This is a genomic window from Nitrosomonas ureae, from assembly GCF_900108305.1.
GTDB lineage: Bacteria > Pseudomonadota > Gammaproteobacteria > Burkholderiales > Nitrosomonadaceae > Nitrosomonas > Nitrosomonas ureae_B.
Window position 1 is genome coordinate 1 of record NZ_FNUX01000014.1, and the last position, 57,671, is coordinate 57,671.

The 57,671-nt window shown below is 46.3% G+C and carries 55 protein-coding genes and 1 pseudogene (1 of these 56 running past the window's edge); 29 read left to right on the forward strand and 27 right to left on the reverse strand.

Annotated features, from left to right (window positions below):
• The 4 genes and pseudogenes from C4S39_RS08885 to C4S39_RS08900 form a co-directional block, all read right to left on the reverse strand.
• A partial coding sequence (locus C4S39_RS08885; protein ID WP_258039367.1) for a transposase occupies positions 1-277 on the reverse strand: 277 nt, incomplete at its 3' end.
• 87 nt (positions 278-364) lie between these two features.
• A pseudogene (locus tag C4S39_RS08890) lies at positions 365-523 on the reverse strand (IS5/IS1182 family transposase); the annotation flags it as partial.
• Between the two features lie 128 nt (positions 524-651).
• Positions 652-2,259 carry a multicopper oxidase family protein gene (locus C4S39_RS08895; RefSeq protein WP_103966671.1) on the reverse strand — a complete coding sequence of 536 codons (1,608 nt, stop codon included), beginning with the start codon at positions 2,257-2,259 and terminating at the stop codon, positions 652-654.
• Positions 2,260-2,551: 292 nt separating this feature from the next.
• Positions 2,552-3,475 (reverse strand): LysR family transcriptional regulator, encoded by a 924-nt coding sequence (locus C4S39_RS08900; protein WP_103966672.1) that lies wholly within the window; start codon positions 3,473-3,475, stop codon positions 2,552-2,554.
• A 125-nt stretch (positions 3,476-3,600) separates the two neighbouring features.
• Between C4S39_RS08900 and C4S39_RS08905 the strand changes: the two genes are divergently transcribed.
• Positions 3,601-4,455: a pirin family protein gene (locus C4S39_RS08905; protein ID WP_103966673.1), complete on the forward strand. Its 855-nt coding sequence runs from the start codon at positions 3,601-3,603 to the stop codon at positions 4,453-4,455.
• 30 nt (positions 4,456-4,485) lie between these two features.
• Positions 4,486-4,866, forward strand: a complete 381-nt coding sequence (locus C4S39_RS08910) for a DoxX family protein (protein WP_103966674.1) — start codon at positions 4,486-4,488, stop codon at positions 4,864-4,866.
• Between the two features lie 75 nt (positions 4,867-4,941).
• Here the strand turns inward: C4S39_RS08910 and C4S39_RS08915 are convergent, their stop codons facing one another.
• The gene (locus tag C4S39_RS08915) at positions 4,942-5,253 is read right to left on the reverse strand and encodes a BON domain-containing protein (protein WP_103966675.1); all 312 of its coding nucleotides are present in this window, start codon (positions 5,251-5,253) and stop codon (positions 4,942-4,944) included.
• A 390-nt stretch (positions 5,254-5,643) separates the two neighbouring features.
• Here C4S39_RS08915 and C4S39_RS08920 point away from each other — a divergent pair, with 390 nt between their 5' ends.
• From C4S39_RS08920 to egtD, 3 genes are all read left to right on the forward strand, one after another.
• Positions 5,644-5,979 (forward strand): hypothetical protein, encoded by a 336-nt coding sequence (locus tag C4S39_RS08920; protein WP_103966676.1) that lies wholly within the window; start codon positions 5,644-5,646, stop codon positions 5,977-5,979.
• Positions 5,980-6,261: 282 nt separating this feature from the next.
• On the forward strand, positions 6,262-7,557 hold the full coding sequence (egtB, locus tag C4S39_RS08925) for an ergothioneine biosynthesis protein EgtB (protein WP_258039368.1): 1,296 nt from the start codon (positions 6,262-6,264) through the stop codon (positions 7,555-7,557).
• Positions 7,541-8,515 carry an L-histidine N(alpha)-methyltransferase gene (gene egtD / locus C4S39_RS08930; protein WP_103966678.1) on the forward strand — a complete coding sequence of 325 codons (975 nt, stop codon included), beginning with the start codon at positions 7,541-7,543 and terminating at the stop codon, positions 8,513-8,515. Before egtB (C4S39_RS08925) ends, egtD begins: the two co-directional genes overlap by 17 nt.
• Before the next feature lie 37 nt (positions 8,516-8,552).
• Here the strand turns inward: egtD and egtB (C4S39_RS08935) are convergent, their stop codons facing one another.
• The 8 genes from egtB (C4S39_RS08935) to C4S39_RS08970 all read right to left on the reverse strand — a co-directional run bounded on the left by egtB (C4S39_RS08935) (position 8,553) and on the right by C4S39_RS08970 (position 19,114).
• Entirely contained in the window at positions 8,553-9,845 is a 1,293-nt protein-coding gene (egtB, locus tag C4S39_RS08935) for an ergothioneine biosynthesis protein EgtB (protein WP_103966679.1), read from the reverse strand.
• A gap of 120 nt (positions 9,846-9,965) precedes the next feature.
• Positions 9,966-10,331, reverse strand: a complete 366-nt coding sequence (locus C4S39_RS08940; protein ID WP_103966680.1) for a BON domain-containing protein — start codon at positions 10,329-10,331, stop codon at positions 9,966-9,968.
• Positions 10,306-12,267: an AsmA family protein gene (locus tag C4S39_RS08945; RefSeq protein ID WP_103966681.1), complete on the reverse strand. Its 1,962-nt coding sequence runs from the start codon at positions 12,265-12,267 to the stop codon at positions 10,306-10,308. The genes C4S39_RS08940 and C4S39_RS08945 overlap by 26 nt, the downstream gene beginning before the upstream one ends.
• Before the next feature lie 164 nt (positions 12,268-12,431).
• Positions 12,432-13,958: a cytochrome B6 gene (locus tag C4S39_RS08950; protein WP_103966682.1), complete on the reverse strand. Its 1,527-nt coding sequence runs from the start codon at positions 13,956-13,958 to the stop codon at positions 12,432-12,434.
• A 651-nt stretch (positions 13,959-14,609) separates the two neighbouring features.
• The gene (locus tag C4S39_RS08955) at positions 14,610-15,110 is read right to left on the reverse strand and encodes a TPM domain-containing protein (RefSeq protein WP_103966683.1); all 501 of its coding nucleotides are present in this window, start codon (positions 15,108-15,110) and stop codon (positions 14,610-14,612) included.
• Positions 15,111-15,971, reverse strand: a complete 861-nt coding sequence (locus tag C4S39_RS08960; protein ID WP_103966684.1) for a TPM domain-containing protein — start codon at positions 15,969-15,971, stop codon at positions 15,111-15,113. It abuts the gene before it with no gap.
• A gap of 42 nt (positions 15,972-16,013) precedes the next feature.
• Positions 16,014-16,622, reverse strand: a complete 609-nt coding sequence (locus tag C4S39_RS08965; RefSeq protein WP_103966685.1) for a LemA family protein — start codon at positions 16,620-16,622, stop codon at positions 16,014-16,016.
• A 317-nt stretch (positions 16,623-16,939) separates the two neighbouring features.
• Positions 16,940-19,114 carry a WD40/YVTN/BNR-like repeat-containing protein gene (locus C4S39_RS08970; protein ID WP_258039369.1) on the reverse strand — a complete coding sequence of 725 codons (2,175 nt, stop codon included), beginning with the start codon at positions 19,112-19,114 and terminating at the stop codon, positions 16,940-16,942.
• Between the two features lie 541 nt (positions 19,115-19,655).
• Here C4S39_RS08970 and C4S39_RS08980 point away from each other — a divergent pair.
• A complete protein-coding gene (locus tag C4S39_RS08980; RefSeq protein WP_258039370.1) occupies positions 19,656-20,225 on the forward strand; it encodes a class I SAM-dependent methyltransferase in 570 nt (189 codons plus the stop codon).
• A 38-nt stretch (positions 20,226-20,263) separates the two neighbouring features.
• On the opposite strand, the gene C4S39_RS08985 is transcribed toward C4S39_RS08980, so the two are convergent.
• Positions 20,264-21,475 carry a BaiN/RdsA family NAD(P)/FAD-dependent oxidoreductase gene (locus C4S39_RS08985; protein ID WP_103966729.1) on the reverse strand — a complete coding sequence of 404 codons (1,212 nt, stop codon included), beginning with the start codon at positions 21,473-21,475 and terminating at the stop codon, positions 20,264-20,266.
• A 52-nt stretch (positions 21,476-21,527) separates the two neighbouring features.
• The gene (locus tag C4S39_RS08990) at positions 21,528-21,746 is read right to left on the reverse strand and encodes a twin transmembrane helix small protein (RefSeq protein WP_374953023.1); all 219 of its coding nucleotides are present in this window, start codon (positions 21,744-21,746) and stop codon (positions 21,528-21,530) included.
• A gap of 133 nt (positions 21,747-21,879) precedes the next feature.
• Between C4S39_RS08990 and miaA the strand changes: the two genes are divergently transcribed.
• Together miaA and C4S39_RS09000 are read left to right on the forward strand one after the other, a co-directional pair.
• Complete coding sequence (miaA, locus tag C4S39_RS08995) at positions 21,880-22,848, forward strand: tRNA (adenosine(37)-N6)-dimethylallyltransferase MiaA (RefSeq protein ID WP_103966690.1); 969 nt, start codon at positions 21,880-21,882, stop codon at positions 22,846-22,848.
• A gap of 164 nt (positions 22,849-23,012) precedes the next feature.
• The gene (locus tag C4S39_RS09000; RefSeq protein ID WP_103966691.1) at positions 23,013-23,348 is read left to right on the forward strand and encodes a BON domain-containing protein; all 336 of its coding nucleotides are present in this window, start codon (positions 23,013-23,015) and stop codon (positions 23,346-23,348) included.
• 79 nt (positions 23,349-23,427) lie between these two features.
• On the opposite strand, the gene dapD is transcribed toward C4S39_RS09000, so the two are convergent.
• From dapD to C4S39_RS09025, 6 genes are all read right to left on the reverse strand, one after another.
• Entirely contained in the window at positions 23,428-24,249 is an 822-nt protein-coding gene (gene dapD, locus C4S39_RS09005) for a 2,3,4,5-tetrahydropyridine-2,6-dicarboxylate N-succinyltransferase (protein ID WP_103966692.1), read from the reverse strand.
• A 32-nt stretch (positions 24,250-24,281) separates the two neighbouring features.
• On the reverse strand, positions 24,282-25,478 hold the full coding sequence (gene dapC / locus C4S39_RS09010) for a succinyldiaminopimelate transaminase (protein WP_103966693.1): 1,197 nt from the start codon (positions 25,476-25,478) through the stop codon (positions 24,282-24,284).
• 59 nt (positions 25,479-25,537) lie between these two features.
• Positions 25,538-25,726: a hypothetical protein gene (locus C4S39_RS09015; protein WP_103966694.1), complete on the reverse strand. Its 189-nt coding sequence runs from the start codon at positions 25,724-25,726 to the stop codon at positions 25,538-25,540.
• Entirely contained in the window at positions 25,723-25,845 is a 123-nt protein-coding gene (locus C4S39_RS15805; protein WP_258039371.1) for a hypothetical protein, read from the reverse strand. The genes C4S39_RS09015 and C4S39_RS15805 overlap by 4 nt, the downstream gene beginning before the upstream one ends.
• Positions 25,846-25,998: 153 nt before the next feature.
• The gene (locus C4S39_RS09020; RefSeq protein WP_103966695.1) at positions 25,999-27,999 is read right to left on the reverse strand and encodes an integrin alpha; all 2,001 of its coding nucleotides are present in this window, start codon (positions 27,997-27,999) and stop codon (positions 25,999-26,001) included.
• 214 nt (positions 28,000-28,213) lie between these two features.
• A complete protein-coding gene (locus C4S39_RS09025) occupies positions 28,214-29,077 on the reverse strand; it encodes a DUF6279 family lipoprotein (RefSeq protein ID WP_103966696.1) in 864 nt (287 codons plus the stop codon).
• A 303-nt stretch (positions 29,078-29,380) separates the two neighbouring features.
• Here C4S39_RS09025 and sdhC point away from each other — a divergent pair, with 303 nt between their 5' ends.
• From sdhC to C4S39_RS09085, 11 genes are all read left to right on the forward strand, one after another.
• On the forward strand, positions 29,381-29,770 hold the full coding sequence (sdhC, locus tag C4S39_RS09035) for a succinate dehydrogenase, cytochrome b556 subunit (RefSeq protein WP_103966698.1): 390 nt from the start codon (positions 29,381-29,383) through the stop codon (positions 29,768-29,770).
• Positions 29,764-30,117: a succinate dehydrogenase, hydrophobic membrane anchor protein gene (sdhD, locus tag C4S39_RS09040; RefSeq protein WP_103966699.1), complete on the forward strand. Its 354-nt coding sequence runs from the start codon at positions 29,764-29,766 to the stop codon at positions 30,115-30,117. The genes sdhC and sdhD overlap by 7 nt, the downstream gene beginning before the upstream one ends.
• 1 nt (position 30,118) lies before the next feature.
• Positions 30,119-31,882, forward strand: a complete 1,764-nt coding sequence (gene sdhA, locus C4S39_RS09045) for a succinate dehydrogenase flavoprotein subunit (RefSeq protein ID WP_103966700.1) — start codon at positions 30,119-30,121, stop codon at positions 31,880-31,882.
• A gap of 69 nt (positions 31,883-31,951) precedes the next feature.
• Entirely contained in the window at positions 31,952-32,638 is a 687-nt protein-coding gene (locus tag C4S39_RS09050; RefSeq protein ID WP_103966701.1) for a TIGR04211 family SH3 domain-containing protein, read from the forward strand.
• A gap of 56 nt (positions 32,639-32,694) precedes the next feature.
• The gene (locus tag C4S39_RS09055; protein WP_103966702.1) at positions 32,695-34,158 is read left to right on the forward strand and encodes a TIGR03032 family protein; all 1,464 of its coding nucleotides are present in this window, start codon (positions 32,695-32,697) and stop codon (positions 34,156-34,158) included.
• Between the two features lie 15 nt (positions 34,159-34,173).
• Positions 34,174-37,302, forward strand: coding sequence for an FG-GAP-like repeat-containing protein (locus C4S39_RS09060; RefSeq protein ID WP_103966703.1), 3,129 nt, complete (start codon positions 34,174-34,176; stop codon positions 37,300-37,302).
• A 55-nt stretch (positions 37,303-37,357) separates the two neighbouring features.
• Positions 37,358-38,572, forward strand: a complete 1,215-nt coding sequence (locus C4S39_RS09065; RefSeq protein WP_103966704.1) for an alpha/beta fold hydrolase — start codon at positions 37,358-37,360, stop codon at positions 38,570-38,572.
• A gap of 104 nt (positions 38,573-38,676) precedes the next feature.
• Positions 38,677-39,015, forward strand: coding sequence for a cupin domain-containing protein (locus C4S39_RS09070; protein ID WP_103966705.1), 339 nt, complete (start codon positions 38,677-38,679; stop codon positions 39,013-39,015).
• 3 nt (positions 39,016-39,018) lie between these two features.
• Entirely contained in the window at positions 39,019-39,372 is a 354-nt protein-coding gene (locus tag C4S39_RS09075) for a Spx/MgsR family RNA polymerase-binding regulatory protein (protein ID WP_103966706.1), read from the forward strand.
• Positions 39,373-39,551: 179 nt separating this feature from the next.
• Entirely contained in the window at positions 39,552-42,080 is a 2,529-nt protein-coding gene (locus tag C4S39_RS09080; protein ID WP_103966707.1) for a 3-hydroxyacyl-CoA dehydrogenase/enoyl-CoA hydratase family protein, read from the forward strand.
• 23 nt (positions 42,081-42,103) lie between these two features.
• Positions 42,104-43,303: an acetyl-CoA C-acyltransferase gene (locus tag C4S39_RS09085; protein ID WP_103966708.1), complete on the forward strand. Its 1,200-nt coding sequence runs from the start codon at positions 42,104-42,106 to the stop codon at positions 43,301-43,303.
• 62 nt (positions 43,304-43,365) lie between these two features.
• Here C4S39_RS09085 and C4S39_RS09090 read toward each other — a convergent pair whose 3' ends face one another.
• Together C4S39_RS09090 and smpB are read right to left on the reverse strand one after the other, a co-directional pair.
• Positions 43,366-44,379, reverse strand: coding sequence for a COX15/CtaA family protein (locus C4S39_RS09090; RefSeq protein ID WP_103966709.1), 1,014 nt, complete (start codon positions 44,377-44,379; stop codon positions 43,366-43,368).
• A 51-nt stretch (positions 44,380-44,430) separates the two neighbouring features.
• Entirely contained in the window at positions 44,431-44,874 is a 444-nt protein-coding gene (smpB, locus tag C4S39_RS09095; RefSeq protein ID WP_103966710.1) for an SsrA-binding protein SmpB, read from the reverse strand.
• 88 nt (positions 44,875-44,962) lie between these two features.
• Between smpB and C4S39_RS09100 the strand changes: the two genes are divergently transcribed.
• From C4S39_RS09100 to xth, 4 genes are all read left to right on the forward strand, one after another.
• Entirely contained in the window at positions 44,963-45,400 is a 438-nt protein-coding gene (locus C4S39_RS09100; RefSeq protein ID WP_062559371.1) for a type II toxin-antitoxin system RatA family toxin, read from the forward strand.
• Positions 45,397-45,702: an RnfH family protein gene (locus tag C4S39_RS09105; RefSeq protein ID WP_103966711.1), complete on the forward strand. Its 306-nt coding sequence runs from the start codon at positions 45,397-45,399 to the stop codon at positions 45,700-45,702. The genes C4S39_RS09100 and C4S39_RS09105 overlap by 4 nt, the downstream gene beginning before the upstream one ends.
• A 189-nt stretch (positions 45,703-45,891) precedes the next feature.
• Entirely contained in the window at positions 45,892-47,820 is a 1,929-nt protein-coding gene (locus C4S39_RS09110) for an ATP-dependent DNA helicase (RefSeq protein WP_103966712.1), read from the forward strand.
• A gap of 69 nt (positions 47,821-47,889) precedes the next feature.
• Positions 47,890-48,669, forward strand: a complete 780-nt coding sequence (gene xth, locus C4S39_RS09115; RefSeq protein WP_103966730.1) for an exodeoxyribonuclease III — start codon at positions 47,890-47,892, stop codon at positions 48,667-48,669.
• 96 nt (positions 48,670-48,765) lie between these two features.
• Here xth and C4S39_RS09120 read toward each other — a convergent pair whose 3' ends face one another.
• From C4S39_RS09120 to glnA, 3 genes are all read right to left on the reverse strand, one after another.
• Entirely contained in the window at positions 48,766-49,197 is a 432-nt protein-coding gene (locus C4S39_RS09120) for a DUF4124 domain-containing protein (protein WP_258039372.1), read from the reverse strand.
• 18 nt (positions 49,198-49,215) lie between these two features.
• Positions 49,216-49,665 (reverse strand): DUF4124 domain-containing protein, encoded by a 450-nt coding sequence (locus C4S39_RS09125; protein WP_103966731.1) that lies wholly within the window; start codon positions 49,663-49,665, stop codon positions 49,216-49,218.
• A 130-nt stretch (positions 49,666-49,795) separates the two neighbouring features.
• A complete protein-coding gene (glnA, locus tag C4S39_RS09130) occupies positions 49,796-51,205 on the reverse strand; it encodes a type I glutamate--ammonia ligase (protein ID WP_103966714.1) in 1,410 nt (469 codons plus the stop codon).
• A gap of 277 nt (positions 51,206-51,482) precedes the next feature.
• Here glnA and recQ point away from each other — a divergent pair, with 277 nt between their 5' ends.
• The 5 genes from recQ to C4S39_RS09155 all read left to right on the forward strand — a co-directional run bounded on the left by recQ (position 51,483) and on the right by C4S39_RS09155 (position 56,912).
• Positions 51,483-53,282 carry a DNA helicase RecQ gene (gene recQ, locus C4S39_RS09135; RefSeq protein WP_103966715.1) on the forward strand — a complete coding sequence of 600 codons (1,800 nt, stop codon included), beginning with the start codon at positions 51,483-51,485 and terminating at the stop codon, positions 53,280-53,282.
• Positions 53,283-53,417: 135 nt separating this feature from the next.
• Positions 53,418-53,600 carry a hypothetical protein gene (locus C4S39_RS09140; RefSeq protein WP_103966716.1) on the forward strand — a complete coding sequence of 61 codons (183 nt, stop codon included), beginning with the start codon at positions 53,418-53,420 and terminating at the stop codon, positions 53,598-53,600.
• A 677-nt stretch (positions 53,601-54,277) separates the two neighbouring features.
• Complete coding sequence (locus tag C4S39_RS09145; RefSeq protein WP_181023797.1) at positions 54,278-54,559, forward strand: high-potential iron-sulfur protein; 282 nt, start codon at positions 54,278-54,280, stop codon at positions 54,557-54,559.
• A gap of 154 nt (positions 54,560-54,713) precedes the next feature.
• On the forward strand, positions 54,714-55,535 hold the full coding sequence (locus tag C4S39_RS09150) for a GNAT family N-acetyltransferase (protein WP_258039373.1): 822 nt from the start codon (positions 54,714-54,716) through the stop codon (positions 55,533-55,535).
• 306 nt (positions 55,536-55,841) lie between these two features.
• A complete protein-coding gene (locus C4S39_RS09155; RefSeq protein WP_258039375.1) occupies positions 55,842-56,912 on the forward strand; it encodes an NADH:flavin oxidoreductase/NADH oxidase in 1,071 nt (356 codons plus the stop codon).
• Positions 56,913-57,055: 143 nt separating this feature from the next.
• Here C4S39_RS09155 and C4S39_RS09160 read toward each other — a convergent pair whose 3' ends face one another.
• The gene (locus tag C4S39_RS09160) at positions 57,056-57,487 is read right to left on the reverse strand and encodes a helix-turn-helix domain-containing protein (protein WP_103966720.1); all 432 of its coding nucleotides are present in this window, start codon (positions 57,485-57,487) and stop codon (positions 57,056-57,058) included.
• A 141-nt stretch (positions 57,488-57,628) separates the two neighbouring features.
• Between C4S39_RS09160 and tmpT the strand changes: the two genes are divergently transcribed.
• Positions 57,629-57,671, forward strand: partial view of a thiopurine S-methyltransferase gene (tmpT, locus tag C4S39_RS09165; protein ID WP_103966721.1) — the start only. Its footprint extends 602 nt past the window's final position; only the first 43 of its 645 coding nucleotides appear in the window; its start codon is at positions 57,629-57,631; its stop codon lies off the right edge, out of view.

Below are 57,671 nucleotides of genomic sequence, written 5' to 3' on the forward strand. Positions count from 1 at the left end.
TTAATGCACCAGTACCATCAGGGTGCACTTTGATGCTGGTGCTATCCATCGAAACGGCTTCAATTTTGATGCGAATGATTTGTTGTTGCTGCAACCGCTCAAAAACTTTTTGAAGCACGCCACTTTTTGCCCATCGATTCATTCGAGTGTAGATGGTGTGCCAATTGCCGAAGCGCTTGGGTAGTCCACTCCACTTGCAACCATGCTCGGTAACATACAGAATAGCATTGAGAATTTGTAGATTGGAATGACTGACATTGCCACGTTGGCGCGGCATACAGTGTTCGATCTGTTGATATTGGCTTTCGGTGATTTACATCACCGCATTATATCAAATAGTGTTAACAGGCCCTAGATAGTGTAGTCACGAGATATCAGTTCGGAGGGCAATGCATCTGATTTGCACGGCGGCGAGGAAGGATGAGGTGTTTTTGGCGTATCTTGTGGCAGTGCCGCGCCAGCGTTTCAGATGGAGGAAGGTATTTTCAACGAGGCGACGCAGTTTGTAGAGACATTTATCATAAGGTTTTTGCGTTATGATAGTCAATGTGACGTATTCTCCCTAATCAAGAAAAAGACGAACTCAAAGACAGTAACTTTTTTTATTACAAGCGAATGATAGCATGCGTATGCTTTTTGTAGCAGGTCACATCACCCCACCAAGAAATTACGCATCATCCCCATATCTTCATGCTCCAGATTATGGCAGTGATAAAGAAATAAACCGGTGTGATCATTGAATGGCTTGATGATTTCTACTTCTTCCCCTGGCAGTACCAGCACGGTGTCCTTCCAGCCGCTATTGATGAATCCATCCTTAACGGTGTCATATGCGCTGCTTTGCGGATTGGCTTGAGTGCGTGATACGATTTGAAACTGCTGGCCGTGAATGTGAATCGGGTGTGGCTGAGACATCATCATACTCATGCCACCTCGGCCACCGCGCATGCCGCCGCCCATTCTTCCCATACCCATACCGGATTCGTGAAATATCCTGATTTTCTGTAAGCTATTGACCGGGATTTTTTCTATTTCCTGATAGTTTTCCATCTCAAAAGTTCTACCATTCAACTGGAACGACATATGACGCATGCCGATTGCGATGGGTACGGTTTTATCCGGCTGAGTTACATTGGATGTCGTCCAGCGCCGCATTGGGATTAATCGATCCGGTAACTGAGGCGAATCGCCCGTGCGTTCGGCGATTTTGAAGGTCGCAATCGATAGTGCTTCATGCTGCCCTGCCTGCCCCATCATGCCCATTCTGCCTCGGCCGCCCATTCCCTCCATGTGTGATGCGGAGATGTGATACGGCAAACTTTGCAATGTTAAGTCAGAACCCACTTTGCGGTCGCTGAAATCGATCCATAATTCAACCCGCTCGGCGGGTGCAAGCATAATGTAAGGGAATGTTTCAGGTGTTGGCAGTAGTCCGCCGTCGGTGCCGATTGCTGTCAGCGGTGTACCGTCATTCCATCCCAATTTATAAATTCTGGCGTTCGATGCATTTAAAATTCTCAACCGATAAGCTCTGGTCTTGACCGGAATCACATTGTTTTTCTGACCATTGATCAAAATAGTATCGCCCAAAAAGCCTTGCATGCGTTGATGCATGCCCAGCATATAACGCAATTGATTGCCCTGCGTAAAGCTGCGATCCTGAATGATCAGCGGCAAATCATATTCTCTGCTGGGCAATTCCAGTCTTCGTTCCGCTTCATCGGTTACGGTAATCAACCCGGCCAGGCCTTGGTAAACCTGCGTGCCGGTCAATTCGTGGGTATGGGGATGGTACCAGTTGGTGCCCGCTGGATTATCTACCTCGAACTCATAAACATACTGTTCACCCTGATCGATGGCGTACATCGGATGACCATCCATCACCTGCGGCACATGCATGCCATGCCAATGGGTGATGCAAGGCTCCGGTAATTGGTTGCGAAAATATATCCGGACTTTCTGGCCACGTTCGAAATTCAGGATTGGACCCAAATAACCCGGTAATTCCTTCAGCGCGGTTTGCGGACCGTTGAGCACTGTTCCGCTGTATGTCAAAACATGCGTATGGGCGCCGGGAAGAATCGGCATATCAGCCGCTTGTGCTGTGAGTGTAATTTCAACATCGGCCTTAAAGGCACTATTGGCGGTTTTTCTCACCGAGCGGATTTCAGCCAGCGAGAAGCCGGGCATTGCGGCGGTTATTGCGCCTAACGCGGCATATTGCAGAAATTGCCGTCTTTGATAACTTATGCTGGCCATGAGAACTCTCCTATTAACCATTCAAACACACGCTTGATAAATTTGACAGCCGATAACGAAATTAAACGTCAAACAACTTCTACGGCTGCTATTTCATAAACACAGGGAAATTCGGTTAACCAATTGATATAGTATTGATTCTTTTAATAAAATCTATATGAAGCTCACATGAAATCTCCCAAGCATGATTCTATTCCAAGGCAACCATAATTTCCAGCTATCCATCCGGTTGTTTTGTGCTTACCTATCATTCATTTTGTGAAACTTTGGGTTGCGATAAAATCAGCATCTCTTACCCCATGTTTTGTAAGCATGAATCCCAATAAGGCGCTCCCTCGAATCGCTGAATCAGAAAATCGACAAATGCCCGAACACGCTGGGAAAGATGACGGGTCTGTGGGTATATGGCATAGGCAGAGAGTTGTGAGGATTTGTACTGAGTCAGTAGCGGTATCAACGTACCGCGTTCGATTTCCTTATATACGATAAATGCCGGCATCAGTATAATGCCCGCTCCCTCGACAGCGGCATCGCGAAGAAATTCGCCATTACTGGCTTTTAAATAGGGCACTATTTTTGTTCTGATCGGTTGACCTTCGGTATCGTACAAATTCCAGTTTTCAAAATTATTGATCAAGTTGTAAGCCAAACATCGGTGATGGATGAGTTCTTCCAGTGACTGGGGCTTCCCCATGCGTTCAAGATAAGACGGGCTTGCGCACATAATGGATTGAATAGGGGCGAGACGGCGGGCAATCAGACTGGAATCCGGCAGGCTGGCTATACGGATTGCCAGATCGAAGCCTTCGATCAATATATCAACTTGACGATCATTAAAATCCAGGTCAAATGTGATTTCAGGATGAGCCTGCAAAAATTCGCTGATGGCGGGTCCCAGATGCATCAGACCAAAACTCAGCGGCACAGCCACTTTCAAGTTGCCTTTTAAGGCACCGTGAAATTGCGAGGTGGCATGTTCTGCTTCGAGGACATCGGCAAGAATGCGTACAGATTGTTGATAAAAAGCGCGCCCGCTGTCGGTCAAATTCATCTGCCTCGTTGTGCGATGAAATAATTCTACGCCGAGATGCTCTTCGAGTTCTTTCAAACGCCGGCTAATCACCGACTTTGCCACATTCATGCGATCCGCAGCGCCGCTGATACTGCCGATTTCAACGACGCGCACAAATGCATTCATATTTTCAAATCGATCCATTTTAGTTTTATTGTTGCTTATATGAGAACAGTATATTTATATAATTGCTGTTTATTCTTATTATAGCAACCATGATAATGCTTTCTGAACGACAGCATAATAATTTTTACCGCAAAGGAGAAATAATGAATTCTTCACGCATCATTCCTGCAGTGGCAGTTCCGGAGGGTGCCGGAGTTACTGTGTACCGGACGATCGGCACGCCGGTACTGCGCGATTATGATCCATTCCTGCTACTGGATCATATCAGCAGCGATAATCCGGATGATTATATTGCCGGGTTTCCGTCACATCCCCATCGGGGATTTATTACCTTTACATATATCATCGATGGCCATATGGCGCATCAAGACAATATGGGTAACAGCGGTGATCTGGGGCCCGGTTCTGCACAATGGATGAAGGCTGCCAGCGGCGTTATCCATTCTGAAATGCCGCAGCAGGAAAATGGCCTGTTGCGCGGATTTCAGCTGTGGATCAACCTGCCTGCAGCCAGCAAGATGGATCATCCCGAATATCAGGAATATTCTGCGGAAGCCTTTCCGGTCGTGGAGACTCCGGACTATACGTTGAAGGTTTTGATCGGCCGCTTTGCTGATACGCATGCGCCGATCATGGATAACATTACGGATGTGACTTATTTCGACGTGCAAGTACAGCCTGGAAAGCATTTTCAACATCATTTGCCGATCGGAAATAATAGTTTGCTTTATGTATTTGAAGGGAGCGGGCAGCTCAATGAACAAATCGTGCCGTCGCACTCCCTTGTTATCGTGGACACTGATGATCATTCGATTGACTTTATTGCAGGAAAAAAAGGAGCGCGATTTATCGTTATCAGTGGCAAACCGATTCATGAACCGATTGCGCGTTATGGTCCGTTTGTGATGAATACCCGGGAGCAACTTGATCAGGCCATGCGGGATTTTCAAACCAATGCTTTCGTGCGTGATCGTGCCTGGATCAAACACAATCGATGATATTGTCAATTAATTCCTAAGGAGATACAAATGAATAAAATCAGTCAATTGGTCGCACGGCTATTCCTGGGGCAGATCTTTTTAATTTCGGGACTTCAGAAAATCGGCGGATACGAAGGCACACAAGGGTATATGGAAGCGATGGGGGTGCCGGGTATGCTATTGCCATTGGTGATAGCGCTTGAAGTGGTGGGTGGTTTGGCCATTGTGGCAGGATGGCAAACCAAGCTGGCATCTATGGCATTGGCAGCATTTACTCTGGCGGCTGCGATGATTTTTCACAACAATTTTTCCGATCAAATTCAGATGATCATGTTTATGAAGAATATTGCGATCACTGGCGGATTCATGCTATTGATAGCTTATGGTGCGGGTGCGTATAGCATCGATGGTTATCGTATCAAATCTTAGATGACGGACTTAAAGAATTACCTGGACGAGTAATGACGGTTTTACTGCATTGATGGTTAATCAATGCAGTATTACTTACTTAACGGTCATAGTGTTCTCGACGGCAGTAACACCGCTAATACTGCGTGCAATCTCGACCGCGCGATCGATGTCGGCCTGGCTGCTGACGGAACCGCTGAGATGGACCGCACCTTTTATAGTCTCTACGCTGATCTCAAAAGTCTTTAGGGATGGGTCATTAAAAATTTCCGCTTTGACTTTTGTAGTGATAACAGCATCATCAATATATTCTCCCGCTTCACTGGCGTGGACGGATTGAATGCTCAAGAAAGAAACCAACAAAATTGATGAAATAAAAGCCAGGAATCGGCTGTTGAATTGCGTCATGATAAATTCTCCTGAATAAATTAGCTCAGATAAATATCCTAAGTCGTTTTATATTTCAATTTCTTATGGATATTCAAGTGGACGATTTTGTAACCCTTGCGTAAGGCTTACTTAACAATCGCAGTTAAATTATTACAAGAATTAATTACCGTGAATGTGCGCTAACACACTTATTGTCCCAGCATAGTTACTCCCCGAATTTAATAACCCCTTTTTTGTTTCAAAATTTTCCCCGTATTAATTTTTAGCTTGCAATTTCTCGCAATCTTGCTTTTTAGAGTTAGGGCGGGGTGGGCAGAACAAATTTTTTTGTACGGTGACGTACAGACGGAAACGATGATTAACCTGCACTATTACACTTCCTATTAACAATACCAAAGGATTAATATCATGATTAGAGAGAAAAAAGCAGCCTTGATATTTATAATGAGCGCGATTTTTGTATTAGTTAGCACCAGTATATCCGCACAATCGCCTCAGCCACAAAACAATATCAATCGGGATTCAATGGGAAGCTCGCAATCCGATTCGCTCTCACGTGATCTTTCACGTGATGGTTCTCAAGGCAATCCTAATAACCCTGCAATTGTTAATCCCAATGACCCTACAGGAGTAAATTCGAATATGCCTGGGTCACCGGGAGCGCCCTCAAGCAATCCGTCGGGAATGAATTCAAATGTTCCCTCCGGCACCAGCCCTAGCAACTCTTCCGGATCAAATTATTAGACCAAACTGTAATGAACTAATTGAACTTGTGGTTGGTTGAAGAAATTAGTTTCTGCGGATGCAGTCTCCCGCCCCTTAGGGCGGGTTCTTCATGAGAACAGGTGTTCTTAAGTGATGTGAGAAAAGTAATTTTTATGAGCTGTAAATAACTGGCGCGTGGTGTTTTTGAAGATAGCGCATCACTTCGAAGAATAAGCTAAACACGTGGTTAATTATTTAAAATAAAAGGGATTTTTGTAATGCATACATTTGGGAGACGATGCGTATGATTGGGGATCTGAGATGAAGCCACACTTTGCGGATTGGTTGGAGAGCTCTGCTGTATATTCGATATTCGAGCTGTTCAAACATACGCGGCAATATTCAGAAACGCTCATCAAAAATTTAAACGCAGAAGACTGCCAATTGCAATCCATGCCGGATGCCAGCCCTGTGAAATGGAATCTGGCTCATACCAGCTGGTTTTTCGAGATATTTTTACTGGCACCGCATTTACCCGGATACAAGATTTTTAATGAACATTTTCAGGTTTTATTCAACTCTTACTATAACGGTATAGGAGAGCAATTCACTCGCTCTTTGCGCGGTTTACTCGCGAGACCCAGCTTGCAGGAGATATTAAGTTATCGACATCATGTTGATAACTATATTGAAGACTTGTCTTCTCATTATGCTGAAATACCCCTTCATTTAAGTGAAATTTTGATGTTAGGTATTCATCACGAAAAGCAGCATCAGGAATTATTATTAATGGATATTAAGCACGCATTTTCGCTAAATCCAATGAATCCAATTTATTCATCAGCACTGGAAAATGCACCTCACAATAGCACAGTCTCACCTTTGGAATGGATTGATTTTGAAACAGGCATTTTTGAGATGGGTGCCAAAGATACAGGATTCTCTTTTGATAATGAGAGACCACGGCATGATCGGTTGATACAAAGTTTCAGATTAGCCTCCCGCTTGGTTACCAATAAGGAATATTTAGCATTTATAGAGGATCAAGGCTACGAGAATCCTCATTATTGGCTTTCTGATGGTTGGTTAAATGCTAAACAGAATGATCACAATGCGCCGCTTTATTGGACAAAAAAAGATGATGGCTGGTACGAATTTACACTGTCGGGTCCAGAACCGCTTGATTTGAATAAGCCGGTCTGTCACGTTAATTATTATGAGGCCAATGCTTTTGCTGCATGGGCACGCAAACGCTTACCTACCGAAGTGGAATGGGAATATGCAAGTCAATCAGAAAATATTTTCGGGAATTCCGGCGAACCTGCGTATTTACACCCCCGGGCAGCTCAAGGCGATGGGCTTTTGCAAATGACAACAGAAGCTTGGCAATGGACAGGTAGTGCTTACATGCCTTATCAAGGTTTTAAACCGTTTACGGATGTGGCAGGCGAGTATAACGGTAAGTTTATGGTAAACCAAATAGTGCTGCGCGGTGGGTCATGCTTGACGCCATCGCAGCATTTAAGAAGTAGTTATCGGAATTTTTATTATCCCCACCAATCCTGGATGATGAGTGGAATTCGTCTCGCAGAGGATGATTATGTCTGTCGTAATTGAAGAAACACTGACCCCTATCGCGGACCTCGATTTCTTGTCCGATGTCTATCAGGGACTGGATAGCGCGCCCAAGACTTTACCCTGTAAATATTTTTATGATGAGCAAGGTTCTTGGTTGTTTGAAAAAATAACTCAATTAAAAGAGTATTATCTAACTCACGTTGAGTTGGATATCTTGGATCATCATATCGAAGAAATTGCGTCACAGCTCGGACCGCATGCAATTATCATCGAGCCTGGTTGCGGAGCCGGACATAAAGTACAAAAAATACTCCATGCCATTGAGCAGCCCAAGGCTTTTATTCCATTTGAAATATCCGGGGAAATGCTGAGCTATTCAGTGAACAGATTAAGTGGCCTATTTCCGCATCTGGACATTCAGCCTTTAGAAGGCGATTTCACCAATGAAGAGGTTGTAAAGCAAATAGTCAGTAAAACAAACCTGGAAAATTCATCCAATGTGGTGTTTTTCCCGGGATCGACCTTAGGTAATTTTTCCCGGTCTGAGGCGGCCGATATTTTAAGAAATTTTAAAAGATTGAGCGGGAGCAATGGAAAAATATTGCTGGGGATTGATCTGATTAAGGATCGGGATGTGCTTATTCGGGCATATGATGATGCGGAAGGTATTACTGCCGAATTCAATAAAAATATACTGACCAGAATCAACACCGAGCTTAATGGAAATTTCGATGTTCAGAACGGTTTTAAACACAAAGCTATTTTCAATGAAGATAACAGCTGCATAGAAATGCATCTGGTTTCTTGTAAACCGCAAAGTGTTACGATAGCAGGGAGAGGTTTCGACTTCGAATCAATGGAGACCATTCATACTGAAAGTTCTTATAAGTATTCAATCGAGTCAATAACTTCCATCACCGATGAAGCAGGACTAGTATTGGAAAAATACTGGTGCGATAACAGAGATAGGTTCGCGTTGTGTCTATTATCGGTTTAATCGTTCGAATACATCGAGATAAAAATTATTCTATTGATCATGTTTCATTACGCGCTAAACGGATGCCGGAAAATTGCCAGCGTGTTTCTGCAGGAAAGAAATTCCGCATACTGGGACGAATGCGTTTTCTTGGCGTGATACAGGAGCCACCCCGTAAGACGTATTGATTTACCATAGACTCGCTATTATATTCGCCTACAGCTACATCCCAAATGTCGGATTTAGGCTTGTTACTGTTGGATTTTTTTGGATTGTAGCCAGGGTAGGGCGAGTAGCTTGATTGTGTCCATTCCCAGGCGGAACCGTAAAGTGCATTGATTTTAACGGTTTTACCGATGACCGTATGACGGGGATGGAAATAATTGTTATCCGCAAAGTCCCCTTCGATCTTTTGCCGGGATGCTGCATTTTCCCATTCCGCTTCGGTAGGCAGGCGTGCATCACACCATTGCGCAAATGCACTGGCCTCATAATACGATATATGAATCACGGGAAGATCCAAGTCGAGTGGAACAAGCCCATGAAGTGTGAATTCTTTCCATTCTCCAGCTTCATGGCGCCAATAAAGAGGATGGCTGCAATGGGCGGATTTGATCCAATTCCAACCTTCTGAAAACCAAAAGCACGGATTATCATAACCATTGTCTTCAATAAATTGCAGGTATTCTCCATTAGTGACCAAACGTGATGCCAGTTGATAGGGGTAAAGATACTGCTTGTGGCGTGGCGATTCATTGTCATAGCTAAAACCTTCTCCTTCATAGCCAATCTCTATTATACCGCCATCAAAACTATGCCAATCCAGTGGAACGGATATGCCTGAAGCAGTTGCGCTCAGGTTGATTTTCGGCTGGTAAATCGGGTTCAATGGGTTTTGCGATAGCAGGTGCTTAAGGTCTGCCAGCATGAGTTCCTGATGTTGAAGTTCATGATGAATCCCCAGCGTAATTATCATTTGTAGTCTTTCATCTTCGGTGACATGTTGCGATAGATGGCTCATGCGCTCATCAATGTTGTGACAATATTCGCGTGTTGCTTTCAAAGAGGGCCGGGTGAAGAAACCGCGTTTCGGGTCCGGATGCGGCACATTGGATGAATTGTAGGAACTGAACATCGTGAGAAACTCTTGCTGGAAAGGTTGGAATGCTGCCTCATAATGTTGCAGAACAAAAGCTTCAAAGAACCATGCGGCATGTCCCAAGTGCCATTTGACCGGACTCGCTTCCGCCAGGGATTGAACGCTGCAGTCTTCTTCAAACAGGGGTTCGATCAGTTCCAGAGTGCGGCTTCTTACCGCACTATATTCATCGATTAAGATTTTGATATCCATTTCTTAATTCCAGGAAAATGGGGATTGGCTTTTCCCCGATTAAGTTAAAAAATAGTGATATAGAAACCGAGTAAGTTCTTAGGTTCTTAGGTTCTTAGGTTCTTCACATATTAGTGGCTTCTACTTGACTTTAAGTTGGTTGTTAATCTGTTTCACATCGGGAAATTGCTGAATAATCGAGCTGGCCAATTGTCGTTGAGATTCTGTTTCGACGAACCCGCTTATTCTCACTGATCCATTAACTGTCTCGACATGTATGGCGGCGGCCTTCAATTCTTCCGCTTCAATCAGCTTTGCCTTTATTTTCATGGCTAGAATGATATCTTCACGGGGTGTTTCTTCTATCGAATCAGGATTAAAACCAGCGCAACTGGTCATGCTCACTATCATCAATAGATATCCCATAATCCCTACGTGACGCATGATGTAAATCATGCGCTTTTCATCGTTTCGTAAAAAATCAAAGAGCCTTCTTGCGAGCTTCATTTATTGCGCCTACCAGACCGCCACACCGTATATTTTCTTCTCCACCCGCTTTCTTATCTTCTTGTTCCTCTTGGATAAATGAATACAAACTCACAATCGGTGCAGAAGGCAATAATGCGAGTGAAGCTGCACCCCTGAGTATCGCGGAAGCGCCAGGGGTAAAGGTGGGTTTCTTGAAAGTGCCTGCTATATGGAGCGGTGCGCGCGCTGAGAAAATGCTCAAGTCCTTAGGCTTGGGATCAATAATCAGATCCAATTCCTCATTATTTAAGTCGATCATTCCTTGACTTAAGAATAGGGTGTCCTGAGTATCCACAATAAAATTATCCATATTCATAACACCGCCATTGATTGGAATATCCACATAAGCACAATTGATTTTGCCATCATCGTCTTTATCGAATAGCGCCACTAAGGCTTCGCCCATATCAAGTCCGGCTAGTTCAACCAGCAGATCATCCAATTGCCCGCCTGTCATTATCATCAATAATCCCCCATCAGCCGATGCCGACATTTCTGCAACGGAATTTCCTGTGAGCCAGAATATACCTTGACCGCCTATTAATCCGGCGCTGTCGTCAGCGATTTCAAAGCGACGTAAAATCTCGCCCAGTTGAACATGGCGTATTTCGGTTTCAATCTTGCTTTTGGCGGGTTGTGTTCTGGTGTCTAATTCAACACGTGTGCGGATATTCCCGGTGGCTACCCCAAAATTCAGGGGCGCAAGCTTCAAATGGCCATCATCTATGATTACCTGCATGAAGAGATCATCTACAGGCAGTTTTGATTTAACACGACGGCTATGTAAAGTAATGTCGGCATTTATAGCCTGCAATTTCTTATAATCGATCGGGTCATCAGGCAAAACAAAAGAGCTTATAGTTTCTTCTTTTGCTTTTTTCTTCTGAGCTGAGGATGCAGTTTCACCGGCACCCATATCGGGAGCAAGACCGATCAATGGTCCAATATCATCCAAATCTATTGTTTTAGATCTCAGATCAGCCTGTATAAAAGGTACTGTCTCGCTTAACTTCACACTGATCATTCCGGCAAGATCACTATCTCCTACTTGTCCATTCAGATTGCTGATTTGCCAGGTATGACCATGATGAGACAAATCACCTTCTAATCGATAAGGAGGTAAGCTGGGCATAGGCAATTCGAGGATGGGTGATAATAGTTCGGGGTTAGGGCCTTGTATTGCAAATTGCAAATCCAGACCTTTGAGCTGCAAAGGCTGTATTACAGTACCTTTGACTTTGACACGGGTTTTTCCGGTTTGTAAGCTTAAGGTTAGTGGATAAGGTATATCAGCTTCCCGCAATGCAACCAAAGGCCCCGCCTTTAAATTTATTTGCAGCGGATGTCCTTTCAGCTTTCCTTCGGCGTATAACTCGGTAAATTCTTCTTCGTACGCCGCTTCCTTAATGGTAGCCAAAGTTGTGATAATTTCTGTGTCAACTGAAAAATCCTGATAAACAAGGCGACCTTCCGTGATGCGCAAACGCTCAATAAGCGGAATATCTGTTTTGCTTTCCGGATCATGTGCATCCGCTGTAAATTCCCAATTAGGCTCTCCTTGCGGAGATTTCTGTAAAATTATATGAGGCCGGGTAAGGATAATTTCAGGAAATAACATACGGCCCTTGATCAATTCAATCAGATCGACACGCATATCCAATGCCGCCAGTTCGAGCATGTTAGGTTGGTTGCTCCAAGCTGCATTCTCAAACTGTATATTCTCAATTCTGATATGGGGTGTTAAAGACCAATCGACTGTCAAATTGCCGTTAATCGTAAAATCTCGGCCGGTCAAACCACTAATTTGCTGTGTAACGATTTCTCGCGCCCAATTCCAGTTTTGCACTGAGATTAACAATGCGAGTAAAAAAAATAGTGCGAAAAAAGAAATTCCAATCCATCTGACGGCATTCATTTTTATCACCTATTTTATGGCACGAATGGTGAGTTTATTTACCGGAATATTCATGACGTAATCTACAAAACGGGCTGTTCTGGATAAGAGCTCTGAATGCATCATTATTAAAAATGAGTAAGAATCTTTAGCGATCATTCGGAATGACAATTATCCTGACACTCTTAAAGTTGCTTCATATAGGCCACAAGATCGGATTTTTCCTCATCCGTCAGCTTAAGCTGCAATACCAGGTTAAAAAATTCAACCGTGTCTTCAAGGGTAAGCAGACGACCATCATGCAAATAGGGTGGACTGTCTTTAATGCCACGAAGCGTAAAAGTTTTCATTGGTCCATCGCCGGGTTCATTCAGAAAACGTTCAAGTTTTAAGTCATGCATTTGATTATCAAGGAAGGCAGGGGGTTGATGGCAATTGGCGCATTGTCCTTTTCCAAAGAAAATGTTTTCGCCTCTGATTTCTTTTTCAGTCGCTTTTGAGCGATTCAGCCGGCCATTGTTATCCAATTTTGGAGCGGGCGGAAAATCCAGCATGTTTTGAAACTGCGCCATGTGACTCACATGAATTCGATCAATCATGGGGAACCCTTTTTTCATTGCGTGTATGGGATCGCCATTGAAATAGGCGGTACGAAATTCAAACTCTGTAAAGTCTTCAATGGAGCGCAAGCTGCGTTTTGAACCATGAATTTGTTGACTATAGACGCCGCGCAAACTCGTGGTATCCAGTCGAACGCGCCGTTCCTGCGGACGCATATCGGGGCTTAAGTGAAATTGCCCTGTGGTATGGCCATTGACATGGCAATCAAAACAGGTCACACCAAGGCTGGGCTGGGCACTTTTACGGTCATCTGTAGGATTGAATTCTTCCTGCGGCAGGGGAGTAAGCAGCATTTGCAACCCGGTCAGTTGAACCGGGGTCAGTATATCTTTGAACAAACGATAGAAATTGTTGATGGAAACAACTTCACCGCGCGAAACATCCCCTAATTCAGGCCTGTTCTGAAGAAAAATAGCAGGCGGAAATTCTGGCAGAAAAGCTTCCGGCAAATCAAATTCAACGTCGAAACGTTCCAATCTCGGAAACATTGAAATTTGCATGGGAGGAAAGACCTGTCCGCCAGTTACCTGCTTGGGGTGTGGTAATGCGGGATAAGGAAAGAGATTATTATTGCGGATTTCTTCAGGAGACATGTCGGCTAGTTTTTGCCAGCTTATTTTGTTTTTCAGAATAGCAGTGGGGCCAACTGCAAGCGGCTTGCCACGAGTCATGGTTGCTTCCGGATCGAAACGTGGCGTGAGATCGTAACGGCTCAGCAGTAATTTGTGCTGGGCTTTACTGATTTCCGGCTGTTGCGCCATATCGGATTTCATCGTTTCCTCAAAGGTTTGCATAGGCTTTTTAGCATTGAGGGCATCCCGGTAAAAATCAAACCCGAGAATTTTTCCATTATCCGGTTGCTGCTGGAAGGCGCTTGAAGAAGGCAAAGCACTGGAAGCATCAAAAATATAAGAGCGGTCATGCTCACTTTTTTTCTGTTCTGGGCTGGGATGAATAGTCTGTGCATTCATTATTGCGTCATTCTTCCGCTCGGGTAATACGTTGTCACTTTTGCTTATGGCATTATTGATTCCCAAGCCAAGGCTGCTCATTCCCAGTACCGCTAAAAATAAAATATTTACTTTCTTCATATGAATCGCTCCACTATCAAGGCTTCAACTGAACATGAAGTAATCTTCATGTAAGATAAAACAACCATTAGTTCTGTTTTTTTATTCTTTCATTCCGCGGGAAATCCATCTGTACGAAACCGCACACTGATTTGATCTTTCAAAAAAAGAACAACGATATGAAGATTGTTGAGTGGGTACGCATAGAGCTGATTCTATTTGTGCTGCGTAAAGCCGTATCGCAATGATTATTTTCAACCTGGTGAAATAATTATAAAAATATGGAGAACTGAAGGGAAACGCCCCGATGCGCAGATAGAAGGGCTAGGGGAGATGCGCACCGGGGGTTCAGATCCAGTCATCCGGCTGGGCTAATGAGGCTTGCCCTGACTGGTGCGGTCGACTCATTAAAAAGAAGTATGAGTACTGTTGGTCATTTTAGATTATTTGGATTATTCTTCTGTGCGTCTCCTAACATACGGAGCGATTTAACTGCATCAGTGAAATTTATTGTGTTTTCATGATGAGGTAAGCGGATTGGGTTACCAAAGGGGCAAAGCAAGCAGCGTATATGCTTTTATGTTTCGATATTTTTCAGCCTTTATTAATCGATTTGTTCGATCAATAAAGGATCCGCGCATTAGTGATTTTTACACTCAAATAACAAAACCATCACAGTATCATAGGCTTATTGGAAAGTTCATTTTTGTCTTTCTGGGGATCATAAGGAAAATGCGTTTCTAAAAGCTGACTAATGGCCTGGATGCCCTGAATAAAACCGGCCTCGAATTGTCGTTGACTAAATGCGGATTCCATATTATGACAAATACTTTCCCATTCCGTGTTGGGAATTTTCGCGTGGATGCCACGATCCACAATGATTTCCACATCACGATCCGCCAGTAGCAAGTAAATGAGCACGCCATTATTCTGCTCGGTATCCCATACCCGCAATTGTGAAAAAACTTCGATAGCACGTTCCCGAGCTGCTTGATTCTTAATCAGAGCCAGGGTATTGAGCGTACCTTCCACAGCAATACAAATTTCACCGCTATGATTCATTTCCGATTGCTGAATTGTTTGTTCAATAGCCGTTAGTGTGGCAGTGGGCAATACACGTCGAAGCAACCATTGTCCAGCAGATAGATGACGCATTATACGAACTAAATCCATTTACCATCTCCCTGAGGCGCCGCCGCCGCCAAAGCCGCCGCCACCTCCACTGAATCCTCCACCACCAGAACCACCGCCTCTAAAACCAGAATTTGACCAATTGCCCCGTCCGGTACGGTAAATTCCCGGGTTGATATGAATGAATAAATTCAGAATGAATACAATAGCAGCGATGAGAATAGCGATTGCTACCGAAGAGAATAATGACCAACCGACAAATCCTAAGCCAATTCCAGTTACGCTGGCTCCGGCAATACGTCCCAGATGCACTTGCAATATTCTCCCTATAACAGTGGAAAAGATCAGGATGACGATCAAGTTCTCAATGTTTGCATGTGCACCGGGTGAAATGCCGTTGTGCGTGTTGCTTGGGAGGGGTAGTGTCTCACCATTGATTAAGCCTATGATGGCTTCAATACCTGCCTGAATACCTTCGGCAAACTGCCCTTGTTTAAATCGAGGTGTAATGATTTCCGTGATAATTCGTTTCGCTGTGGCATCCGGTAGTGCCCCCTCCAAACCATAGCCGACTTCAATACGAAGCATTCTGTCGTTTTTGGCAATCAGTAGCAAGACGCCGTCATCAATACCTTTGCGTCCTATTTTCCACGCCTCAACAACCTGCATGGCATATTGCTCAATAGCATAAGGTTGAATGGTGGGGACAAGCAATATGGCAATTTGACTGCCTTTCGTTTTCTCAAATGCCGCTAATTGATGTTCCAATTGCGCAGTTTGATGAGCTGAGAGTGTGCCGGTTAAATCAGTTACATGGGCTTTAAGAGATGGAATGGCTATTTCCGCCCTGACTGAAGTAATTGCCAGTAAAATGGTGAGTAGCGTAATAATTCTAAAAGACATATTTTTGGTTGCGCGAGTTGATTCTTTGCTGAGTAATCCGGCTTATTTATCTTCCGGTTTCGGTGTATCAAAATCGATCTTTGGCGCAACAGAAATCTCATTTTCATTTTCCACAGTGAAACCGGGCTTTGTCTGAAATCCAAATAGCATGGCCGTGAGATTGCTAGGGAAAGATCGAACTATCGTATTGTATTCCTGAACTGCTTTAATATACCGATTACGTGCCACTGTGATGCGGTTTTCGGTACCCTCAAGCTGTGCTTGTAAATCACGAAAATTGGCATCCGATTTTAACTCGGGATAATTCTCGACTACAACCAGCAATCTTGAAAGGGAACTGGACAATTCCTCTTGTGCATTTTGAAATTTAGTAAATGATTCGGGGTCGTTGATAAGTTCTGGAGTCGCTTGAATACTACCCACTCTGGAACGAGCATTCGTAACACCAAGCAATACATCTTTTTCCTGGGCAGCGAATCCTTTAACGGTATTAACCAAATTGGGTATTAGATCTGCACGCCGTTTGTATTGATTCAGCACTTCCGCCCAACTGGCTTTAATCTGCTCATCGGTCGATTGAAGCGTATTGTAGCCGCAGCTACTTAAAACAAGCACACAGAGAATTGCCGTTGCTAATTGCAAATTGCGCATAAATCTCTCCAAAAAATTTAATAACCATGGATTATGGTTTTGTTGGAATTTTCGTAATATTCAATGAAAATTTTTTGTTCGTTCCGTAGGAGTGAATGATAGACCGGAACTGAGCGATGGACAATGGCAGATTGCTTATCTGTTGCTGAGGTTTGTTATCACAGTTTTAGTAATAAAGTGGTAAATGGTAAATAAATAGAATCCCGTCGCTAAACGTTATATTGATTACAGTTAACATCTGGACTAGCGCAAAATTCTGGATAAATAAAAACCACTCGATTCTGATCAAGTGGTTTTTATTTGCAATCTTCGGTATTTTAATTGTCAGGATATCCTGCTATTGCCCAGGTTAAACCGCCATCCATTGATTTATAGATATTTTTTCTTGCGGCACCCATAATCGTAGAGTCCAATCCATAAGTCGGTGATATATTGAATTCAATGAATTCAATATTTTCATTTCCCAGCAGCGATGAGGTTGTATTGACCGTTGATGTTACCGCGCCCGCTCCATCCAGGTTTGCGCTAAATAGTCCTTTGCCACGGACATTGACAAAGATAGTTCGATCGACGCCAAAGTTTGGCGAAAATTCTACTTGTAAGATAACGGCATTTGATCCGACTGAAGCATCGGTTTCTTTGGTCCAGGTAGTGCCACCATCGGTTGAACGATAAATGCCGCTGGTTGTACCAACGAGAACAAGATTATCGACGGCGAATTGCGGAGACACTGCAACCCACATATATCTTTGACCCGCCCATCCCGTTTGTATGATCGAACTGGCTCCCACGCGCAAGAAAGTATTTCCGCCATCCTGAGTCCGCCAGACTTCTCCTGCGCGATTAGTGGCAAATGCAGTGCGGTCGTTGGCGTAATTCGGCGACACAGCTACGCTGGTAATAGGGTGATTTGTTGGCATTCCGCGTTGCAATATCCAGGTTTTTCCAGCATCTTTGGTTTGCAGTAATCCGTGCAGTCTTGAGCCGAGATATATCTCTTTATCGGTTGCAAAGTTTGGCGATGCTGCCAGAGCCGTGAGCGAAACGAGATCCTTTCTAATCTCAAGAAATCTAGGAATAAATCTAACGACCCAACTGTCTCCGAAATTAGTGGATGACCCCACGTATCCATTGGTCGCAGTAACTATTGTTTGGGTACCGTTAGGATTTTTCACGATCTGTGAATCAAAAAAGTTCATTTTTCGCCCTGTTGGGTTGGGCCAGCCACTGGTAGACCACGTTGTGCCGCCATCTGCAGAAATAGCGATACCTCTGCCAACATACGTTGTGGCAATCATTTTTTGATCAGTGTTAAAATTAGAAGATAGCGCAAGCCCTGTCAGTATGCCAATCCGTGTTTGACTTTGCTTCCATGTGCTGCCTCCGTTTTTCGAGATAAAGATCCCGTCAAATACCGGCAAAAATACAGTTTGGTCCGTCGCATAGGTACGGGATACCTGTAAGTCAGTCATTTCATTGAGTAAGGGGGTTTGGACAGTGACTACAGCACCGGAATTAAACAGTGTCCAATTGTCGCCGCCGTCGGTGGATTTAAATACCGCCTGTGTCAGGCTGGTACAAAATACTGTGCGATCAATCGCGTAGTTCGGTGAAACGGCGATATTATTGATCGCTTCATTGGGTAAATTGGTTCCTTTGTTGGCAAAGGTGTTTCCGCCATCGCTGCTATAAAAAATCCCAAAGCTTGGGGTAGCCAGAAATATTTCCGATGCGCCGGGTGCGATAGCCATATCATAAATAATGGAACCTGTTGGATTCCCTAATTCGATCCAGTCAGCACCGCCATTGGTGGATTTGCGCAAGTATCCGGTATCGCTTGCAATTATTAAAGTATTGTCGGTAGCAAAATCGGGAGAGATTGCAATAGCGGCGACTTTATTGGTTTTGTCGAGTACTTGAATCCATTGTGCATCTGTGTTGGAGCGGCGGAAAAGCGCTCCATTACCTTCAGTAAAGAAGAGCACATAACCCGTACTGGTTTCCGCAACCTCCATTTTTTTTATGATTTTGTTCGAAGCGCCAAGACCCGTATTGTAGAGTTCCCATGAATCGCCGCGATTGGTCGATCGATAAACACCGCCCTTACCTTTGAGACCAGCGAAAACCGTTTGATCCGTGGCAAATTTTGGAGAAACGCGAAGAACGCTGTATTCGAGCGGATGATCCAATCCGTTCGCTAGGTTGGTCCAATTCACACCACCGTCAGTGGAACGCATAACTTGATCATAATACCAGCCAGTAAATGCTCCATCGCTAATTAAAAACATCGTTTTGTCATTGGCATAATTGGGTGATGCGGCAAATGCAATAACCATGTCATGAGGTGTATGGGCGTGTACATTCATGCCAGTAATGCCCATTGACAAGAAAAACGCAGTAATCACGGCAATACGCCGTATGAAATTAATTCGAATTTCGTTTACATTGACTAACATGTTTAATCCCTCACGTTTTAGTTGTTTGTCGATCATTAACTCTACTGTTAAAGCTTTTGCTACAAATTTATTGAAAAACTTTCAATTTCTATGAAAAGATTGATTCCACAGATGGGGGCTAATATTAGTAGAAATATTTCTTGCGACCAATAGGTCATTATTACTTTTTTTCTAGTACATATATCCTACGAAGTTATTGTAAGATCAAGAAAATATGGTTGATAGATTTTTAAAATTAAACTTGCGATTTCCGCGGTCTTGCCGTCGGGGAAGATGCAGGGTACGCGGAGCAAATTTATTTCATAAAGCTTAAACGTAACTTCTTTCAATAGATGGATTATCTGTATTAATTGCTTTATCTCGCAGCAATAAACATAAATCTCTTCCTTGAAAAAAATTTTCATGGGGCAAGATAATTAATCTGATAATATGGCCAGGAGAAAGCTAGGGATAATTGATCATGCTTTCTAAATTCGTCGAAAGCTTCTTATTCGTTAGATGCATCCGGTTAATAGATAAAATGGACGTGCTGGATATCCGATACTTTACCAATGTAGAGAATTAAATGAGAAACATATTGAGAAAAATTTATAGGTTATTTAAAGAACGCTTCTCGTTCTTATTTTATCTTGTCGAATACAAGCGGGCTGCAAATGCTGTACGCAAAACGAGTAGTGATCCTGATGCCGTTTATCAAAAGATATTTGAAGAGTTCATACAGAGTTGTGAAAATAAACCATGCCTTCAAATTGGGGTAAAAGATAATAGAGGGAAAAAATACGGACCGAACTGGGTGAGCGTCGATAAATACGATATGCGTGAATTCATTGATTATCATTACGATATTCATGATATGCCGTTTGAGGATAATAGCTTTGATGCAGTGGTCTGCATATCGATTCTGGAGCATGTTCCTTATCCATTGAAGGCAATTCAGGAACTCAAAAGAGTCTTAAAACCGGGCGGGAAAATATGGGTTCAATTGCCTTGGCTCTGCCCTTATCATGAGGTTCCAAAGGATTACTGGCGCGCGAGTCCGGACGGATTGAGGGTGTGGATGGAAGATTTCAAAGAGATTGTCTGTGGAACGTATATGTGGCGCAAAACCTATTTGTCGACCGCATCATATTTTTATGGAGAGAAATAGGATGTTTTTTATTTTCCAGCTGACATCGCATACACGATTCAGGCCACTTGCCCTGCAGCATAACCCGATGACCAGGCCCACTGGAAGTTGAATCCCCCTAAATGACCGGTAACGTCTACCACCTCTCCAATAAAAAAAAGACCTGACGTACGCTTGGATTCCATTGTTTTGGATGACAATTCGAGAGTATCGATACCACCCAGCGTTACTTCCGCTTTCTTATAACCGATCGTGCCACTCGGAATAATCTGCCAATTATGGAGTTTATCCGCAATCAGGAGTAATTCATTTTCCCGGTAATCGCAGATAGGTTTTGTAGTGATAGCCAGCCGGGCTAACATGGATGCACACCAGGCCTGTACGAAACGTTTAGGCAGATAACGGGCTAACAGATTCGGTAAAAGCACGGTGCTTCTACGATGAAAAAGAAAAATCTGCTGTGCACTCTGTTGCGGTAACAGATTTAAGCGTAGGTATTTTTCAGGTTGCCAATAGGATGATATTTGCAATATGGCGGGGCCGCTTAATCCACGATGGGTAAATAAAACATTCTCACGAAATGAAGCACCGTTACAACTAACCTCAGTATCTATCGCCACGCCTGAAATTTCCTTAAAGCCGGAAAATTCATCGACTGAAAAAATTAAACCCACCAAACCAGGCCGTAAGGGTGTTACACGAATGCCAAACTGATTGGCAATTTGATAGCCCAATGGGCTTGCGCCAATTTGCGGGATTGATAACCCGCCTGTAGCAATCACCAGAGACTTGGTTTCAATGGTATTGCGCTCAGTTATCACTCTAAAATTCGATTCAGTACCTGGTTTTCTCCTGTCGCTGGATAAATTTTCTATTGCTTTGATTATAGAAGGCATTTGCCACGCTACGTCCACTGCATTGCACTCGCTGTGAAGCATGTCGATAATTTGTTGTGAGCGGCCATCGCAGAACAATTGACCTAATTTCTTTTCATGATAGCGAATATCGTGTTTCTCAATCAGAGCAATAAAATCCTGTGGCGTAAAACGAGCCAATGCGGAGCGGCAAAAATGCGGATTACCGGAAATAAAATTTTCCGCTGTAGTATACCGATTGGTGAAATTACAACGACCACCGCCGGAAATACGGATTTTTTCGGCTAACTTACTCGCATGATCGATGAGTATTACGCTGCGGTTTCGCTTACCTGCTTCAATCGCGCACATCATGCCTGCAGCGCCGGCTCCGACGATAACCACATCTTTATACAACTTCGGCAGGCTCACAGTTGCACAATAAAGTGATTCCGGGTAGGAAAATTATTCAGTCAAGCATACCCAGGCGAGCTGCTATCATCATGACAATGAATAAGAAAAGAGATAAGCCGATACGTATGCTCAAGGATCTGACCATGCGCGTTGAATGTCCTTTATCCTTGTACATGTAGTACAGCGCAGATCCTAGGCTATATAATATGAGGAGAAATAATACGGCAGCAAAAATTTTCAAAGCCTTAATCCTAACAAAAGTTAAATTTGCCAAAGTTTAGCCGAGTTTTTCTGATTATCCAATGACTATTTAACGATAAGAACTCTAGAGATTTATTATTTAAAATTAACCAATAGTTTCTATTTCACTTCATTCTTACTCTTTTCCACTCGATCGATCCTGTGCAATGCAAAATCCGGTTTGCTTACCCACTGCCATTTTTTTAATGGGCCCCACAGCCAGTGGCAAAAGCCAAATTGCCTTGGATATCGCAAAAAAATTTCCAACTGAAATCATCAGCGTGGACTCGGCCCAGGTATACCGCTACATGAATATCGGGACGGCCAAGCCGGGGCAAGAAATTCTGGCTCATGTCCCACATCATCTTATTAATCTCATTGATCCCGATCAGTCTTATTCCGCAGCACAATTTCGCCAGGATGCTTTAAGCATCATGCAGGATATCTCCTCGCGTAACAAAATCCCGCTGCTGGTGGGGGGCACGATGCTTTACTTCCGGGCATTACAAGATGGACTGTCCGTATTGCCGGCGGCTGATAAAGATCTGCGCTTGAAATTGGAAAATATGGCGGAGAAGCATGGCTGGACTGCAATGCATCAAAAACTGTCAGAATTGGATCAAGTCATCGCGGCACGTATCAAGCCTACCGATAGCCAGCGTATCCAACGCGCATTGGAGGTGTGTTATCTGACTCAACAGCCGATGTCAGAGATTCTGAAAAACTTTCAACCCGCTGCTTTTCCCTATCGTAAAATCAGCATTGCACTGATACCCGGTGAACGCAGCCAACTGCACTTGCGTATTGCCGAACGTTTTAGAAACATGTTAAGCGCAGGATTGGTCGAAGAAGTTCAATTCATACGTCAGAAATTTCCGGCATTGAGCGTGGAATCACCATCCATGCGATGTGTTGGCTATCGTCAGGTTTGTCTTTACCTGGATAACAAGATCAACAGTGACGAATTGCATGACATGGGAATTGCCGCAACGCGCCAATTGGCCAAGCGGCAGCTTACCTGGCTGCGCAGTATGCGCGCCGCTGATAAAATATATGAGTTTGATTGTTTGTCCAGTGACTTAAGCGCTCAAGTGAATAATTTAATCCAAACAGCAATTGAGACTCGCGCGGATTGAATGTTGAATTATTATTGTTGGCATGTTTTTGAGTTTACCGGCTTGTTTATTTCCTATCGGTGGCGTTATGATTCCATCCATGCTGGAGGGAAGGAGTAAATTTTCACCAGCATATAAGAAAAATTACAAAATACCTGTGGAGCACATTGATAGGATAGACAACCATGCAGACTTTTTTTAAATTAGCTACTTCAGTTTTGTTGCTGATAAGCATCTTTTTTTTGACAGGGTGTGAAAACTACGCGGAAAGAACCCATCCGTCCTGGGTTGCGCCGCCTCCCGGAATTGTTTACGATGATTCGACCATTTTTGCCCGTGTAACTCAGGCCATTCAATCAGATCCGGTTTTGCAGGGCGCCAGCATTGAAATCAAAGTAAACGAGGGCCATGTAACGCTCACGGGTGTCGCTCGCAATGAAGATCAGATTACCCGCACCAATATGCATACCTGGATCGTGGATGGAGTCAAGAATGTCGACAATCAAGTCGCCGTAAGATAACCAATAATCCAGCATAACAGCATAAAAAGAATCCCCGTAATAGGAGATTCTTTTATCTATAGCACTGCGAATATTTTAATTAGATTCCGCGCAACAATTCATTAATTCCTGTTTTTGAGCGGGTTTTTGCGTCTACCTGTTTCACGATTACGGCGCAGTACAAACTGTACTTCCCGTTTTCTGCCGGCAAATTACCCGATACCACGACTGATCCGGGCGGAATACGGCCGTAACTGACTTCACCGCTTTCACGGTTGTAAATTTTCGTGCTCTGGCCAATATACACCCCCATGGATATGACGGAATTCTCACCGACAATCACGCCTTCCACAATCTCCGAGCGCGCACCGATAAAGCAATTATCTTCGATGATGGTCGGATTGGCCTGCACCGGCTCCAGCACGCCGCCAATGCCAACACCACCAGATAGATGCACATTCTTGCCAATCTGCGCGCATGAGCCAACGGTGGCCCACGTATCAACCATCGTGCCCTCGTCCACATATGCGCCTATATTGACGTAAGAAGGCATCAGCACGACGTTGCTGGCGATGAACGAGCCTTTGCGCACGGCTGCAGGCGGTACGACGCGAAAGCCGCCGTCACGAAAGTCTCTGGAACTGTAATCGGCGAACTTGGACGGCACTTTGTCAAAATAATTGGAAAAACCGCCCTTGATAAAATTGTTATCTTCGATGCGAAATGACAGTAATACCGCTTTTTTGATCCATTGATGCGTAATCCAATCACCGTCGATTTTTTCAGCTACGCGCAATTTACCGTTATCCAGCATCGCCAGAACTTGTGTAACGGCTTCCTTCAAACTGGCGTCGACATTACGTGGCGTAATCTCAGCGCGGCGTTCAAAAGCTTCTTCAATGATGGTTTTTAATTCACTCATAATTTTCCTTGGTAATTTAAATTCGACATGGCTCAACCCAATTGAGTCACGAGGCTTCTAATTCTTTGCATCGCTTCGCTGCATTCCTGCGCGGAAGTCACCAGCGCAACCCGAACATAATTCTTCCCCGGGTTGCTGCCTTGTGCGTCACGCGCCAGATAACTGCCCGGCAGTACCGTCACATTATAATCTTGATACAATCGTTTGGTGAATTCGGCATCGTCGATAGGGGTTTTAATCCATAAATAAAAACCCGCGTCCGGCATTTGCACGGTCATTGCATCCGACAGTAACGCCAGCGCATCAGAAAATTTTTGCGCATACAAGCGGCGATTTTCCACCACATGCTTTTCATCGTTCCAGGCCGCTGCACTGGCGGCCTGGGCTGCGGGATTCATGGCGCAGCCATGATAAGTCCGATACAGCAGAAATTGTTTCAGTACCGCCGCATCACCGGCCACAAAACCGGAGCGCATTCCCGGCACATTGGAGCGCTTCGATAAACTGTTGAATACCACCAGGCGCGGAAAACCTTTTCGATCCAATTGATGTGCAGCATCCATCGCACCCAATGGCGGTTTCGTTTCATCACAATAGATTTCCGAATAACATTCATCCGCAGCGACTACAAAACCATAACGATCGGACAGCGCAAACAGTTCCCGCCATTCTTCCAGCATCATTACGCCACCTGTCGGATTATTGGGCGAGCAAACATAAATCAACTGCGCGCGCGACCATACGTCATGACTCAATTGCGAGAAATCCAATCGAAAACGGTTTTCGGGCAGCGTATTGATAAAATGCGGTGTCGCTCCTGCTAATAACGCGGCGCCTTCATAAATTTGATAAAACGGATTGGGACATATCACTACCGGAGATCCGGCACTACGGTCTATCGTTGCCTGCGCAAAAGAAAACAGCCCTTCACGGCTCCCGTTGACGGGAATAATCTCCGTATCCGGATTAATTTCCAGCAAATTAAAACGCCGTTTTATCCATGCCGCGATATTATTGCGCAGCGCCGGTATCCCCAGCGTCGTCGGGTATGCCGATAAACCGTCCAGATTATCGATCATGGTTTGGCGGATAAAATCAGGCGTTGCATGTTTGGGTTCGCCTATTTGCAGATCGATCGGACGCAATGCCGCGTTGCGCGCCACCCCATCGAGTAATGACCGCAGCTTTTGAAACGGGTAAGGTTGCAGCTGATTCAGATTTGGGTTCATGTCATTGTGAAAGAATACTCAGTCGATAATTTTATACTGATCATTCCATTATTAGATCGCTAATGCGTGCGGATTATAAAACGCGCCGGTGAGAATGACCAACTGAAATTAAGGAAACGCTGATTAATTCGGCGAACAAGATGAAGCACGAGACGCCCGGAACGCAGCAACTGAGACATATCAACAAGATAGGCGAAGGCGTGAGTACCGCGCAACGAAGTGATTCGCTCGTGCAGCCAATTAATCATCGTTTCCTTAATTTGTCCGGCTGTGTTTCGGGTTGTGCAGCGGATGCATAACCCTGCCATTCCAATGCGGTATGTCCGCGATTTCCGGTCATCGGCGCGCGGAGGATAGCGGTACCCACTCAAGCCATCCGGTAAAAATCAAGTAGGAATCGCCATCAATCCACTCTGATGAAAGTGCGAAATAAAAAAGCCGCTTCAACGCAAGCGGCTTTTTGCCGGATCGTTATGAATCAGTTTCCTGCTACCAATCCGCCCGTTGTTGAACGGATTTATCAGCCGATCGGAAAATCCGTTGTCACGTCCACCCCGACCAGCACCACCGCATCGCCTTGCGTATATTCATGGAAGTTACCGCGAATACCACCATCGGTCCAGCCGCTGCCCAACCCGATCACGCTATCCCCGGTATTGCCTTTGATCTTCAAGGTATTCGTCGTATCCGACAGGTCGATGACATCCTGCGCGGTCAATGTCAGCGAATTATCCCCGACACCGTATAAAGCGATAGTTTCAATCCCGTGAATCCTGTCGATCACACCGGACAGATCCAGATTATAACCACTGCCGGCGAGTCCCAGGATATCGGTACCCGAACCGCCGTCGACACGCTCAAAGTCATCGCCCAATATGCGGATATAATCGTTGCCCGCACCGCCATCGAACCAATCCGCGCCACCGCGGCCGATCATGCGGTCGTTGCCATCTCCGCCCTCAAAACTTTCCGCCGCCCTGGTGCCGGTAAAAATATCGTCTCCGGGCGTGCCGGGGAAATCCACGTCATCGACGGAATTGCTATGACCAAAGATGACGTAGCTGGAGCCGGATCTGTCGCCATTCGGATCAGCATTATGCGCGCCCACAATCAAATCATCAAAGCCATCTCCGTTCACATCCCCCGCACTGCTCACAGGAAGGCCTGAACGATCATTCGCTGCTTCACCATCCAGGTGGAAACCGTTACTGCCATCCAGACCGGATAAATCCACCACCGCATCAAATCCGGATGCCTTGCCAAATACCACGTAGCTGGAGCCGAATAGATCACCATTTGGATCTGCACCATGATTGGTACCATGAGCACCAATAATCAAATCGTCAAAACCATCGCCATTGACATCCCCCGCGCTGCTTACCGAGTCGCCTGAAGAATCGCGCACTGCTTCACCATCCAGGCGGAAACCATTACTGCCGTCGAGACCGGACAGATTCATCACGGCATCAAATCCCGATGCGCGCCCGAATACCACGTAACTGGAACCGGCGGAACTGCCCGCGCCACGAGCACCAATAATCACATCACCAAAGCCATCACCATTGACATCCCCCGCACTGCTCACAGAGCAGCCGGAATAATCATTCGCTGCTTCACCATCCAGACGAAAACCATTGCTGCCATCCAGACCGGACAGATTCATCGTGGCATCAAAACCGGATGCCTGACCAAATACCACGTAACTGGAATTGACGGAATTACCCACACCGCCAGCACCAATGATTACATCACCGAACCCATCGCCGTTCACATCCCCCGCACTGCTTGCCGAGCGGCCTGAATAATCATATGGTGCTTCACCATCCAGACGGAAACCGTTACTGCCATCCAGACCGGATAAATCCATCACCGCATCAAATCCCGATGCGCGCCCGAATACCACGTAGCTGGAACCAGACCAATTGCCATTCGAATCGGCTCTGTAAGCTCCAACGATCACATCATCGAAGCCATCCCCGTTCACATCCCCGGCGCTGCTCACAGAGCCGCCTGAATAATCACGCGCTGCTTCACCATCCAGACGGAAACCGTTACTGCCATCAAGAGTGGATAAATCCATCGTGGCATCAAACCCGGCAGCTTTGCCAAACACCACGAAGCTGGAACCAGAAAAAGGGCCGTTCGGACTAGCAATAGGGGCGCCAACAATCACATCATCGAAGCCATCGCCATTGACATCCCCCGCACTGCTTGCCGAGCGGCCTGAAAAATCATACGCCGCTTCACCATCCAGACGGAACCCATTGCTACCATCGAGATCGTACAGATTCATCACTGCATTAAAACCGGTTGCTTTCCCAAACACTACGTAACTTGATCCTGAATGTAGGCCATTCGAGTCTGCACCACTAGCGCCTATAATCAAATCATCGAAACCGTCCCCGTTGATGTCCCCCGCGCTGCTCACCGAGATGCCTGAATTATCATCCGCCGCCTCACCATCCAAGCGGAAACCGTTATTACCATTAAGACTGGATAAATTAATATGTGCCGTTGCCATTATGACTACCTCCTAAACAAGAAGAGATTTGTGGTCATCCATCGATGGTCAGGGGTTTCATCTTCATCCCGGCCATGAACCGGGTGATTTGACAATCCAGCTTACCCGGCCGGATATTCCCTCGCATACCGCAAATCGTTCATTTAAATTATTTTTCTAAGAATAGATTCACCCGATCAGGCATTGTGATACAAAGAATATATTATGTAAATCGCTATATTCCGGTCATCAGCGTGCGTAAATCCGTTTCCCATTTCTTTAACTTGTCATGCGCATGCTGGCGCTGGAGCGGGGTGGCGCTATTATGCATATGTGCGATGAAATCGCAGGTATATGCAGAGAGCTTCAGCTGATAAGCGCGGTAATCCGGATCGTCGGAACGGTGCGTATGTTCAATCAGGTTCTGTAACGAAGCAATGGCTTGTTCGGGTGTGGCGGATTCAGGGGTGAACTGACGCAATATTCTCAAAGTCTCTTGTTGCCGGCGCTGACGCTCGATCATCCAGATTTCGGGGTTAAAAGGTGAGGATTCAACGCTGGCGGCGATTAATTGCCGTTGCGCTTTGTCAATGCTGCCATATAGATTCTCGATACGCTTGACGGTGCGCTTGATCGAAGCCTGCCGGCGCTCTCCAGGGTCCGGTTGCAGATAATCGCGGCGCAGCTCCTCATTGCTTTTGCTATAGCGTTGTTCAAGATGACGCCACTGCGCTTCGCCTAAACGCAATACTACAGGCGCGCTTAGCTGCACAGCCTGTGCAAAGGCGGGCGCGATAATATTTTGCAATTCGTCGGACCAACCGCAAATTTGCCTAGCTGTCAGCGGCGCGTCGATCTGGCCGCGCACTGCGGCTAGCCAATCAACATATTCCGGAAGCTGCGCCGTGCGATGCCAGTCAAACCATAGCTGAATCGCCTGCTTGGCGTGCGGTGCCTGCTCGCGGTTAAAATCGACGTAACCATCCAGCCACCACCAGGTGAGCCGCGCGCCGTGATCATAGCTTAGACGCACAATACTGCAACCGCCGAGTAACGATAAAAAAGTAATGAATGCTAGGGTTCTTGCAATGGATCGCATGATGGCGCTTGTCAGTTTAACGATGTCGGAAGGTGCGTCTCGCTATGGGCGGAAAACGGATTCAAGATGTGGATTTATTATACCTAAGCTGTGTTTTATCACTGGTTTTATTCATTGTGTCGGCTGGATTGCAATTGTCTGCTTGCTCTATTTTATTCTTCACAGGATTGCGCTTATTAGCCGGGCGGGATTGTATGACTTGATATGGCTTGTATCGGAAACCATAACAGACTAAACTTGGCTTCAATCTTCAACGTGTAAGCTTAACCCTGGCGGCAACATTTCTACACTAGAATTTTTCGCATGGAAGAAAAATTACATCATAAACGCCCCAAGTATCTGAATCTGTTCAAGATCAGGCAACCCATCCCAGCCGTGATTTCGATTCTGCATCGGATCAGCGGCGTATTGCTTTTTTTTCCGGGTATTCCGTTGCTGCTATATGGTTTGCAGTTTTTGCTGGAATCACCGCAAAGCTTTGAGATTTTGCGGGATTTTCTCAATCATCCGATGATCAAGCTGATGGCGCTACTGCCGCTCTGGTTCTTTTTCCATCATTTATGCGCCGGCATCCGTCATTTGTTACTGGATATACAGGTAGGGATCGCATTGGAACAGGCGCGAACGGGAAGCAAACTGGTGCTGGTCGCGGGATTCGTACTTACTTCATTGACAGGATTGGTGCTATGGTAAGGCAATCCAGATTGGCCGTTACGGGCGCGCACTATGGTGCGAGGGATTGGTTGGTCCAGCGCGTGACCGCCATTCTGATGGCAATTTATCTTATTGTGCTGGTCAGTGCGTTATGCATTGCCGCTCCACAGGATTACGCGGAATGGAAAAGCTTATTCCAGTCCCAGTGGTTGCGCATCGCAACGTTTATGTTTTTTGTGAGTATGTTCTGGCATGCCTGGGTAGGTGTGCGTAATGTTCTTATGGATTATGTGCATTCCACGCCAATTCGCTTAATGATGCATATCGCGGTGGTGACCGCCTTGCTGTTTTATCTGGTTTGGACTGCGGAAATATTGTGGAGTTAATGTGTCATTAATCAAAAGAAAGTTTGATGTCGTCATTGTAGGGGCAGGGGGCGCCGGAATGCGCGCGGCGCTGCAGTTATCCGAAGCTGGATTGAAAGTGGCGGTGCTATCCAAGGTGTTTCCCACGCGTTCGCACACCGTTTCGGCACAAGGCGGAATCGCCGCTGCGCTGGGCAATGTAACCGAAGACAATTGGCACTGGCATATGTACGATACCGTAAAAGGCTCGGATTATCTGGGCGATCAGGACGCGATCGAGTTCATGTGCCGCCATGCCAACGAAGTGGTATACGAACTGGAGCATTTCGGCATGCCGTTCGATCGTCTGGAAAACGGAAAAATCTATCAACGCCCGTTTGGTGGCCAGTCACTGAATTTTGGCGGCGCGCAAGCGACGCGCTCTTGCGCGGCGGCTGATCGCACCGGTCATGCATTGCTGCATACCTTGTATCAACGAAATGTCAGCGCCAACACGCAATTTTTTGTCGAATGGATGGCGCTGGATCTGATTCGTGACGAACAGGGCGATGTGCTGGGCGTCACCGCGCTGGAAATGGAAACCGGGGAAATGATGGTATTGCAGGCGCGGGCAACCTTGTTTGCCACGGGTGGCGGCGGGCGGATTTTTCAGGCCAGCACCAATGCGCTGATTAATACCGGCGATGGCCTGGGCATGGCCGCACGGGCCGGAATTCCACTGGAAGATATGGAGTTTTGGCAATTCCACCCCACGGGCGTGTACGGTGTCGGTGTCTTGATCAGTGAAGCGGTGCGGGGCGAGGGCGGTTATTTGCTGAACAAGGAAGGCGAGCGTTTTATGGAGCGCTACGCGCCCAATGCCAAGGATCTGGCCAGCCGTGACGTGGTTTCACGCGCCATGACTACGGAAATGAAGGATGGGCGTGGTTGCGGCGAAGAGAGCGATCACTTGTTGCTGAAACTTGATCACCTGGGGGCTGAAATTATCAAAGCCCGGTTGCCGGGCATCCGTGAACTGGCGATTAAATTCGCCCATGTCGATCCCATCAATGAACCGATTCCGGTCGTACCCACCGCGCATTACATGATGGGTGGCATTCCCACCAATTATTTGGGTCAGGTCGTCGCGCCGTATAAAACCGGCCCGGAAGAAATCGTCTCCGGATTTTACGCGGTGGGCGAATGCGCTTGCGTTTCGGTGCATGGCGCCAATCGCCTGGGCACGAACTCATTGCTTGATCTGGTCGTATTCGGCCGTGCCGCCGCCAATCAGATCATTGAAGACTTGAAAACGCACCCGCATCATAAACCGCTGCCGGAGGATGCAGCGGACAAAACGCTGAATCGTCTGGCACGGTTGGAAAACCAGAAAAATGGCGAGAGTGTCGCGCAAGTTCATGCCGCCTTGGCCAAAACCATGCAGACTTACTGCGGTGTGTTCCGCTTTGAAGACATGCTGCAGAAAGGCGTGGAGAAAATCCTCGAGGTCGGTGAGCAAGTAGGGCGCACGGAAATCAAGGACAAAAGTAAAATATTCAATACCGCGCGGATTGAAGCGCTTGAACTGGATAACCTGAAAGAAGTGGCCATTGCCACGATGATCTCGGCGGAAGCCCGGCGTGAAAGCCGAGGCGCCCACGCGCGTGATGATTATCCGCAGCGGGACGATGTCAAATGGCTGAAACATACGCTGTTTTTCAGTGAAGATAATCGGCTGGATTACAAACCCGTGCGCCTGAAGCCACTGACGGTCGAATCATTTCCACCCAAAGCCAGAACCTATTAAGGTTCATTTCCTGGATTAAATATAATTTAATCAGTCTGTTATAATTCTTGAACCAATCCAATAAATTCTATGAAGAATAATAAACATGTCGTTCTGTTGATTTGCCTTATTGTTTGTTTTCCCTATTCCGTTTCAATTTCCGCTGAAACCCGTTATGTATCGGATCAATTGGAAGTAACTTTTCGTAGAGGTCCGACCCTGAGTCATGCGATTCTCAGGATGTTGAAGAGTGGCACCCCTGTGGAGGTGCTGGAAAATGACGCGGAAACCGGGCATACACGCGTCAAAATTGCCAATGGCATGGAAGGCTGGATACTGAGCCGTTATTTGAGCGCCGAGCCTGACGCCAGATCGCAACTGGAAAAAATGATTAAGCAGATCGATCTTGCAAACGTGGACGAGGGTTCTATACGCACCCAGTTAAAAGCCGTCAAGGATGAGTATGAAAGTTCGCAAAAGCGCCTGAAAACACTCGAAAGCGAGAACAAGCGATTAGTGGAACAAATGGAATCCATTAAAAAAACTTCCGCCAATGTGCTGCTCATCGATGAAGAAAACAAGGAATTGCATGAAAAGCTGACCACAGTCGAAGAGCGCCTTATCACATTGCAATTGGAAAACCGTGAACTGGAAAACCACAACCAGAAGGATTGGTTCATTGCCGGAGCCTTAGTATTATGCGGCGGGATATTTCTGGGCCTGGTTCTCCCAATGTTCAGCAGGAAAAAACGCTCACGATATGGTGATTTCAGCTAATCCATGACAACGATCCGATCTCATGCAATAAGCCCCGCGTATTGAGCGATCGATTCATGCCGCTGCAATCAGCTTCCGGAACGCCACCCACTGTTACCATGCGAGGATCGGATCATCTTTACCATTGGCTGGAAAATGAACGAATCAGCCTCGCGTTTACTACTTACCAGACCAATCGGTTATTTTTGGTTGGGCGTAAAGCCGATGAGCGCCTGGCCGTCAATGAACGCTTGTTTGACAAGCCAATGGGGCTATATGCGCGTGGTGACAGCCTTTACATGGCGACCCGTTACCAGATTTGGCAACTGGAAAACCGCCTGGCAAAAGACGAGCAACACCAAGGCGGCGATCGTCTGTACGTGCCCAGCCAGTCGCACACAACTGGCGACGTGAATGTGCATGATGTGACGGTGACGCAGGCGCAACAAATACTCTTCATCAATACCGATTTCAGTTGCCTGGCCACTTTGCAGGCAGGATTCAGCTTTGCGCCCATTTGGCAGCCGCCGTTTATCACCAGACTGGCAGCCGAAGATCGCTGTCATCTCAACGGCCTGGCGATGCAGGATGATCAGCCCATGTATGCTACCGCATGCAGCGCGACAGATGAAGCGGCAGGCTGGCGTAATCAGCGTCTGGATGGCGGCGTGGTGATGCATATTCCCAGCAATGAAATCATCGCCACAGGCTTATCGATGCCGCACTCGCCGCGCTGGTATCAGGGTAAGTTATGGTTGCTCAACTCCGGCACGGGCGAATTCGGTTATCTGGATGGTTCTCAATTTATACCGGTTACATTTTGCCCGGGTTTCGTGCGCGGCCTTGCGTTCTGGAAAAATTTCGCCTTGGTGGGGTTATCGCAGTTACGTTCCAAAACGTTTACCGGCTTGACCCTGGAAACCCGGCTGGCAGCGGATAAGATGACAGCGCAATGCGGTTTGGCCGTAATCGACTTGAATACTGGAAACCTTTTACATGCACTGCACATTGGTGGAGTCGTTGAAGAATTATTTGACGTCGTGGTGCTGCCTGAGGTGCGCCAGCCCAGAGCGCTTGGTTTTCAGGATGATGATATTGACCGGCTGATTTCCTTCCCCGGATCAGATGGACTGATAATCACTAAACCGACCGTGCAACGTCCCGGATTGAGTCAGCCAACACAGGTAGCTGGTTTGCCAAGCGCTTCACAAATTTCCGATGCTGAAAGCATGGCGGTCAAATATCAGAAGGTCTTTCATTTAACCCCGGAAAATCTGTTGCCCTATGAAGCCATAACCTCTCCAAGTTTGCAGAATCGCTGGCAAACCCAGCCGCAACGCGGCGAATTGATCGGCGTATCGGCCTCGGTTGAGGGCACAATGATCGGGCTTGTCGTTGCCGAATGCTGGCAGGAAAATGGGCAGCACCATAATGAGCTAATTTCTTCGCATGTATTGCCAGCGTACCGCCAGCATGGAATCGAACAGCAAATGCAGCAGCGTTTGCAACGAATTCTTGATACCAATAACAATAAATCTTAATTTTGAGGAAAAGTAATGAGTAATCCTGTTTTTAGATATACTCCGTTTGATCCACCTGTTGCAGGATATGGTGGTTCTTTTAGGGCAATGGTCGATATCGACGGTGATAATGATTTAGATGGTTTTGCAGGGAATTATGATGGAACTATCAGTTTTCTCAGGAACATGGGAACGGCGACACATCCAGTATTTGCGGCTCCCATCACGAACCCATTTGGCCTGAAGGATGTCGGTTCCAAATCTGCTCCCACGTTTGTAGACATCGACAATGATGGTGATCTGGATGCTTTTGTCGGTAACAATGGCGGTAATACACGGTTTTTTAGAAACGAAGGAACGGCTAATAATCCTAAATTTGTCGCGGCGGGGATCAATCCATTTGGCTTAAGTGATGTGGGTTTTCGTGCCGGCCCGACTTTTGCAGATATCGATGGTGACGGCGATTTTGATGCTTTTATAGGAAATGGAAATTGGCAGACATTGTTTTTTGAGAATACTGGAACCATTAGCAATCCGATATTCATTGCCAATAATTCATTAAATTTTGGAGGTTATCCAAATTTTGTTGATATTGATTATGATGACGATTTAGACGTTTTTTGCGATGTAGGTGGAGGCCTCGCGTTTTATAGAAATATTGGAACAATCAACAATCCCCGCTATTATTTTGATAGCTACAATCCATTTGGTCTAAGCTGGGTTGATAGTTTTGCTGATATTGACGACGATGGTGATTGGGATACTTCAATAAGTGATTATGGCTTTATGCAGAATACCGGGCCAGGATACAGTCCATCATTTCGCGGTTTTTCTCAGTTTGACTTTGGCAGGATTTATTATGCTAATCCCGAGATAGTAGATATCGATAACGACGGTGATTTTGATATGTTTGTTAGTAGCGGATTTGAAAATATCACCCGGTTTTATCAGAATACTGGAACGATTACCAATCCTTCATTTGCTGCTGCTGTTGATAATCCGTTTGGTTTGGGTAACACGGATTCCTCTGATCGGCTAACTTTTGTCGATATCGATGGTGATGGGGATTTCGATAGTTTTTCTAAGACCTACAGCAACGATATATTATTTTCTCAAAACATCGGAACAAGTGATGCTCCGGCATTTGCCGCTGCGGTTACCCATCCGTTTGATTTCAGCCATAATGGTTCCGCAATTGATTTCGCGGATATTGACGATGACGGAGACTCTGATGTATTTGTGATTAATGATAGCGGCTTGCAATTTTTTCTAAATACAGGTACAGCAGTTAGCCCATCATTCGCGCCTGCTGTTACAGCGCCACCTGGCTTAGGTGGCGGGAGATCTGGTTTAAGCTTTGTGGATATTGACGGCGATGGTGATTTAGATGCTTTTGGGGGCTCATATGGATATGTGCATTTTATGCCTAATAATGGAACTGCCAGCAGCCCAGATTTTACTTTTCAATCGGGTAGCATGAATGTTTTTCTACCCGGAGAAGGCGGGCGTTATCCAACCGACAATAGCCCGGTCTTTGCGGATATGGACGGCGATGGAGATTTTGATGCTTTTATAGGAAGATATTTAGGAGTAGGGTATTTCGTCAACAACAACGCACCCAACGCATTTAATTTAAGTACTGTTGAGATTTACAAACCTAACACGTTTTTAAATCTTGACAATATCGTAATCGAAGATCCTGACAGTGACAATGTGACCGCGATATTGACGCTGTCGAATGTGGCTGCGGGTAGTTTAAGCACTCGCACTTCAGGTACTGTGGCATCCGTTTTTGATGCAGCGACTGGCGTATGGAGCGCCAGCGGCGCGTTAGCGGATGTAAATACCTTATTGGCAGGTGTCTTTTTTACCCCGGCATCCAATTTCAGTGGCAATTTCTCAATCGACACCTCGATATCGGACGGTGTTGCAGCTCCGCTGCTGGGCAGTAAAAGCTTTACGGTTGCTGTTGATGCAATGCTGTTCAGTACGCCGGGTAACGATAACCTGATAGGCACACCCTCACTCAACGATACGGCATCGTATGAAAATGCGACCGCACCGGTAACTGTTTCATTGAATATTGTGACACAGCAAAATACCCTCGGCGCCGGATTGGATACGTTGAATGACATCGAGAATCTAATCGGCAGTAATTTTGCAGATCATTTGACCGGCAATACCGCCAACAATATTCTGCAAGGGCGATCGGGTAATGATGTGCTGACAGGATGGTCGGGGGAAGATACCATGATCGGTGGACCGGGTAACGACAGTTATTTTGTTGAAAATACCAGCGACACCGTCATTGAAGCACTTAATCAGGGCATTGATAGTGTGAACAGCAGCGTGACGTATACGCTGCCTGATAATGTAGAAAACCTGATCTTGCGGGGTTCATCGGCTATTAATGGAACAGGTAATGGGCAAGCCAATACCATTACAGGGAATGTCGCTAGCAATGTACTTAAAGGTGGAGCTGGTAACGATATCCTGCTAGGCGGTGCAGGCAACGACACACTGGAAGGAGGAATCGGCCGCGATACGCTGGATGGTGGATTTGGTGCGGATGTACTCAAAGGCGGATCCGGTAATGACAATTATGTAGTCGACAACACTGGTGACAGCATTATTGAAGCCGCAGGTGGCGGCATCGATGGGGTTAATAGCAGCGCAACGTTCGCGTTACCCGCTCAGGTGGAGAATCTTACATTAACCGGTGCAGCAGCGATCAATGGTACGGGCAATAATCTGGCCAATGTAATCATAGGAAACGCCGGCAAGAATCAACTAAAAGGCGCTGCCGGTAACGATATTCTCGACGGCCGGCAGGGCACCGATATACTGACGGGCGGAATCGGTAACGATATTTTCAGGTTCACTACGATGGGCCAGATCGATACGATTACCGATTTTAATGTGGTCAATGACACGATCCAGCTTGAGAATGCGGTTTTCACCGCTTTGACGGTCACAGGCACCTTGGCCGCCGGTCGATTCAGGATCGGCGCAAATGCATTGGATGCGAACGATAACATCATTTACAACAGCGCGACCGGCGCCTTGATCTACGACGCGAATGGCAGTGGTGCCGGTGCCGCAGTGCAGATTGCCACTATTGGAACTGGATTGGCGTTGACTCATGCGGATATCGTGGTGATTTGATCAGCAGTGCATGCGCGCGTAGCCATCGACGGGCAAAGAAAAGCAATCCGCATTGATGTCGAGTAGCTATGTATCTGACAGGTTAGCAATTTTGACGGGAATCTTGCTGTTCTCGGTGGTTCTATCCGGTTGCATTCATCAAAAATTTGTCAGCGAGCCTTATCCGCGCTGGGGAAAAGAAGTTCGTGTTGATCCACCTGAGAGTTATGGTCCGTTGATTCTGCGGGTGCTTTCTCCGGAGGATTCCAACCAGGCACCAGCCTGCGTGCTGCTGGTTCACGGCATGAACGAACATATCGGGCGCTATGGCGAGGTGGCGCAGTATTTTGCGCGGAAGTTTTTAGTTACCGGTTTTGATCATTATGCGCATGGGTTATCCAATCCGGTATTGCAGCAGGCGGATTCGGCATTGGTCAGCGGTTCAAGCGAGCAGCAGGTTGGCGATGCTTATCTGGCGCAATCGGCATTGAAGGATTTGGAGCCGCTTCGGCGCTATCTGGGTCGTGCGCTCAAAAAAACGATTGCGTTGTGCGATGTAGAAAGCGAATCAGAGCATCCGGTATTTATTATTGCGCATAGTTTGGGCGCTTTGGTGACCGCTTCTTACTTGATGCAAGCGCGCGACGAAAAAGCGTTGCTCAAACGTGTGCGGGGAATCGTTCTTCTGGCGCCGGCGTTTGCCGTCAGCAATCCGCCGGGGTGGCGCGGTTGGATGGCGAATCCGTTGATCAGGCTGTCCTTTCATGCCGAAACGCATTTTTTGCACCCTCAGAATGAGCCTTTGCCCGCACTAATTTTTAATCAGGCATTAGCGCTGGTGACTGTGCCCCTCCTGGACGGCCTGTTTGAGATAGCATCCTGGCCGGGTTTGCGCAGTTTTCTATCGCCAGTTTCCCCGGATTGGGTGCAGGATTATTTGACCGATAGCGAAGAAGAAAAAGCGCGCTTGCGCGCGGATGGCTGGATTGTGCGCCGTACCTTGTTGCGTTTCGTGAAAGGCATTGAAGCGGAGATTGTGCATTTCCGCCGTCATATGGCGCAATTCACAATACCTTATTATCTGGTGTATTCGGAATATGATCCGATCACGCCGGCATGGGGCAATCAGGATTTTGCCCGTGCGACGTTGCAGCATCACCCTGATAACGAGATTTTGGCGTTATCCAATCTACAGTATCACCAGCATCTATTCTTAAAAGAACCGGCACGCACGGCGCTTCTGAAAAATATCGCACAATGGATAGATCACCGGCTGCAAGCGACGAAATGATCACGGGCATACTACCCTCGCTGTTGGTATCGATTATCATGATCCCTTATACTTGAAATAGAGATTAACAAGCACGATTTTAATAAATATGAGGTGAGAGAAGCATGATGAAAGCAGAATTAGCGGAATTGATGCAGCGCATACCCGGAAAAACAAGTGCGGAATGGCCGATGGGCGAGCCTTTTACGCTGGCGTTTGCGCACGGTACCATGTCGGTGGAAGTTTATGCGCCCAAGGATACGGATATACAAACGCCGCATGATCAGGATGAGCTGTATTTCATCCACTCCGGTCATGGCGAGATTGTAGTGGCGGACGAACGCCACCGGTTTGAACCTGGCATGGTGTTTTTTGTTGCCGCCCATGTGGAGCATCGTTTTGAAAATTTCTCGCCGGATTTTTGTACTTGGGTGGTGTTCTGGGGACCGAAAGGCGGCGAATAAATAATGCTCAAATTTTACGGTTATAAAAAATGCGATACCTGCCGCAAGGCGGAGCGATACTTACTGCAAGCCGGAATCAGCTACGAATTTATCGATATCACAGAAAATCCGCCAACCGCAGAAGAACTTGCCGTGATTGTTAAGTGCGTCAATGTTTCATTGAGCAAACTCTTTAATACCAGCGGAGTGCAGTACCGCGAACTAAAAATCAAGGCGCAATTGCCCGCATTATCTGGCAAGGAAATACTCACGCTGCTTGCGGGTAATGGCCGTTTGGTCAAAAGACCGCTGATTACCGATGGAAAGCGTGCAACCGTTGGCTTTAACGCAGAGAAGTTTGCGGATATCTGGGGTTGATTTTTTCAATTGCGGTTTCTACACTCAGGAGCCGGCAGTGCAAAGTAAGCAGGCATTATTCCGGATTTCAAAAACAAACAAGCTTGCGCTTTGGGTCTCATGCTTGTACTCTTTGAGCCACGATCGATACAAATGGTGTCTTATTCCATATCCATAACCGGATCAAGCAGGAGGCGAAATTGAGAGATCAATGTTTTTTAGTACGAAAAGCTGCGGTACTGGGCGCTGGCGTGATGGGCGCGCAGATTGCCGCGCATCTGGTGAATGCCAATATCGAAACACTGTTGTTTGAGTTGCCGGGTGAGGCGGATAATCCCAATGCCAATGTGATCAAGGCGGTGGAGAAGCTTAAAAAACAGGAGCCCGCACCGCTGTCGATCAAAACCAAAGCCACCTCTATCCAAGCGGCCAATTACGATCAACATCTGGAACAGCTCAAAGATTGCGATCTGGTGATTGAAGCGATCGCCGAGCGCATGGATTGGAAGCGTGATCTGTACGTCAAGGTTGCGCCTTATCTGGGGGAGCATACGATTTTTGCCAGTAATACTTCCGGATTGTCGATCAATCAACTGGCCGAAGCTTTTCCGGAGGCATTACGCCACCGTTTTTGCGGCATACATTTTTTTAATCCGCCGCGCTATATGCATCTGGTCGAATTGATTCCGTGCCAATTCAGCGATGGGGCGATGCTCGATCACCTGGAAGAGTTCCTGGTGACTTATCTGGGCAAAGGCGTGATACGCGCCAAAGATACGCCCAATTTCATAGCCAATCGCATCGGCGTGTTTTCGTTGCTAGCGACCATGCATCATGGCCGGGAATTTAATTTTGGATTCGATCTGGTCGATGCACTGACGGGCTCCTTGATTGGGCGCCCTAAAAGCGCAACGTTTCGCACCGTGGATGTGGTCGGTTTGGACACTCTGGCGCATGTCATCAATACCATGCGCGATACGTTGCCAGATGATCCCTGGCATCGTTATTTTGCTGTGCCGGATTGGCTGCAAGGTTTGATCGAAACAGGCGCGCTGGGTGAAAAGGTCAAGCGTGGCGTTTATCAGAAAATAAAAAATGAAATTCATGTGCTTGATCTGAAATCGAAAACCTATCGATTGTCCGCGGCTGAAGTGGATGATGAATTGAAGCAGCTGTTGAAATACAGCAATCCCGCAGAAAAATTTTCTGCGCTGCGTAATAGCCAGCAACCGCAGGCACAGTTTTTGTGGTCCATATTCCGTGATTTATTTCATTACTGCGCGGTACAACTGGAAGCCATTGCGAATAATGCGCGTGATCTCGATCTGGCGGTGCGCTGGGGATTTGGCTGGAATCAAGGACCATTTGAAATCTGGCAGGCGGCGGGATGGAAGCAAATTGCCGACTGGATTCAGGAAGATATCGCTGCCGGAAAAAGTATGAGCCAGGCACCCTTGCCGCAATGGGTAATGACCGTTGCCGCAAGCGGCAAGCAAAACGTGCATACTAGCCAAGGTTCCTTTGCTCCTGCTTCCGGGGAACTGCAATCGCGTTCCGCGCTGCCCGTGTATCAACGCCAACTCTTCCCTGATCGACTGGTCGGTGAAGAGGTGGTATACGGCAAAACCATATTTGAGACCGATGCCGTAAGAATGTGGCATAGCGGCGATGGCATTGCCATACTCAGTTTCAAGAGCAAAATGCACACGATTGGTATCGATGTACTGGAGGGTGTGCAGCAGACAATCAAGGAAGCTGAAAAAGACTGGCGTGCTTTGGTGATCTGGCAAACAGAGCCGCCGTTTTCTGCCGGGGCTAATTTACAGAAAGCCACCGAGCGGCCCAAGCCGGATGCGCAGCAGGGTAATGCGCCACCTGCGCCACCGCAGTCGCCTGGTGTATTTCAATCATTCCTCAAAAAATTCAAGAAATCGGCTCAGGCTACGGTGTTGCAAGTGGCGCGGGAACTGGATCTCGCAGATGTGTTGATGGCCAAGAAACTGGCAGAAGTGGAAGGAATGATCAAGCAATTTCAACAAGCTTCACAAGCGCTGCGCTATTCGATGATTCCGACTGTTGCGGCCGTGGATGGTTTGGCGTTGGGTGGCGGATGTGAATTTGTCATGCATTGCGACCGTGCGGTGGCAACGCTGGAAAGTTATATTGGTTTGGTGGAAACTGGTGTTGGGCTATTGCCTGCGGGTGGCGGATGCAAGGAGTTCGCCATGCGCGCGGCGCAGAATGCCAGAGACGGCGATCCTTTTCCGTCGCTCAAATATTATTTTCAGACAGTGGCGATGGCGGAATTGGCGAAAAGCGCGGAGCAGGCCAAAGACCTGGGTTATTTGCGCCGTGCCGATACCGTGGTGATGAATCGTTTTGAATTGTTGCACGTGGCCAAAGCACAGGCGCTGGCATTAGCCGAATCTGGTTATCGTCCGCCATTGCGCATGCGGGAAATTCCCGTGGCGGGTAACACGGGTATTGCAACGATCCAGAGCCAGTTGGTTAATCTGCGCGCGGGCGGTTTTATTTCCGAGCATGACAATCTGATTGCGAATAAGGTGGCGCATGTCATGTGTGGCGGTGATTTAACACCGGGCAGCCTGGTCGATGAAGATTGGTTTCTGGAGTTGGAGCGGGCAGCCTTCATGGAATTGCTGGCAACCGCCAAAACCCAGGCGCGTATCGAACATACACTGAAAACCGGTAAGCCTCTTAGAAACTGATATCACGATTCACGGAGAATTCTATGACCAAGCAAACTCAAGAAGCCTATATTGTAGCTGCTGTACGTACTCCGGTGGGAAAAGCGCCGCGCGGCATGTTCAAGAATGTACGCCCTGACGACATGCTGGTGCATGTGCTGCGCGCGGTGATGAAGCAATGCGAAGGGCTCGATCCGGCGGCAATTGATGATGTGATTGTCGGTTGTGCCATGCCGGAAGCGGAGCAGGGCATCAATGTGGCGCGCGTGGGGTTGTTATTGGCAGGTTTGCCCAATAGCGTAGCTGGTATGACAATCAATCGTTTTTGCGCATCGGGTCTGCAGTCGGTAGCTCTGGCTGCGGATCGCATTCGCCTCGGGGAAGCCGACGTGATGATTGCGGGAGGTACCGAAAGCATGAGCATGGTACCGATGATGGGTAACAAAGTTTCCATGAATCCGATGATGTTTGAACATGAGGAAAATGTGGCGATCGCTTACGGGATGGGCATGACCGCTGAAAAAGTGGCCGAACAATGGAAAGTATCGCGCGAGGATCAGGATGAATTTGCCCTGACCAGTCATCAGCGTGCTATCAAAGCCATCCAATCCGGCGAATTCCAGCAGGAAATTGCACCTTATCCGGTGGATGAGAAACGCCCTGACCTGGTTACGCACCATGTGCGTGAAAAAGTTGTCATCAAGGATACTGACGAAGGACCCCGTGCTGACACCAGCCTGGATGCACTGACGAAGCTGAGACCGGTTTTTGCCGCCAAAGGCTCGGTAACCGCGGGAAATAGTTCGCAAATGTCAGATGGTGCCGGAGCGGTGGTTCTGATGAGCGAAGCTGCGATGCAACGTTTCAACCTGTCTCCGATAGGACGGTTTGTTGGATTTTCAGTAGCGGGCGTGCCGCCTGAAATTATGGGTATCGGCCCGATCAAAGCCATTCCCAAAGTGCTCGCGCAAACCGGCATCAAGCAGGATGATCTGGATTGGATCGAGTTAAATGAGGCATTCGCGGCGCAAAGCCTCGCAGTGATTCGTGACCTGGAATTGGATCGCGATAAAGTGAACCCTCTGGGCGGCGCAATTGCATTGGGGCATCCGCTGGGAGCCACCGGTTCGATCCGGGTGGCTACATTGCTGCATGGATTGCGGCGTCATAAACAAAAATACGGTATGGTGACCATGTGCATTGGAAGCGGGATGGGCGCGGCAGGTGTGTTTGAGGCGCTTTAATGCTTTAACAAGAGAATGATTAAAGAAGCCGGTCAACTAAATTTGACCGGCTTTTTTCTGGACTACCGGAAGCGGTGACTTACCCACAACGCTGTCGCAAATAGCAGTACTGCGCCCCCTTGATGAGATGCCGCCAGATGGATCGGTACCACTTGCAATAAGGTTGTGATACCCAAGCTGATTTGTATCGCCAGCATCAACAAAAAAAGATTGCAGGCAAGACGTGTAGTACCAGAAAGTTGAACTTTGCGCGTTTTAAACCAAAAAAGCGGCACTAAAAAAGCCAATAGCCACGCAATCAATCGATGGTCGAATTGAACGGTAGTGATGTTGTCGAAGAAATTCCGATACCAGGGTTCCAGAATAAACAGATCTGGCGGAATCAAATATCCGTTCATGAGCGGGAAGGTATTGTAAGCCAGGCCAGCACGAATGCCGGCAACAAATCCTCCGGAAATAATCATTATAAAAATCAATGATGTGAGGCCATAGGAGAATCTGCGCAAACTTTGAATCTTCTCATCGGGTTTGGAGTGCTCGCTTTGAGGGGTGAGCAGGTCCAGAGCAACCCAGAACATCGCGGCGAAAATCACAAAAGCCAATCCAAGATGCGCGGTAAGCCGGTACTGACTGACATGCGGGTCGTTAACCAAACCGCTCATGACCATGTACCATCCCATCAATCCCTGCAATCCCCCTAGTATAAATATGCCGGTCAACTTGATTCCTAAGGATCGGTCGATTCTTTTTTTGACCAGGAAATAAACAAAAGGGACAAAAAATACTATCCCGATAAGCCGCCCCAGCAGGCGGTGAAAGTACTCCCACCAGAAAATATTTTTAAATTCATCGATACTCATGCCTTTATTGATTTTCTGGTACTGCGGTGTAGCGCGGTATTTCTCGAGCAATACGTCCCAGTCTTCCTGCGTGACTGGGGGCATGGTGCCCACGATGGGCTGCCATTCGACAATTGAGAGTCCTGAATCGGTTAATCGCGTAACACCGCCAACCACTATCATGGCAAATACCATGACGCAACAAATAAGTAACCAGATCGCAATAGGTTTTTGCATAGTCGTAAAAAGTTATTGAATGAAATTAAATCGATGAATCGATGAATTGGTTTACTTGTCACGCATCAAGCGTTGCTTAGTGCGTTCCCACTCCTTTTGTTTCTCGGATTCGCGCTTATCATGCTGTTTCTTGCCTTTGGCCAAACCTATTTCCAGCTTGATCCTGCCTGCCTTATAGTGCATATCCAATGGAACCAGCGTATATCCGGAGCGTTCAACTTTACCGATAAGCCGTCTGATTTGTTCTGCGTGCAGCAGCAATTTACGGGTACGCACCGGATCAGGATTAATGTGCGTTGAGGCCGTCTTAAGCGGGCTGATATGACTGCCAATGAGATATAATGCGCTGTTTCGAATGATAACATAAGCTTCTTTCAGCTGAACCCGGCCATCGCGTATGGATTTAACTTCCCACCCTTCCAGTGCCAAGCCTGCTTCGTACTTTTCCTCGATGAAATAATCGTGAAAAGCTTTTTTATTTTGTACTATACTCATACAGGGATTAAGCAGTGGGAATGACTAAAATTAAGCATATTTTATCAGTTTTTCGGTGTTCCTCATCGATGTGAGTTGATTTACTTTTATGGCAGAAATAGAAAAATCAGTTTTGGTTGAATATTCAGCTGAGCAAATGTTTGCATTAGTTGATAATGTCAAGGAATATCCGGATTTCCTTCCGTGGTGCGGCGGCACCTCGGTAGATCCTCAGGATGAAGTAACCACGCATGCGACAGTCAAGATCAATTATCATCATATCCAGCATAGCTTTACCACCAAAAACAAGCGCTTTCCACCCGATTTGATTGAAATGAGTCTGCTGGATGGTCCTTTTGAACACTTGGATGGTTATTGGCAGTTTATTCCATTATCAGATAATGCTTGCAAAATAAAATTTCGGTTACATTACACTTTTTCGAATAAAATCCTGGAAAAGCTTGTGGGTCCGGTATTTCATATGATCGCAAACAGCTTTGTGGAATCCTTTATTGAGCGGGCGGAAGTAATCTACGGCAAACGATGACTGCAGTGATTCAGGTTGAAATCGTCTATGCCCTTCCGAATATTCAAGTTTTGAAAAAAATGACTGTACCGGATAATTGTACGGTGGGTGAGGCCCTAGCGCTTTCGGGATTTTTGGAGCAATTTCCCGAAATAGACCCGGCAAAAAATAAGCTGGGCATTTTTGGAAAATTGGTTGGATCGCATACATCATTGCAGTCACGCGACAGAATCGAAATTTACCGGCCGCTGGTTATTGATCCCAAGGAAATCAGAAGAATACGCGCTAAACGTTCCTTGGGCTCAGAAAATCGTAAATCATGATCATTACTCAATAACCGTTTTCTTGGGATGATTTTCTCGCTTTCATTCTTTCCGGAAATTACACACCGTGTTTATTATTGTCCTGAACTATCAATGCCTTATCCTAATTAGCGTAGCCTTATCTGAAGATATCATTTCCACTCCATTGTGATACGCGCATAGCCTTGGAATTCCGGCAGATCTGATTATATGCTTGATATTGATTACATTTTCTCATCCGATGGCATTCTTTCCAATCACATCAAGGGGTATCGTGCGCGTTCGCAGCAATTGGAAATGGCGCAGGCCATTGCAGCGACAATAGCCAAAAATCAAGTTCTGGTGGCTGAAGCAGGTACCGGAACCGGAAAAACTTTTGCCTATTTGGTGCCCGCTTTGTTGGCAGGGGGTAAAGTGATCATTTCCACTGGAACAAAAACACTGCAAGACCAGTTGTTTAATCGTGATATTCCAACAGTGCGTGCAGCGCTTAAAATACCGGTTACGATTGCATTGTTAAAAGGGCGCGCCAATTATATTTGCCATTATCACTTGGAAAGAAGTCTGCAGGATACACAGCTGAGCTTTGTTAATCGCGACGAGATCCAGTATCTACAGAAAATAGAGCGCTATGCCAATATCAGTAAAAGCGGCGATAAAAGCGGCCTTAATGAGGTACCCGAAACAGCCGCCATTTGGCATCATGTAACTTCAACCCGGGATAACTGCCTGGGATCCGAGTGTCACAGCTATAAAAAATGCTTCGTGATGGAAGCGCGCAAACACGCATTATCGGCGGATATCGTGGTGGTGAATCATCATTTGTTTTTTGCGGATGTCATGCTGCGTGATGAGGGCTTGTCGGAATTGTTGCCCGCCTGTAATACGGTCATTTTTGATGAGGCGCATCAATTACCGGAAACGGCCAGCCTGTTTTTTGGCGAATCGATCAGTACCGGGCAATTGCTGGATCTTGCGCGTGATGCCAGAGTGGAAGCGATTCAAGCGGCTGGAGATTTTGTGCCGCTGCCAGAAGCTATTGTCGCCATGGAAAAAGCGGCACGCGATTTGCGCTTAACCATCATGGAAGACAACACGCGGTTATCTTTGCCAGCAATCAATCAACACTCGAATTTCAATGTTGCGCTGGATAAGCTGCTGGAACAATTGCTTGATCTGGTGAAGCAACTGGAGAGTCAATCAGAGCGATCTGATGGGTTGGAAAATTGCCGTCAGAGGGCTACCAATCATTTATACCTGATTCAGCGCTGGCGTAGTGAAACAGAAATGCGGGATCATGTGCGTTGGGTTGAAGTTTATCATCATGCCTTGCAGCTTAATGCAACGCCGTTATCGATTGCCGAAATCTTTCAAAAACAAATGATGACATCGCCACGTGCATGGATCTTTACTTCCGCAACCTTGTCGGTTAAAAAGGATTTTTCTCATTACAATAATGAAATGGGGTTGAATACAGCGCAAACCGCTTGCTGGGATAGTCCGTTTGATTTTTCTACGCAGGCACTGCTTTATGTACCGATAGGCTTGCCGGAGCCGCAGCATAAAACTTATATTGACCAGGTTGTTCAATCGGCATTGCCGGTATTACGCGCCAGTCGCGGACGCGCTTTTTTCCTCTGTACCAGTTTACGTGCGATGCAACGGATTTATGAGTTATTACAGAATTCTGATGATTTCAGCGCTTTTCCGCTGTTACTTCAGGGTCAGGGCTCGCGCTCATATCTGTTGGAGCGTTTCCGCAAATTGGATAATGCGATTCTGGTTGGCAGTCAATCTTTCTGGGAAGGGGTGGATGTAAGAGGGGAAGCGTTGTCGCTGGTTATCATTGATAAATTGCCATTTGCGCCTCCGGACGATCCGGTTTTATCGGCGCGAATTGATAAAATTAATAATGAAGGTGGCAATGCGTTTATGCAATACCAATTGCCTCGCGCAGTTATAAATTTGAAGCAAGGAGCCGGGCGATTGATCCGGGATGAAACAGACCGCGGTGTCTTGATGATTTGTGATCCGCGTTTAACAACAAAAGCTTATGGCAAGCAGATATGGCAAAGCCTACCACCCATGAAGCGTACCCGGGATTTAGCAGAAGTCGAACGCTTCTTCCATACTGATTAAAGGAACGGCAATGATAGTGATGTTCCGTTATCTATCGCCAATAGGCTAAGGTATAAATAATTTATGGTTATGAAATTAGCAACATGGAATGTCAATTCCTTCAAAGTACGTTTGCCGCAAGTAATTGACTGGCTGGTAGAGCATCAACCCGATGTGCTATGTCTGCAGGAAATAAAATTAATCGATGAAAACTTTCCGGTCAATGAAATAAAAGCTGCAGGCTATGAATCCGTCTTCATCGGGCAAAAAACCTATAACGGCGTGGCGATGCTTAGTAAGCGGCAAGGAAGCAAGGTAGTTACCGCAATACCCGGTTTGGCTGACGAACAAAAAAGAGTAATCGCCGCAACTTATGGGGATGTGCGTGTGATTTGCGCCTATGTGCCCAATGGAGAGAATGTCGAGTCGGAAAAATATGCATATAAACTGCGCTGGTTGCCAGCCTTTACACAATGGCTGCAGCAGGAATTGATAGATTATAAGAGATTGGCAGTACTGGGCGATTTTAATATCGCACCGGAGGATCGGGATGTCTATGATGCCGAACTTTGGAAAGGAAAGGTGCTGTGTAGCGAGCCCGAACGCGCTGCTTTCGGAGATATGCTCAATTTAGGCTTGAGCGATAGCTTCCGTTTGTTTGAGCAACCCGAGAAATCCTATACGTGGTGGGATTACCGGATGATGGCTTTTCGCCGTAACCAGGGATTGCGGATTGATCACATACTCCTCAGCGAGGAGCTTTGCAGCGCATGTATGACATGTACGATTGATAAAACGATGCGCAAGCTTGAGCGCCCTTCGGATCATGCGCCTGTTTTGGTGGAACTGGCTTGCTCATTGGATATTTGATTTTTCCTGGCTTAATTTCTCGCCGTCTTGTGATGAGGGGCTTTATTTGACGCGTTTCCGAGGCAATGGATACATGAGCGGCAAGAGTATAATCACTTACCTGATTTTTTCAGGCATTTTGCCCAAGTCATTTTTCATTAATTCCAGGTTTTTCTCGCGTGCACTGATTTCTTCCCGCAGCCGATCTACCCGATTAAGGTATCTTTGGTAGTTGCGTTCACTGCCCAGGCGGTCCGGCATGCCATCCTTATACTCGCTTTTTACTTCATTAAGCTGTGCCTCTTCCTCGGAAATTTTGTTCTGCAGTTGTTCACGCTGTTCTCTAAGTTTCATGGATTCTCTGCGCTTCGCAATTCGATCTTCAACTTCGCCGGTATCTACAGGTGGAACGACAATAATCGGAGGCAAATCGATACGCCTGGAATCATTGGAAGGTATATTCGAATAGGTTACGTTACCGTTCTCATCGGTATGCTTATAGACGCCGGCATAAGATAAGCTAGAAAACAGAGTTAATGTAATGAGCAAGAAGTAATTTCCTGGCATTTATCGGCCTAATTCTTTTTTTAATGCCACAACGTTTCTTTGGTGCAGAAGCAATTTATTTTTTAGCTGCACCGTCTTTTCCTGAAAACTATTCTTAAATTCAGGCTTGTTAAGGATCTCGTCCAAGAAATTCCGCGTTTCAGAAAAGAGTTTTTCTTCGGCAATGAGTTCTTTTTGTAGAATTTCACGGCGCATGGCATCACGATTTTTCTGCGTTGTATCATTTACACGCGGAAGATTTAAATCTGAACCTGGCTTTGATTGATTGGATTTTGTATTTCTCGAGAACGAGGCAATAGAAATCTTTTCTGCATTAGGGGCACGGCGATTTGTAAAGGTGATATTGCCATCTTTATCGACATACTTATATATCTCGGAACTGGCCATTGCTTGCGGGAAGCCAATCGGCAATATAAAGATCAATAAAATCAAGAGTATTATAGTTTTCATATTTTGCTGAAAGAATATTGATGGCAGTATCAACTGTCTGATTAGTTTATCAAAGTTTTCTTTATCGAAAAGCAAAAAAAGAACTGCCAATTCCTCCTTTATTACATGATGTAACCGGTATCGGGCAAAATTATAAGCTGTAATACAAATCGAATTCAATCGGATGTGTAGTGGTACGTAATAATTTCACTTCATCCATCTTCAACTGAATGTACGCATCGATCAAATCATTGGAGAATACGCCGCCACGAATCAAGAAGTCCCGATCTTTATCCAGGCATTCCAGGGATTCATCCAACGAGGCGCAGGCATTAGGCACCTTGGCAGCTTCTTCTGGCGGCAAGTCATAAAGATTTTTATCCATCGGGTCGCCGGGGTGCATTTTATTTTGGATGCCATCCAAACCGGCCATCATTAACGCAGTGAATGCCAGGTAAGGATTTGCGGTCGGATCGGGAAAACGAACCTCAATGCGCCGTCCTTTGGGGTTGCTGGTATATGGAATACGAATTGCGGCTGATCGATTGCTGGCCGAATAAGCCAGATTGACCGGTGCCTCAAATCCGGCAACCAATCTTTTATATGAATTGGTGCTGGGATTGCAGATGGCATTAAGCGCTTTGGCGTGTTTGAGGATCCCGCCGATATAATACAAGGCAATTTCGGATAAACCCGCATAACCATTGCCGGAGAATAAGTTCTTGCCGTCTTTCCAGATCGACTGATGCACATGCATGCCGGAACCATTATCACCCACGATCGGCTTGGGCATAAAAGTTGCCGTCTTGCCGTATGAATGCGCGACATTATGAATGACGTATTTAAGGATCTGATTCCAGTCCGCACGCTTAACCAGACTGTTAAAACGTGTGCCTATCTCACATTGACCTGCGGTAGCTACTTCATGATGATGAACCTCGACACCCACTCCCATTTCTTCCAGGGTCAAGCACATGGCAGAGCGGATATCTTGCAATGAATCTACGGGGGGCACCGGAAAGTAGCCGCCTTTGACAGCAGGGCGATGACCGGTATTGCCGCTTTCATACTTGATTGACGAGCTCCAGGCCGATTCTTCAGATTCTATTTTGACCGAACAACCGGACATACCGGTATGCCAGCGTACCGAATCGAATATAAAAAATTCAGGTTCCGGTCCAAAATAAGCAACATCCCCGATACCCGTTGATTTCAGGTAAATCTCTCCGCGCCGGGCCAATGAACGGGGATCACGGCTATAGCCTTTGCCATCGGCGGGTTCGACCACATCACAAGTAAGCAGTAACGTGGGTTCATCCATGAATGGATCCATATTCGCGGTATCGGGATCAGGGATCAATAACATATCGGATGCTTGAATTCCCTTCCAACCACCAATCGATGAGCCGTCAAAAGGATGGCCATCGTCAAACTTATCTGCATCAAAGTTATGTGCAGGCAGAGTGACATGATGTTCTTTTCCATTGGTATCGGTAAAACGCAAATCAACAAATTTAACTTCATTGTCTTGAATCAATTTCAGAACATCAGCTACCACCATATTTATTTCTCCAAACTAACATCACAAATTTTATAAATAAAGACACATTTATGGAATTATACCAGCACAACCGTATGAATAATTTGAAACGGCATTAACAATCGTTATCAAACCGGCTGAATGGAAATAAACTTACTAGTAGCCGGGCATGCATCCCAATGTAGTATCATGAAAGTCTTTATGGTTCTTAAAAAAGCAATTTGCAGACAACGTAAACTGCAATAATGCATTGATCTGGTTAAGCAGCGGGAATTTGCAATCAATAATTCTATTTAGAATGTCCGAAGCACTTAATATACTTAAGGAAGTTTTTGGTTACCCGGCTTTTCGCGGGCAGCAAGCGGAAGTCATCGCGCACCTTGCCGGTGGAGGCGATTGCCTGGTATTGATGCCAACCGGTGGTGGCAAGTCACTGTGTTATCAAATTCCGGCTTTATTACGCCATGGTGTTGCTATTGTCGTGTCTCCACTCATTGCTTTGATGCACAATCAAGTCACCGCATTGCACGAAATTGGAGTACGCGCCGCGGTGCTGAATTCTTCGTTGTCCCAGCAAGAAGCTATTCTAGTTGAACAGAAACTTTTAGCGGGTGAATATGATTTGCTGTATGTGGCGCCCGAGCGCTTGTTGACTGCGCGGTTTCTGAATCTGATCACACGCATTCCGATTGCCTTGTTTGCGATTGATGAGGCGCACTGTGTTTCGCAATGGGGACATGATTTCCGTCCGGAATACATTCAATTATCAATTTTACACGAGCGTTTTCCTGCGGTTCCCCGTATTGCATTGACAGCAACCGCCGACATGGATACGCGCAGAGAAATCATTGAGCGGCTTGGGCTGGATTTAGCCAAGGTATTTGTTTCAAGTTTTGATCGCCCGAACATTCGTTATCAGATTATCGATAAAACTAACAGTCGCTCTCAGTTACTGGCTTTCATCCAAGCGGAGCATCCATCGGATGCCGGGATTGTGTATTGCCTATCGCGCAAAAAGGTGGAAGAAATCACCCTTTGGTTGGTAAAGCAGGGTTTGAACGCTGTGGCCTATCACGCCGGCATGAGTATGCAGCAGCGAAGCTTGAATCAGGAAAAATTTTTACGCGAAGAGAACATCATCATGGTTGCTACGATTGCGTTCGGCATGGGGATCGATAAACCGGACGTGCGTTTTGTCGCGCATCTGGATTTACCGAAGAGCATCGAGGGATATTATCAGGAAACCGGCCGTGCTGGCCGCGATGGACAAGCAGCCAATGCCTGGATGGCGTATGGTCTTGGCGATGTTATTCAGCAACGGCGTATGATTGAAGAATCCGAGGCGCAGTTCAAATTTAAACAAGTAGCCGCACGCAAACTGGAAGCCATGTTGTCGTTGTGCGAAACGACTACTTGCCGTCGTGCTCGCATGCTAAGCTATTTCGGTGAGAGAGTTGACGCTGCGGGATGTGGAAACTGCGATATTTGCTTAAATCCACCTAAAGTCTGGGATGCCACGGTGGAAGTGCAAAAGGCAATGTCGTGCGTTTATCGTACGGGGCAGATTTTCGGCGCAGGTCATTTAATTGACGTTTTGCGCGGCAACCTGACCGATCGTGTAAAAGAATGGCATCATGACAGAATCAGTACTTTTGGGATCGGGGAAAATCTGCCTGAAAAAACCTGGCGTGCGATATTTCGCCAAATTGTTGCGCTGGGTTTTCTGACACCGGACAGTGAAGGGCATGGTGCTTTGCATCTTACTGAAGCTAGCCGTGCTGTACTTAAAGGGCAGCAGAACGTGTATTTGCGTCAACAAACCAGAACCGGGCAATTATCCAACAAGCGTAATGGCGATGATTTAACACTCTTGGATTCAGCCGAGCGCTATTTGTGGGAACAGCTGCGGTCATGGCGGGCAAAGACAGCCAAAGAACACGGTGTTCCGGCTTATGTGATTTTTCATGATACCACGTTGCATGAATTGGTACGCTTATGTCCGCAAACAGAAGATGAATTGAGTCAAGTGGCAGGTGTCGGTGCGCGTAAACTCGACAAATATGGCGTTTATTTGATGCAGATACTGCGCGGCAATTAAGAAGATAAGGCATCTGCTGAGCATCTACCGATATGAGGTGATATTGATAGCCAAGTGCTTGGAAATTTTTTCTGTTCTGTTATATACTCAAACCCTCAAAACAAATATGGTAAATCTAAATAAGGAAATTAAGTGATGAAACTGTCAATTTTTACTGTTGCACTACTGGTTTTTTTAACCGCTTGTTCAAATGCCGATATGGGTGATCCAAGTGCCAGTGCCGATGATTGTCAATTTGGAATAGATGGTAATGGTAACTGTCTAAAAGAAGGACAAGATCCGCGTCCTTTCGGTGGTACCAGCAAACCTGGGCATTGATCTCCGAGATTTTAATACTGAAACAATCTCATTAGAATGAGAAAAAAACCGCCCGAAGAGGCGGTTTTTTTCTGTACATTTCCTATCTCAGGTTCGGGAGTGATCTTGAGGTTTCGGTCGATGAATATTTGCCGATGTCGATTCCCTATGAATCTAGTGAAAATGACGTCATTCGCCTATTGATCCATTTCCAGGTCGAATTCGCTTTTATGTAAGTTTTGCAAAACAGATTTGCATCCTCACGCTTCCATCAGATGAGTTTAGTCTTAATTCCATGGAGATGAATCAAGAACTCAAAGCAAACATGAGAGTGAGTGAATGCTTCACTCTACTGCATTACTAATCGTTGCGCATTATCATCTAGACTGCCTTAATGCACTCCAAGCCCAAGACTCGCACCGCCGACCGGTGCTAAGCGGCATCCTGCGAGACCTGATATTGCTGGTCACCTTTTGATTTTTTTACAAAAGAGCGGCTCGGCGTGAATTCAGCTTTTTCATTACTGAATATGAGAAAGGTCTTTAAATAAATGAAACGCAAATCGACTCTGGGTTTTTATTAATGTTTGTTACCGTACAGACAATTTATTTTCAGTGGATATTCTTATGAGTCTGAACCTTACGTTTTGATTATTGTTTAAGGGAATTTCCATGATAACCTATTCGAAGGAGGATACGATGACGAATCATTCTCAGAAAAAATTCTCACGACGCAGAATAATGAAATTTATGGCACTGGGCGTCACTATCCCTATTTTTGATATTTTAATGAATCACGTACATGCATCTAAAGCCTCTAAGGAATCAATGCAATACCGAGATGAGCCAAACGGCAAAGAGCAATGCAATAATTGTATGCAATTTATTCCAGGTAAGACACCCGAAGCTCCAGGGGGATGTAGAGTCGTTGAAGGCAGTATTAATCCTCAAGGCTGGTGTGTTGCATATACCAGAAAATAGGGGCTGCAAAAGTCTCTTATATAAGTTGGGGGTGTAACTTTGCTCATATTGACGATAATGAGCAGTTTAGCGATGTAGTGGACACGAATCTCGTTGAATATTTGTTCTGCAGGTATAAAAGAATCTAATGGGCAGCGAATATATTATCCGATCAATGATGAAAAATGAGATAGATTTTGCTATCGAATTGGCTGCTACTGAAGGTTGGAATCCTGGTTTACACGATAGAGATTGTTTTTATGCTGCGGATAGGAATGGTTTCTTCATGGGTCTACTTGACGGTCAACCCATTGCCTGCCTATCAGCGGTCAAATACAGCGATTCGTTTGGGTTTATGGGACTTTATATTGTTAAAGAACCATATCGTGGGCAACATTATGGTCTTAGGCTTTGGCATGCTGGACTTAATTATCTCAAAGGGTGCAATATCGGCCTGGATGGGGTAGTTGCACAACAAGATAACTATAAAAAATCCGGATTTCAAGTAGCATATCGCAATATTCGCTATCAAGGATTAACGGGCGGACAATTTCCATGTAATCCGGAACTGATTGAACTCGCGAATATTCCTTTTGCGCAAATATATTCGTATGATTCAGCATTTTTCCCTGCTGATAGAGCTGAATTTCTAAAGTTGTGGCTTACTCAGCCTGATAGCATTGCTTTAGGGATTATTCAGAGTGATCAGATTGTCGCATATGGAGTAATTCGCTCTTGCCGCGTAGGGTATAAAATTGCCCCGTTATTTGCGGATAATCCATTATTAGCTGAGACTTTATGGTTGGGATTACTTGCTGCGGTAAAGGAAAACCAGCCGGTGTTCTTGGATATTTGTGAGAATAATCCCCATGCGTGTGCCTTAGTTGAACGCCATGATTTGCAGATTGTTTTTGAAGCATCGAGAATGTATACCCAATATATGCCAGCACTGGATTTTGAGCGGATGTATGGTATCACCAGTTTTGAACTGGGTTAATTTATATTGTTTGTATTCAATTCGAATCAACAATTGTAATCAGCATTAACTCAGTTCCATTCTCTCCCGGCTTTGTGGATTTAGCCCAAATGATGGTGATAAGATACATAATTACTTTTCCAAAGGAATAATCTCATGTCCGATTATGAGCAGAACAATTCCGAGAAATCAGCCATAAGCAAGACAAATTTTACTGAAAAAAACCTCCCCCTTGATTCGGCCGTTTCCCTCGGCCAAAGTGTCATTCAAACCATCGACGAAGCGCAATGTCATTGCGAACACGATCGCGAAATCCCCCAGGTAGATTTGCTGACTGCGCTGACCATTCGTGGCGTTACCTTCCGCAACCGCATCGCGATGTCACCCATGTGCATGTACTCCGCGCAAGACGGCTTTGCCACCGATTTTCACCTGGTTCACCTCGGCAGCCGGGCGATGGGGGGCGCTGGTCTGGTAGTCGTCGAGGCCACGGCGGTTACCCCCGAAGGGCGTATTTCGCCAGGCGATACGGGGATATGGAAAGATGAACATATCGAACCCCTAGCGCGCATCGCACGGTTCGTGGAAGCACAAGGCTCGGTTCCCGGCATTCAACTCGCCCACGCTGGGCGCAAGGCCAGTTGCGATTCGCCATGGTCTGGCGGGCGTAGTCTGGAGACGACCGCTGAAGGCGGCTGGCCTGTTGTGGGTCCCAGTCCGCTTCCCTTCGATAAGGGTGACCCGGTTCCGATAGCTCTATCCAAGGCAGATATCGAACAGTGCATCAATGCATGGGAGGCAGGTACACGACGCGCCTTGATAGCGGGTTTCAAAGTGATCGAACTGCATGCTGCGCATGGCTACTTGCTTCATGAGTTTCTCTCGCCGATCAGCAACCATCGTAACGATGACTATGGTGGCAGCCTGGAAAATCGTATGCGATTCTTACTGCGGGTTGCAGAGCGGCTGCGCAACATTATCCCGCAACAGTTGCCGCTTTTTGTACGGATATCGGCGACCGATTGGGTGGATGGAGGGTGGGACATTGAGCAATCCGTCGTCCTTTCCCGGCGGTTGAAGGAACTTGGTGTGGATCTGATAGATGTTTCCTCCGGAGGAACAACGCTCGATGCAAAGATTCCTGTCGCCAAGGGCTATCAGATTCCTTTCGCCAGACGCATCCGGGAAGAGACGGGAATTTGCACGGGCGGCGTGGGCCTGATTACCGATCAGCAATATGCAGATGAGATCATCACCAGTGGGGAAGCGGATATCGTTTTTCTCGGACGAGAATTACTGAGGGAACCGTATTGGGCAATTAAAGCGCAGCAATTTCTGGGGGGGGAGCCAACCTGGCCGATCCAGTATGGTTACGCCGTAAAACGCCGTGCCAAATAACGAACTTGGATCGGTGAGACGTAACCGGTTAGCGGTACCCTGTAATTGAAAAGTTTCCATTCTATGGATGAGAAAATCCGATATTTAGTCGGAGTACCCTGGAGTGATAACAATGGAGCACATAGCTCACCGGTCTATATTTTTTATACGCTCCGCTTAGGCTTGATTTCCTTTAATTTATTGGGTTGCCTGAAGCGGTTTTTACCTGCAACACGAAGAAGGCGAAGAAATTTCGGGCATTCAAAATGGCTGGGGGCTTTGCAGACCGCAGCGTGACGGAGCCCATCACGCATAGCGGTCAGTTCTTCGATTGTTCTATCCAACTTATCCGCCTTGGCTGAAAGCATCGCTCTATTAATGTCAGGTCCATCGAAGGTGAACATTTCAGCAATCTCATCCAGCGAAAAACCGGCGCTTCGACCCAAAGATATTAAAGCCAGTCGTTCTACAACGCTGGCGTTGAATGAGCGGCGCAAACCATTTCGGCCACTTGAGTGGATCAATCCTTTTTCTTCATAAAATCGTAACGTTGAGGCGGGCAATCCGGATGCCTTTGCGACCTCGGCTATATCCATTATTTCACCTGTTGTAATTAATACTTGACTTTAAGTCGACTTGAGCTTTTATCCTAGCTCAGTATGCAATTTAGTACAACATTTAAGCCATTAAGCTGATGGCTTGTTATTAATCTTTTTAAGAATTTAAGGAGCTGTGCTATGGAAGCAAGTTTTTGGCATCAAAAGTGGGAACGAGGGGAAA

Coding starts and splice junctions, on each gene's coding strand:
- C4S39_RS08895 (WP_103966671.1), bottom strand. CDS start 2,259: ATGGCCAGCATAAGTTATCAAAGACGGCAATTTCTGCAATATGCCGCG.
- C4S39_RS08900 (WP_103966672.1), bottom strand. CDS start 3,475: ATGGATCGATTTGAAAATATGAATGCATTTGTGCGCGTCGTTGAAATC.
- C4S39_RS08905 (WP_103966673.1), top strand. CDS start 3,601: ATGAATTCTTCACGCATCATTCCTGCAGTGGCAGTTCCGGAGGGTGCC.
- C4S39_RS08910 (WP_103966674.1), top strand. CDS start 4,486: ATGAATAAAATCAGTCAATTGGTCGCACGGCTATTCCTGGGGCAGATC.
- C4S39_RS08915 (WP_103966675.1), bottom strand. CDS start 5,253: ATGACGCAATTCAACAGCCGATTCCTGGCTTTTATTTCATCAATTTTG.
- C4S39_RS08920 (WP_103966676.1), top strand. CDS start 5,644: ATGATTAGAGAGAAAAAAGCAGCCTTGATATTTATAATGAGCGCGATT.
- egtB (WP_258039368.1), top strand. CDS start 6,262: ATGAAGCCACACTTTGCGGATTGGTTGGAGAGCTCTGCTGTATATTCG.
- egtD (WP_103966678.1), top strand. CDS start 7,541: ATGTCTGTCGTAATTGAAGAAACACTGACCCCTATCGCGGACCTCGAT.
- egtB (WP_103966679.1), bottom strand. CDS start 9,845: ATGGATATCAAAATCTTAATCGATGAATATAGTGCGGTAAGAAGCCGC.
- C4S39_RS08940 (WP_103966680.1), bottom strand. CDS start 10,331: ATGAAGCTCGCAAGAAGGCTCTTTGATTTTTTACGAAACGATGAAAAG.
- C4S39_RS08945 (WP_103966681.1), bottom strand. CDS start 12,267: ATGAATGCCGTCAGATGGATTGGAATTTCTTTTTTCGCACTATTTTTT.
- C4S39_RS08950 (WP_103966682.1), bottom strand. CDS start 13,958: ATGAAGAAAGTAAATATTTTATTTTTAGCGGTACTGGGAATGAGCAGC.
- C4S39_RS08955 (WP_103966683.1), bottom strand. CDS start 15,110: ATGGATTTAGTTCGTATAATGCGTCATCTATCTGCTGGACAATGGTTG.
- C4S39_RS08960 (WP_103966684.1), bottom strand. CDS start 15,971: ATGTCTTTTAGAATTATTACGCTACTCACCATTTTACTGGCAATTACT.
- C4S39_RS08965 (WP_103966685.1), bottom strand. CDS start 16,622: ATGCGCAATTTGCAATTAGCAACGGCAATTCTCTGTGTGCTTGTTTTA.
- C4S39_RS08970 (WP_258039369.1), bottom strand. CDS start 19,114: ATGATCGACAAACAACTAAAACGTGAGGGATTAAACATGTTAGTCAAT.
- miaA (WP_103966690.1), top strand. CDS start 21,880: ATGCAAAATCCGGTTTGCTTACCCACTGCCATTTTTTTAATGGGCCCC.
- C4S39_RS09000 (WP_103966691.1), top strand. CDS start 23,013: ATGCAGACTTTTTTTAAATTAGCTACTTCAGTTTTGTTGCTGATAAGC.
- dapD (WP_103966692.1), bottom strand. CDS start 24,249: ATGAGTGAATTAAAAACCATCATTGAAGAAGCTTTTGAACGCCGCGCT.
- dapC (WP_103966693.1), bottom strand. CDS start 25,478: ATGAACCCAAATCTGAATCAGCTGCAACCTTACCCGTTTCAAAAGCTG.
- C4S39_RS09015 (WP_103966694.1), bottom strand. CDS start 25,726: ATGATTAATTGGCTGCACGAGCGAATCACTTCGTTGCGCGGTACTCAC.
- C4S39_RS09020 (WP_103966695.1), bottom strand. CDS start 27,999: ATGGCAACGGCACATATTAATTTATCCAGTCTTAATGGTAATAACGGT.
- C4S39_RS09025 (WP_103966696.1), bottom strand. CDS start 29,077: ATGCGATCCATTGCAAGAACCCTAGCATTCATTACTTTTTTATCGTTA.
- sdhC (WP_103966698.1), top strand. CDS start 29,381: ATGGAAGAAAAATTACATCATAAACGCCCCAAGTATCTGAATCTGTTC.
- sdhD (WP_103966699.1), top strand. CDS start 29,764: ATGGTAAGGCAATCCAGATTGGCCGTTACGGGCGCGCACTATGGTGCG.
- C4S39_RS09050 (WP_103966701.1), top strand. CDS start 31,952: ATGAAGAATAATAAACATGTCGTTCTGTTGATTTGCCTTATTGTTTGT.
- C4S39_RS09055 (WP_103966702.1), top strand. CDS start 32,695: ATGCCGCTGCAATCAGCTTCCGGAACGCCACCCACTGTTACCATGCGA.
- C4S39_RS09060 (WP_103966703.1), top strand. CDS start 34,174: ATGAGTAATCCTGTTTTTAGATATACTCCGTTTGATCCACCTGTTGCA.
- C4S39_RS09065 (WP_103966704.1), top strand. CDS start 37,358: ATGTCGAGTAGCTATGTATCTGACAGGTTAGCAATTTTGACGGGAATC.
- C4S39_RS09070 (WP_103966705.1), top strand. CDS start 38,677: ATGATGAAAGCAGAATTAGCGGAATTGATGCAGCGCATACCCGGAAAA.
- C4S39_RS09075 (WP_103966706.1), top strand. CDS start 39,019: ATGCTCAAATTTTACGGTTATAAAAAATGCGATACCTGCCGCAAGGCG.
- C4S39_RS09085 (WP_103966708.1), top strand. CDS start 42,104: ATGACCAAGCAAACTCAAGAAGCCTATATTGTAGCTGCTGTACGTACT.
- C4S39_RS09090 (WP_103966709.1), bottom strand. CDS start 44,379: ATGCAAAAACCTATTGCGATCTGGTTACTTATTTGTTGCGTCATGGTA.
- smpB (WP_103966710.1), bottom strand. CDS start 44,874: ATGAGTATAGTACAAAATAAAAAAGCTTTTCACGATTATTTCATCGAG.
- C4S39_RS09100 (WP_062559371.1), top strand. CDS start 44,963: ATGGCAGAAATAGAAAAATCAGTTTTGGTTGAATATTCAGCTGAGCAA.
- C4S39_RS09105 (WP_103966711.1), top strand. CDS start 45,397: ATGACTGCAGTGATTCAGGTTGAAATCGTCTATGCCCTTCCGAATATT.
- C4S39_RS09110 (WP_103966712.1), top strand. CDS start 45,892: ATGCTTGATATTGATTACATTTTCTCATCCGATGGCATTCTTTCCAAT.
- xth (WP_103966730.1), top strand. CDS start 47,890: ATGAAATTAGCAACATGGAATGTCAATTCCTTCAAAGTACGTTTGCCG.
- C4S39_RS09125 (WP_103966731.1), bottom strand. CDS start 49,665: ATGAAAACTATAATACTCTTGATTTTATTGATCTTTATATTGCCGATT.
- glnA (WP_103966714.1), bottom strand. CDS start 51,205: ATGGTGGTAGCTGATGTTCTGAAATTGATTCAAGACAATGAAGTTAAA.
- recQ (WP_103966715.1), top strand. CDS start 51,483: ATGTCCGAAGCACTTAATATACTTAAGGAAGTTTTTGGTTACCCGGCT.
- C4S39_RS09140 (WP_103966716.1), top strand. CDS start 53,418: ATGAAACTGTCAATTTTTACTGTTGCACTACTGGTTTTTTTAACCGCT.
- C4S39_RS09145 (WP_181023797.1), top strand. CDS start 54,278: ATGACGAATCATTCTCAGAAAAAATTCTCACGACGCAGAATAATGAAA.
- C4S39_RS09150 (WP_258039373.1), top strand. CDS start 54,714: ATGATGAAAAATGAGATAGATTTTGCTATCGAATTGGCTGCTACTGAA.
- C4S39_RS09160 (WP_103966720.1), bottom strand. CDS start 57,487: ATGGATATAGCCGAGGTCGCAAAGGCATCCGGATTGCCCGCCTCAACG.